This window comes from Streptosporangium sp. NPDC006930 (assembly GCF_040635605.1).
Classification (GTDB): Bacteria; Actinomycetota; Actinomycetes; order Streptosporangiales; family Streptosporangiaceae; genus Streptosporangium.
This window is the reverse complement of the sequence record NZ_JBEYID010000009.1, coordinates 229,149-284,374: the sequence shown is the minus strand read 5'-3', so window position 1 is coordinate 284,374 and position 55,226 is coordinate 229,149. Positions and strand designations below refer to the sequence as shown.

Here is a 55,226-nt window from a genome sequence, read left to right as displayed (position 1 = left end):
CGACGCCCAGATCCGCTGCCCGGGGATGAGGTCGAGATCCGCCACGGCGGCGGGGGTGACGTCCGCGGAGGCGGTGATGGGTCCCTCCAGGTGGATGCGGACGTTGTCGCCGTGCCGCTCGATACCCTCGATCGTGGCCTCCCAGAGATTGCGCGGGGTGCCGTCGGGACGGGTCCGGTAGAGCGCGACCGCGCCGGGCCGGAAGGCGACGAACGCGGGACCCTCCAGGTTCTCTGCGACGCTGAAACGCACCTCACCGACGCTGACCTGCCGTCCTGCGGCGAGTCCCCGGTAGAGGTTGAGGCCGACCAGACGGGCGACGTAGTCGGTGCGCGGGCGGCGGGCGACCTCGGCGGGGGCGCCGCGCTGCACGACGGCGCCGTTCTCGATGACGACCAGTTGGTCGGCGAGCACCATGGCGTCCAGCGGATCGTGGGTGACCAGGACGGTCGCGCCCTCGAAGTCGGCCAGGTGGCGGCGGAGCCGGGAGCGGATCTCCAGGCGGGTGTGGGCGTCGAGGGCGGCCAGCGGCTCATCCAGCAGCAACAGGCGGGGGCCGACGGCAAGGGCGCGGGCCAGTGCGACGCGCTGGGCCTGACCGCCCGACAGTTGCCGGGGTTTCGCCGCGGCGTACCCGGCCAGGCCGACGCGTTCCAGCCAGGCGGCGGCACCGCGCCGCGCCTCCGCTCTGGAGGCGCCGTGGCAACGAGGTCCGAAGGCGACGTTGTCCAGGACGGACAGGTGTGGGAAGAGCAGGTAGTCCTGGAAGACCATGCCGATCGGGCGACGTTCGGACGCCAGGGGGTGCAGTGCCTCGCCGTCCAGGAGGATCCGCCCGCCGGACAGGGCGGTGAGTCCGGCCAGCGCGCGCAGCGCGGTGGTCTTGCCCGCGCCGTTGGGACCGAGCAGGGCGACGACCTGGCCGGCGGCGACCTCCAGTTCGATGTCCAGGCGGAAGCGGGGCCGGGTGACGACGAGATGGGCGTCGAGGGTCACGGGCCGCTCACCCACCGGTCGCGCAGGCCGGCCAGGATGATCACCGAGACGGCGAGCAGGACGAGGCTGAGCACGATCGCGGCCTCGGGCTCGGTCTCCAGGGCGAGATACACGGCCAGCGGCATGGTCTGGGTCTGGCCGGGAAAGTTGCCGGCGAAGGTGATGGTGGCCCCGAACTCGCCCAGCGCGCGTGCCCAGCACAGCACGGCTCCCGCGACGATGCCCGGGACGATCAGGGGCAGGGTGACGCGACGGAAGATCACCCAGCGAGAGGCGCCCAGCGTCGCGGCGGCCTCCTCGAAACGCAGGTCGGCGGCGCGCAGCGCGCCCTCGACGCTGATGACCAGGAACGGCATGGCGACGAACGTCTCGGCGACGACGACCCCGGCCGTGGTGAACGGCAGAGTGATGCCGAAGGCGGAGTCCAGCCACTGACCGACCAGGCCGCGCCGTCCCAGCACGAGCAGCAGGGCGACCCCGCCGACCACCGGGGGCAGCACGAGGGGGACGGTGACCAGCGCCCGCACCAGGCGGCGGCCGGGGAAGTCGACACGGGCCAGCAGCCACGCCAGCGGCACACCGAGCAGCAGGCACACCAGCGTGGCCACGGTCGCGCTCACCAGCGACAGGCGCAGCGCCTCCAGCACCCGCGGCTCGCCCAGCCTCTCCACCAGGGTGGACCAGGGGGCGCGCATCAGCAGCCCGGCCAGCGGCAGCGTCAGGAAGACCATGCCCACCACGGCCGGCAGCACCAGCACCCAGGGCAGACGGCCCGCCACCGCGCCATCGCGCACGCCGTCGGACGGACCGCTCACGGCGCCGTCAACTCGTCGTACGGGCGTGGTCGGCGATCTCCACGACCACGTTGGTGGACTTGATCACGGCGACCGCCGTCACCCCCACCTCCAGGCCAAGCTCGTCGGCGGCCTGGCGGCTCATCAACGACACCACCCGGTACGGTCCCGCGGCGATCTCCACCTGGGCCATCACCGCGTCCTTGATCACTTCGGTCACGATCCCGCGAAAACGGTTTCTGGCCGAGGAGTGCCCCGTGCCTTCCTCGGACTCGATCTGGGCGCGCGCGAACGCCGCCAGGTCGACCCCCTCCACCGTCCGGTGGCCGTGCTCGTCCCGCCGGGCCGCGAGCCGTCCGGCGTCCACCCACCGGCGAACGGTGTCGGGGCTCACTCCCAGCAGTGCGGCGGCCTCGCTGATCCGAAACGTCGTCACGAACAATCACCATACCTTCGCATATTCATACCTAGAGCCCTCTCCCTCCTGGCATTCGCGCCGAGATTCGTCCTCCCGCCGTGGTTCGGGGCATCGGGCTGCGGTAAGTCCTCGAAGGCACATGAGCGTTTCCCTGCCGGGGACGACAGATCCCGTTGAGGCCCCAAGGTCAGTCGGTCGATGGGTCAGACCCTGGCGGGAAGCGCTCATCTACATCATCACTGTCAATCGAGGGCGACCTCGTAGTGGAGACCCGCGCCGAGGCTCAGCGCGAGCCTGCGGGCGAGCCCCGTGTTGCGGCGGTGGTCCAGCCGGTTGACGGCCATCTCCAGGGCCTTGCGCTCGCCGACGACGACCACCCACGACCGCGCCCGGGTGAGCAGGGTGTAGAGCAGCTTGCGGCGCAGCATGACACCCCCGGACTCGGTGACGAGCGGCGCGACCACGAAGGGATACTCGCTGCCCTGGGAACGATGGACGCTGATGGCGTACGTGTGGGTGAGCTCGTCGAGCTCGCCGAAGCCGTACTTCACGGTCTGCCCGTCGTCGGTGCGGATCTCGACGACCCTCTCCTCGGGGGTGATGGCGGTGACCGTACCGGTGTCGCCGTTGAAGACGCCCTTGTCGTAGTTGTTGCGGATCGGCATGACACGGTCGCCGACCCGGAAGGCGGAGGCGCCCGACCAGTGCTCGGCGACCCCCTCACGAGCGGGGTTGAGCCGTTCCTGGATCATCCTGCCGAGTTCGGCCGTCCCCGTCAGGCCCCTGCGCATCGGGCACAGGACCTGGACCTGGTCCGGGCTCACCCCCTGCTTGCGGGGGATCGCCACCGTCGCCAGGTGCAGCACCCGCTCGGCGACCTGCTCGGGGTCGTCGACCTCCTCGAACCAGAAGCCTCCCCCGCCGGGAGTCGCGGGCACCTCGCCCGCCCTCACCCGGCGGGCGGCCCGGATGATCCCGCTGCCCTCCGCCTGGCGGAAGACCCGGGTCAGGCGCATCCGCGCGATCGCCTCGACACGCAGCAGGTCGGCGAGCACGCTGCCGGGGGCGATGCTGGGAAGCTGGTCGCTGTCGCCCACGATCAACAGGTGGCTGCCGGGCGATACGGCCGCGGTGAGGCGGGTGGCCAGGCTCAGGTCCAGCATGGACGCCTCGTCGACCACGATCAGGTCGGCCTGCGCGGGCGTCTGCTCGAACAGCGTGCCGCTGTCGGGCTCTGGCTGGTGGGCCAGCATCCGGTGCACGGTCATGGCGGGCAGGCCGGTGAGTTCCGACAGGCGCTTGGCCGCCTTGCCGGTCGGCGCGGTGAGGGTCACCGTGCCGCCCATCGCCCTCACGGTCGCCGCGATGGTCTTGACGGTGTGGCTCTTCCCGCAGCCCGGACCGCCGGTGAGGATGGAGACGGTACTGGTGAGCGCCATGTTCACCGCCGCCCGCTGGTCCTCGTCCAGCCCGGGGTCCTCCTGGAAGGTGCGCATGGGCAGCGTCGAGGGGGCCTCCCAGAGCCTGGTCAGCTGGGCGGCGAGCGTGAGCTCGCGGCTGTGGGTCTCCTTCAGATAGACCACGGCCGTCGCCTGGCCGTCGGGCGACGCCTCGACGACCACGCGTCGGTCGGCGACGAGGGCGTCGACCATCCGCGCGACGAGGTCGTGGTCCTGTTCGACGAGCTCCGCGGACTGGGCGATCAGCGCGATCAGGCGTACGTAACAGTGCCCGTCGCGGCTCGCCGCCGTCTCCAGCCTGTCCAGGATCGCCGCCTTGACCCGCTGCGGGCTGTCCTCCGCGACTCCGGAGCGCAGGGCGATCCTGTCCGCCGTGGTGAAGGCGATGCCCCTCACCTTGCCGATGAGCCGGTACGGGTCGGAGGTGAGCACCTCTCCCGAGTCGGCACCGAAGACCTGGTATATCTTCGCCGCGAGCAGCGGGCTGATCCCGAAGCCCTGCAGGACCACCATGAGCTCGGCGATCGCCTTCTGCTCCTGCCACGCGTCGGCGATCTGGGCCTGCCGCGCGGGACCGATGTTGACGACCTCGGTGAGCCGTCCTGGCTCGGTGTCGATGACCGTCAGCGTCGCCTCGCCGAAGTGGCTCACGATGGCGTGGGCGAGCCTCGGCCCGATGCCGCGGATCAGGCCGGAGCCCAGGTAGATGCGGATGGCCCGGACCGTGGCCGGAACCAGCCGCTCGCACGCGACGACCTCGAAGCGCCTGCCGTACCGCGGGTGCTCGCCCCACTCGCCGACGAGCCTGAGCGTCTCCCCCGGCTGGACCCCGCCCAGGGCCCGGCCGGAGGCGACGAAGCCGGGCATGCCCTCGGCGCTCATCCGCGCGATCGTGTACTCGTCCTCGCGGACGTACACCAGCTGCTCGACAGATGCCTCCACGGCAGAAAGTTACCCCCGTACCGGCTTCACCTCATCCTTCGCACATCAGACCAGCTCACCCGGTGTCCCCACAAGCCGTCGCCTGCCGCCCCGGGCCGCCGTCGTGGCGGCCCGGGGCGGCGATGGGCGGCGCCGGGCACGCCGGGACCACTGGATGTGACGTACGAATCGTCGGCGCGGACGAGCCACCGACGAAGGTGAGGGCCGGACCGCTACGCGCCAGGCTCACATGGTGCCCGCCGATGGAGGTGCTCCCCGAACGACCCGCGATCCGTCAGCTACCGATGGACCTGGGTCCCGGTCCGGGAGGCATCGGAGCCGGGTACGGAGGCCGCCCCGGTCCGGGAGGCATCGGAGCCAGGTGCGGAGGCCGCCCCGGTCCGGGAGGCATCGGGGCCGGGTACGGAGGCCGCGCACCCGGATACTGAGGCCACGGATACGGAGGCCGCGGGTAAGGATACGGGTACGGTGGCCGCGGATATGGATACGGGGGGCGCCAGCCAGGATACGGTGGCCGCCAGCCGGGGTAGGGGGGACGCCAGCCCGGATACGGAGGCGGGTATCCGACCGGGTTACCGGGGTAGCCACCCGGGTAACCCGACACGGGCACGCAGTCGTACTGCGGGCACGGCGTGGTGAAGCACTGCTTGGGCGAGGGGACGCAGACGCGGCCCGGACCGCAGTAGACCCCCGCGCACGGCGACCCCGGACTACACGTACCGGCCGTCTGCGCGGCGGCGACCGACCGGGCCGCCGAAGCGGCCGGCGCCACCTCCGCCCAGGCCCTGGTCGCGATGGCGGGTGATCCGGCCGCCGCGACCGCGACCAGGATCGGGATCAGTTTTCGAAGCATTTTTCCCCCAGATGTCATGATCGGTTATGACTCTCCGACGATGCTGACACCGGCCTTACCTGCTAACGGCAAACTGGATCCCAGCAAGTCGGATGGCTTGTCGGGAGTCGGATTTCGACGCTGTCGCACCGATGGAAATCCATTGGTTTCACCCTTTTCCACACTCATCGCTCCGGGGTGAAGTCCGCTCACAGGTCATGGCAGGAGGCCGACGTCGCCCCGAGCCGGCGCCACGGGCGATCAGGCCTCCTCGGGAATCGGACGGCCCGCGACCCTTGACGTTAACTTGAAGCGGTGGAGTGATTACCCACAGTGATTATGGTGCATGAGGTCACATGCCAATCAACCCTCAGCACCCACGGGAGCACCCCATGCACACCCGCACCACCGCGACGGCGCTGGCCGCATTCGGCCTTCTCGCCACCCTGACCACCGTCGGCGCCACCGCCACCACCGCCGTCGCCGCCACCGCCCCGGCCCCCTGCGCGCAGGAGCAGCTCGCGCTGATGAACGCCGAGGACGCCCTTAGCAACGTCGACGCCCTACCGGAGGTCAAGGCCGCCCACACCGCCCTGATGAAGGCCGGTGCCGCCGCGAACATCGACCAGCTCTCCCAGAAGGCGGCCCTGCAGCAGCTCGGGGTCAAGGCTCCGGCGTTGGACCCCGCCGCGAAGAAGATGGTGGAGGCATACAACGCCGCCGGGGCCAAGTACGTGCAGGTGCGCGACGCGGCCCTCATGAAGGTCGCGCCGAAGCGTCAGGACTCCAGGGACACGCTCAAGAAGTGCCTCGTCGCCCACTCGTGAGCCCGGCACTCGTGAACCCGACCGGGTGAACCCGAGCGAGTGAAACGGACCGGGTGAACCCGAGCGAGTGAAACGGACCGGGTGAACCCGAGCGAGTGAAACGGACCGGAGTCCCCGAGGCCACGACCGGGGCGACACGCCCCCGGCGATCGGGGACTCCGACCGGATCCGCGCGGAAGGCAGCGCTCGACGACAGCTCGACGACGGCTCCGACGACGACCCAACACGAAAGGCCGCGCTCGACGACGACCGCCCGGCGGTTTCCGAAGGCGGTTCCTTAAGACATCACCCCTCCGCGTGGACCGGCGTGGAGCGGACGTAGCGGGCCGCGAGGGCCCGCATGTGCTCGACAAGCTCCGGGGGCTCGGTGACCTCGAAGTCCAGATCGAGCATGCCGAGATACACGGCGATCACGTGCAGGCTGTCCGCACCGGTGTTCAGCACGCAGGTGTGCTCGTCCACGGCCTCCACCACGCCGACCGCGGGGTTGACGCGCTCGGTCACCACATCGGCGGGCGCGTGGACGACGACCCGTGCCCGGTGGCGCCAGGCCGCCGCCGAGACCCCGCGCGCGACGTACGCGGCCGCGCCGTCCTCCGGCGGCTCGCGGGGCGGGAAGCGCGGGCCGGTGGGAGTGCGCGGTTCGACGCGATCCATCCGGAAGGTGCGCCAGTCCTGACGGTCGACGTCCCATGCGACGAGATACCAGCGGCGTCCCCACGCCACGAGCCGATGTGGTTCGACGATCCGTACACTGGCCGATCCGTCGTGGGCGCGGTAGTCGAACCGCACCCGTTCCCCGTCGCGGCAGGCGGCGGCGAGCACGGTCAGCACCTCCGGATCGACCACCGGGCCCGGGCTGTCCGCGGGCACGGGTTCGACGTAGGTCTGCAACGCGTTGACCCGGTGGCGCAGCCGGGAGGGGAGCACCTGCTCAAGCTTGGCGAGAGCGCGCACCGACGTCTCCTCGATGCCGGCGACGGTGCCACCGGCGGCGGTCCGCAGCCCGACCGCCACGGCGACCACCTCCTCGTCGTCGAGCAGGAGCGGCGGCATGACGGTCCCCGCGCCCAGGCGGTAGCCCCCGTCGGTGCCCCGCGTCGCGTTCACGGGATATCCGAGCTCGCGCAGCCGGTCGACGTCGCGGCGCACGGTCCGCTCGCTCACGCCCAGCCGCTCGGCGAGGGCCGCGCCGGGCCAGTCCTTCCTGGCCTGCAACAACGACAGCAGGCGCAGCAACCGCGCCGAGGTTTCCAGCATGTCCCCAACCCTGCCAGCACTTCAGGACAGAAGCTGACCGGAAGGGTCCGTAGTGTTCCGATCATGAGCGAAAACGCCGAGATCAAGCCCTTCCGCATCGACGTCCCGCAGGCCAGGCTGGACGATCTCCACGACCGGCTCGATCGCACCCTCTGGCCCGACGAGCTGCCGGGCGCCGGCTGGGACTACGGCGTCCCCGTGGAGTACGTGAGGAATCTGGCCGAATACTGGCGCCACGAGTACGACTGGCGAGCCCGCGAGGCCGAGATCAACCGGCACCCGCAGTTCACCACCGAGATCGACGGGCAGAACATCCACTTCCTGCACGTCCGCTCGCGACACGAGAACGCCCTGCCGCTGATCCTCACGCACGGCTGGCCCGGCTCGATCGTGGAGTACCTGAAGCTCATCGAGCCGCTCACCGACCCCGAGGACCCGGCGCAGGCGTTCCACGTGGTCATCCCCTCGCTGCCCGGCTTCGGCTTCTCCGGCCCCACCAGGGAGAAGGGCTGGAACCGGTACCGCATCGCCAGGGCGTGGGCGGAGCTGATGCGGCGACTGGGCTACGACCGCTACGGCGCCGTCGGCAACGACGGCGGCTCGCTCATCTCCCCCGAGGTCGGGCGGATCGACCCCGAACACGTCGTCGGCGTGCACGTCACCCAGCTCTTCTCCTTCCCCTCCGGTGATCCGGCCGAGTTCGAGAGGATCACCCCGGAGGACCAGAAGGCCCTGGAGGTGCTGCAGGAGTTCTACGACACCAAGATGTCGTTCAACACCCTGCACTCGCAGCAGCCGCAGACCCTGTCATACGCGATCTTCGATTCGCCCGCCGGGCTGCTCGGCTGGAACTCACAGCTGTTGGGCGACAGCGTCGACGCCGACTTCGTCCTGACCAACACGATGCTCTACTGGCTGACCGGCACCGCGACGTCGGCCACCCGGCTCTACTACGAGGACGCGCGCGCCGAACACCCCACCGAGCCCACGAAGGCGCCGACCGGCCTCGCGATGTTCGACGGTGACTTCGTGTCCATGCGCACGTTCGCCGAGCGCGACCACACGAACATCGTGCACTGGAAGTCGTACGACCGCGGCGGCCACTACGCCGCTCACATCGTGCCCGACGTACTCGCCGAAGACCTGCGCACCTTCTACGACGGGCTGCGCTGACCCCCGCTCCGCCGCCGGCCATCTCGCCATGACGCCGCCGTCGCCGACCGGTCCGCTCGCGGGAGCCGGTGACGGCGAACCGGAAGCGACGCTCACGGGCTCTCCCCGAAGAGAAGAACCGGATCGTCGAAGGAGGACGCGCTCATCCTGGAGGCCGGGGCTCGCGCGAGCCAGACCCCGCCGATCCCTACCCCGGCGGGGTGAGGCGCGGGTCGCCGGCCGCGCGCATACTCGGTTGCATGAACAAGCACGGCCATCTCGCCGACTTCCTGCAGACACGCCGGGGCCAACTGCGGCCAGAGGACGTCGGGCTGCGGACCTACGGCGAGCGGCGCCGGGTTCCCGGGCTGCGGCGGGAGGAGCTCGCGATGCTCGCGGGCATCAGCGCGCCCTACTACACGCGTCTGGAGCAGGGCCAGTCGCACAACGCCTCGCGCGAGGTGCTCGACGCCATAGCGAACGCCCTGCGACTGGACGAGTCCGAACGTGCCCATCTGCACGCCCTGGCCCGCGTACCGAGACGGGGCGGACTCTCGGGCCGGCCGCGTACCGAACGCGTCACCCCGGCGACCGGCGCTCTGCTGGCGGCCCTCGGGAGCACACCCGCGATCGTGATCGGCCGCCGCAGTGATGTCCTGGCCTGGAACCGCGAGGGCCACGGGCTGTTCGCCGGCCATCTCGACCGGGACGGCCCGAACGTCCCCGGCCGGCGGCCGAACATGGCCAGGCTGGTGTTCCTCGACGCGCACACCCGTGACCTGTACGCCGACTGGCCCGCCAAGGCCAGGGCCGTGGTGGGCAACCTGCGCCTGACGGCCGGGCGATATCCAGACGATCCGCTGCTGGCCGAGCTGATCGGCGAGCTGACCATGCGCAGTCCTGAGTTCGCCGCGGTGTGGGCCGACCACCGGGTCCTGGCCTGTGATGTCGCCGACTACGAGATGCGCCATCCGCTGGTCGGGACGTTGACGGTCACCCAGCAGACGCTGCAGAGCCCGCAGGGAAACGGCCCGGCCCTGGTGGTGGCCACAGCCGACCCCGGCTCCCCCTCGGCGACGGCTCTGACCCTGCTCTCCCAGGCCATCGCACCGCGAGAGACGACACCGGAAGCGACCCGGCCGCGCCTCGGCGCGGAGACCCGTACCATCTGACCCGAGCCCCTCCATCGGCCGAGGAGGCCGGGCGCGTCCGGGTGTGTCTGTGGGCGTCCGGGTGCGTCCGGTCGCAGCGCGTGTCCACCACGCCCTCCCTCCACCGTGCCGCCCCCGTCGAGGGCCGGCCTCGCGCTCGACGACCCGGTGGCACGATCCGTAGCGCCTCCCTGCCGCCCCTGTCTCCGGCCGCCCCCGTGCCCGCCGGTCGGCGGCACGATCACGACCTCCCTCCGAACCCCCTCTCGACCACGGCGCCGCGCCGCGGCTGCCGCATGCCGGAAAACAGTGAAGGAACCATGTCCAAGCGAAGCATCAAGATCACCATGTCGGCCCTTCTCATGGCCGCGGCCACCATGACCGCGACCGCGCCGGCCAACGCGACGTCTCCCAAGGGACCGCTGACGGACGTGCGGATCGCCACCCACTTCGACCTGTCGGCGGGCCAGATGCCGGAGAACATCGCCCTGCTGCCCGACGGCACGGCGAACATCACCTTCGCCGCCAGCCGCCAGGTGGCCCAGGTCACCCCCCGGGGCAAGACGCGCATCCTGGCGACACTGCCCGCGCCCGCCGACGGCGGGATCAACACGCCGATCCTCGGCTTCCCCCTGGCCACCGGCATCGCCCACACCTCGGACGGCACCGTGTACGTGCTGTACGCGACCGGCACGGCCGACCTGACGGGGCTGTGGCGGCTGCGCCACGGCCAGACCCCTCGGCGTATCGCCGCGCTGCCCGCGAACGGCCTGCCCAACGGGCTGGCACTGGACGGGAAGGGCGAGCGGCTCTACATCACCGACTCGGTGCTCGGCACCGTGTGGACCGTCCCCGTCACCGGCGGCACACCCACCGCCTGGTCCACCGCTCCCGAACTCGCCTCCACCGGTTTCCTCGGGGCAAACGGCGTGAAGGTACGCGGCGGCGCCCTGTGGGTGACCAACCTCGACCGGGGCACCCTCCTGCGCATTCCGATCCGCCCAGGAAACCGGGCGGGAAAGCCACAGGTCAAGGCATCGGGCCTGGCCGGTATCGATGATTTCGCCTTCACCGGTCGCGGCGACGAGATCCTCGCGGCTCTCAACGCCCCCAGCACGGTCGTGCGCATCCAGCCCGACGGCACCAGCACCACCGTTCTGGACACCGGCGACGGACTCCAAAACCCCACCTCCGTCGCACTGCGCGGCAATGACGTATACGTCCTCAGCGCCGCCTACACCACGGCCACCGACCCCAACCTGCTGCGCGCACACCTGCGCAAGCACCCGTAAACCCCGCCGCGGTACGAATACCCGGGCATGGTCACGGCCACCGTGACCATGCCCACCTGCCAGGGGGTACGGCCCGCCACGGTACGGGTACCGGGGCACGCATCATGGACGACGCCACTCCCGGCGACATAGAGGCCCCCAGGTCGGGGCGACGAGCGGACCGGTCCCGTCATCGGCGGCCGGTCCTTCGTCATGCTCACGGCCGACCACCTCGCGGACGGCGGCTACGCGGGGGCCGGCGACAGGCGGGGCGTCGAACCGCGCAGGCGTGCGGCGTCCTCGCTCGGCGGCACGCCGAACTGGCGGCGGTACTCACGGCTGAACTGTGACGGGCTGTCGTAACCGACGCTGTGACCGACGCTGTGACCGACGCCGGTGACGTCGTTGGGACGTGTGGCGAGCAGGAGCCTGGCCTCCTGCAACCGGATCTGCTTCTGGAACTGGATGGGGCTCATCGCGGTGCCCCGGCGATCGCCGCCCAGGTGCTGATCTGTCCCATGCTCGACCACCGCAACGTCACCACCTCCAGCCGTCAGTACTCCGGCGGGCACGGCGTCTGGACCCGCGAGATGAACGAGTACGGGTGGCGGTCGGTTCTCGGCGACCTCACCGGCCAGGAGGTGCCCGGTTACGTCTCACCCGCGATGGCCGACGACCTCTCGGGCCTGCCCACCTACATCGACGCCGGCACCGCCGAGGTCTTCCGCGACGAGGACGTCGACTACGCCACCAGGATCTGGGCGGCCGGGGGCCAGGCGGAACTCCACATCTGGGCGGGAGGCTTCCACGGCTTCGACGCGCTGTATCCGCAGGTACGCCTCTCGGCCGCGGCACGCCGGACGCGCGACGACTGGCTCATCCGGGTCATGAGCCCGGACCATGCCCCGAAGGCATGACCTCAGACCATGAGCCAGACCATGAGCCAGGTCATGAGCCCGGATTCCGGCACGTGGGCGCCGCCCCGGCCGATGTCCCCGTCCAGGGACGACCTCGGGCCAGGTGTCCGGAGAACGGGGAGGAAACCCGCCGCCCGCCCCCGTCGCCCACGACGCCCACGACGAACGAGAAGACCGAGAAGACCGACGCCGTACGCAACCGTGAGGCCCGCGCGCTCGAAGAGTGGGTCAGCGAGAACCCGGCGCGGCTCGCAACACGTCAAGCTCCTCGTTCATCGCGTCAAGGAAGGTAGCCACGGTGCGCAGTTCCTCCGGGCTGAAACGCCGCAGGACCTTGTCCGTGCTGTGGCCGAGCGGGCGGAAGAAGACCGCGGCGAACTCCTGCGCCGCGTCGAGGTAGTGCAGATGAACCACGCGCCGGTCGTGCACGTCGCGAACCCTGCGGATGTGCCCGGCCCGTTCCAGCCTGTCGAGGCACGCGGTGACGGCCCCCGAGGTGAGGTTCAGCTGCTCCGCCAGCCGGCTCGGGGTGATCGGCGACGAAGCGTCGAAGATCTTCATCAGGGCCTGGACGTCGGTGGGGTGCAGCCCGTGCTGGTGGGCGAACTCGTGGGCGATGCGGTTGAACTCGGCGGTCATCCTTCGCAGTCGCATCGCGAAGGCCAGCCGGTCGATGCCCTCCCCGCTGTCGCCGCTCATGACGCCATGCTACATTAACTCAACTATTGAGATACTCGATGATTGAGTTATAGTATGTCACGGAAAGGTGATGTCATGGGGCGGCGACCGATCCGCTGGCTTGTGCCGGCGCTGCTGGTGCTGGTCTGGCTGGCCATCGGCGGAGGGCTGGGGCCGTTCGCCGGCAAGCTCACCGAGGTGTCCACCAACGACCAGGCCGCTTTCCTGCCCGAGAGCGCGGAGTCGACACGCGTCCTGGAAGCGCAGGAGAGGTTCCGTCAGGACGAGACGCAGCCGCTCATCGTGGTGTGGACCGCGAACGGCGGCGACATCACCCCCGAGCAGAACACCGCAGCGACCCAGGCGCTCGCCTCGCTGCGCGGCACGGACGGCGTCGTCGGGACGCCCACGCCCTCCATCCCCTCCGAGGACGGCCAGGCGCTGCAGGGCGTGGTCCAGCTCAGCCCCGACCTCGACACCTCGCTCAGAGAGGTCCTGGACCAAGTGGGCTCGGCGGTGGCCGTCGACGGCCTGCGGGCTCAGCTCGCGGGACCCGCGGCGAGCCGGGCCGACCTGTCCGACGCCTTCGCCGGGATCGACGGCCTGCTTCTCGGAGTGGCGCTCACCACCGTTCTGATCATCCTGCTCGCGGTGTACCGCAGCGTTCTGCTACCTCTCGTCATCATCGGCGGCGCGATCTTCGCGCTCGGCCTGGCATGCGCCGTGGTGTACTTCCTCGCCGACCGCGACATCGTCCGGGTCGACGGTCAGGTGCAGGGCATCCTGTTCATCCTGGTCATCGGCGCGGCCACCGACTACGCGTTGCTGCTCACCGCCCGCTTCAGCGAGGAACTGGCCGCGACCGGCGACCGCTTCACCGCGGGCCGCGTCGCGCTGCGGCGCTCGTTCGAGCCGATCGTCGCCAGTGCCGCCACGGTGGCCCTCGCCCTGCTCGCGCTGCTGCTCAGCGGCCTGACCAACAACCGCGCGCTCGGCCCGGTGGGCGCCATCGGCATCGCGTGCGCCGCCCTCAGCGCGCTCACCTTCCTGCCCGCGGCCCTCGTCCTGCTGGGCCGCGCCGCCCTGTGGCCGTCGAAGCCGCGTACGGCCGACAGCGCGGCACACGGGATCTGGCACCGGGTGGCCGCCGTGGTCGACCGCCATCCGCGCCGGCTCTGGATCGCCACCATCCTGCCTCTCATCGCCCTCGCCCTCTTCGCGCCGCAGCTGAGCGCGAGGGGTGTGCCGCTGGACGAGACCTTCGTGAACGACGCCCCGTCGGTGGCGGCACAGGCGGCGCTGAGCGAGCACTTCCCCGGAGGCTCCGGGCAGCCCGCGGTCATCGTCGCCCCCGCGGAGCGTGCCTCGGCCGTGGAGGAGACGGCACGCGGCGTCGAGGGCGTGTCCGAGGCCGCGGCGGTGTCCCAGAGCGGACGGCCGGGTGACGCGCCCAAGACCGTCGACAGGCTCGTGCTGGTGGAGGCGACGTTGAACGACGCCCCGGACAGCGACGCCGCCCAGGACACGGTCAAGCGCCTGCGCGCCGCCTTCGCCTCCGAGAACGACGTCCTGATCGGCGGTTTCAGCGCCCAGCGGTACGACACGACGGAGACCGCGAAGAACGACACGCTGCTCATCATCCCGGTCGTCCTGGTGATCATCCTGCTCATCCTCGTCGTCCTGCTGCGCTCGCTGATGACCCCCGTGCTCCTGGTGGCCACCGTCGCACTGAACTTCCTCGCCACCCTCGGCGTCTCCACGCTGGTCTTCACGCACGTGTTCGGATTCACCGACGGCGACGCGTCCGTGCCGCTGTACGGCTTCGTCTTCCTGGTCGCGCTGGGGGTGGACTACAACATCTTCCTCATGTCCAGGGTGCGCGAGGAGACCGTGCACCACGGGGCGCGAGAGGGTTTGCTGCGCGGGCTCGTCACCACCGGCGGAGTGATCACTTCGGCGGGCGTCGTGCTCGCCGCCACCTTCGCCGCGCTCGTGGTGATCCCCCTCACCTTCCTCGTACAGCTCGCCTTCATCGTCGCCTTCGGCGTCCTGCTCGACACCCTGGTGGTGCGCTCCCTGCTCGTCCCCGCGCTGGTACGTGAGCTGGGCGCGCGGGCCTGGTGGCCCAGCCGCCTGGGCAGGACCGACGCGCCGCAGACGTCCCCGGAACTGACCGAGGCGTCGAGGTGACCCATGCCCGGGACATTCGTGATCCCAGGTGCGGCAGGGCACGGGGGAGGCGGTCCGGCCGTCGCGGTGGCCATCCGCGAGGACGTACGAGCGATCGTCAAGGTCTGCGGATGGGAGCCGCGCCGATCCAGCGGTGATAGGCGTGCATGTCGACGTTGCCGCCGCACACGATGGTGGCCACGTGCCGGCCCGCGAAACGGTCACGGTCCTCGAGGATCGCCGCGACGCCGAGCGCGGCCGACGGTTCGACGACCAGGCCGGCGTGGTCGAGGAGCATCCGCATACCGGCGATGATCGACGACTCCCGGACGAGGACGGCGTCGTCGGCGACGAGGAGGAGGTCGTCCAGGACCTCGGGGATGGGACGCCGACCGGCGACGCCGTCGGCGATGGTGTCGGTCGAGTCGGTGGTGACGACGCGCCGTTGGCGCCACGAGTGTGTCATCGCCGGTGCGCCCAGCGGCTGGACGCAGATCACCTCGACTCCGGGTGCGAGGGCTTTCATCACATGCCCCACACCGGTCGCCAGCGCCCCGCCGCCGAGAGCGATCAGGACGGCGTCGAACGACGGCGCGGTGTTCACCAGTTCCAGGCCGATTGTCGCCGCGCCCTCACAGGTCTCGACGTCCAGGCTGTCCTCGACCAGCCGGATGCCGTCGTGGCGCGCGATGGCCACGGCCCGCTCGCGCGCCATGTCGAAGTCGCCGTCCACCAGCTCCAGTCTCGCGCCCAACGCGCGGATGCGATCCAGCTTGACCGCGGGCGCGAAACGGGAGGCCACGACGGTGACGTCGAGCCCTCTGCCGCGCCCGGACCAGGCGAGGGCCTGGCCGAGGTTGCCCGCGCTGGCGCACACCGCCGCCCGCGGGCCGTCGTCGGCGAGCCGGCTCGCGATCACCTCGGTGCCGCGGGCCTTGAAGCTGCGGACCGGGTTCGCCGTTTCCAGCTTGACGCTCACCGCGCATCCGAGGCCGGGCTCCAGCGCCTCGCAGCGGTACAGCGGGGTGTCGAGAAAAACCGGGTCGATCACCTGGCGAGCCGCCCGAATCCGAGCGGTGTCGAGACGGGTCTCCTGCACGACACGGCAGCGTAGCGTCACCGGCGCCCTTCCGTACACGGGCCGCCTCGGTGGCCGAGAGGTTCGTCCATGTCGACCACGACGCCCAGACCCGCACCGAGAAGGCGAGCCGCACCTCTCCTGACGTGAACGCCCTCCATGCGACACGGCGGGCTCGGTCTTGTACCGAGCCCGCCGCGCCGACTTCATCGGGTCCTGCTCACGTGCCGTGACGCCGCTCCCCCGGTTCCGAGGAGCTCACGTGCCGGGTGGTGTCAGGGTCTCCCGAGCATCGCGTCCTAGCTGCTCCACCTCTGGGTGGACTGGCCGTTGCAGCTCGCGATGGTCACACCGGAGGTGTTGCCGGTGCCGGTGACGCTGAGGCACAGGTTGTTGGCGACACTGGTGACGGTGCCGTTGGAGTTACGGTTCCACTGCTGGTTGTTGCCGCTGTGGCAGTCGTACAGCTGGACGCGGGCGCCGGAGCCCGCACCGGTCGGGGAGTCCAGGCACTTGCCGAGGATCTGAAGCTGCCTGCCGGAGGTGTAGGTGAACTGCTGGTTGGGGTTGGTGTGGCAGTCGTAGATCTGCAGCTGGGTGCCGTTGGCGGTGGCGCTGTTCGGCGAGTCCACACACCTTCCTGCCGCTTCGTTACGCAGCCGGAACGAGGTGCCCGGCGGGGGCGTGACCGTCGGGGTCACCGTCGGGGTGGGGTTCGGGTTGGGGTTCGCGGCGTTGAGTGCGTTCAGCACGGAGGTGTAGGCGGCCTTCTTGTTGCCGTTGCCGTCGAAGAGCAGCGGGCTGGTGTTGGCGCCCAGCCAGGAGTCGCTGTCTCGCACACCCCACACGGTGATGCCGGTGCAGCGCGCCACGGCCAGGCAGTCGTTGACCACCGCGGCGTAGGTCTGGGCCGAGCCGCCCTGGATGTCCAGCTCGGTGATCTGCACGTCCACACCCAGCGCCGCGAAGCTCTGAATGGTCGTGCGGTAGTTGCTGTTGTAGGCGCTTTGGCTGTTGAAGTGCGACTGCAGGCCCACGCAGTCGATCGGGACGCCGCGCGCCTTGAAGTCACGGACCATGTTGTAGACGCCCTGCGTCTTGGCCCAGCTCCAGTTGTCGATGTTGTAGTCGTTGTAGCAGAGCTTGGCGGCCGGGTCGGCGGCCCGCGCGGTACGGAAGGCGACCTCGATCCAGTCGTTGCCGGTGCGCTGCAGGTTGGAGTCACGCCGCCCACCGGAGTTACCGTCGGCGAAGGCCTCGTTCACCACGTCCCAGGCGTAGATCTTGCCCTTGTAGTGGTTCATCACACCGTTGATGTGATTGATCATCGCCTGACGCAGCGCGCTGCCCGACATGGCCTCCATCCAGCCCGGCTGCTGGGAGTGCCAGGCCAGCGTGTGCCCGCGCACCCGCTTGCCGTTCTGCACCGCCCAGTTGTAGATGCGATCGCCACTGCTGAAGTTGAACTGGTTCTGGTTCGGCTCGGTGGCGTTGATCTTCATCTCGTTCTCGGCCGTGATCATGTCGAACTCACGGTTCGCGATCGTGGTGTACTGCGAGTCACCAAGCCTGCCCGCGGCGATCGCGGCGCCGAAGTATCGCCCGCTCTGCTGGGCCGCCGCGCCGAGCGTGGTCGCCGCGGCACTCGCGGAGCTCGAAGCGCCGGCCGAACCCGGCACCGTCACCGCCGCGAACGTGCCGAGCACGAGGGTGCCGAGGGCACCGGCGACCAGGGTCCGGCGGAGACCACCGAGAGGTCGCCGGGTTCCGGGCGGGGGAATGGCATTTGTGCCCATAACTGAGCCTCCATATTTTGGTCATGGAAAGCGGGGAAAACGGGGGACATCCCATGGACCGACGCCGCGCCCCTCGCCGGGGAACGCACACCACTGAGGCGTCGCGGACGACGGTCCCTGCCGCGCACCACCGACCGGCAGGAAGACCGTCTCGGGGACTCAGTCTGGAAACGTTTACGAAATATGTCAAGGTCCCCAAGAAACTTTCGGTTAACCTGTACGACACCGGTGCGACGGACGTGCTCCGACCCTCCTGAAGGCCACGCTGCCGGTCACCCGAGCCACGACATCGTCGATGAAACTTTCACCTCCGCACCTTCTTGGACCAGGTACGGCCGCCCACGAGATGTCGAACAGGCTGGTGCGCCTCACCTTCCTCCCGGCCCGGCACGCGCGGGGTTCTTGACAGCCCCTCCTGCCTAAGGTTTGCTTCCCTCCACCACCACAACCCGCTCGAAAGAGAAGAAAGCACGATCGAAAGGCGGAAAGTTAGCGTTAACAACGCCAGGGAATCGCCTGAAGGCGGGCCCTTTTCACCATCCACAAGGACCCGCCGTCGCTCTCGTGGGGTTACTCGTCAGGCAGCAGATATCGCCAGGAGAGCAGGAAGAGTGTTCCCGATCCGGTCTTGAAGAGTGACCGCTCGTACTGCTGCCCGGCAGGCACCGCCTTGACGATCGCGCTCACCGCCGCCCCCTCGACGTCCTTCTGCCAAACCGGGTCCACCGTGCCCGAAGGCTCCGGGACCCCCGCGGGCCACGGCGCCGGCTTTCCCTCCGCCGACGCGGCCGCTTCGACGACCATTCGGACGCGGGTGGCGACGTAGTCGGTGCCCGCAGCCGCCCGGGTCGCCAGGTCTTCCATCAGCTTCTTCGCGTCCGAGAGCGCCCTCGGGTAGAAGTCCGCGACCTGCTCCAGGGCCGGGACCCGGACCTGGAGCATCTTTCCGTCCTTCCCCCGTACCCCGAAGACGGTGGTCGGCACGTCCGTCACCGTCGGCGCACCCGACCTCGGCTCCGCGGTCGGCGGTTGCCCGGTCAGGTACGTCTCCATCGACGCGACTGTCTCGTCCCTTTCCGCATCGGTGAGCTTCAACTGCTTGCTCGCGTCAACGACCACCAGGCCGTCGCTGTACAGCACCACCCTTGGCGGACGCAGCACGTTCGTGGTCGGGGTCACGAACCCGCCTTCCGCGCCCCACAGGGCGACCGGCTTCGCCGGCCCGCCGTCAGCCGCGACGGCCGACATATCCGATTCCGCTCCTCCGCATGCCGTGGTCAGTGACAACAGCGCGACGAGCAGGGCCGTTCGTAGTCTCATGCCCCACAAACGTACGCTTCCTTCAAGTGGTTCAGCCGGTGTCGTTCGAGGTCAGGCGGATCCAGGTACCGTCGGTGCCTGCCCTGGCGATCGGTCGAGAGGCGCCAGGCGGAAGACGGGGTGGTCCTCGGGGTCCGGGAAGCGGTCGAGGAGGCGGCGCACCTGTCCGGTTCCCCAGCGGGCCCGGTAGGCGGCGAGGACCTCCTCACGTGAATCGCCGACCACTTCCACGGCCCGGTACCGGTCTCGGCGGCCGCGCCGGCTGACGGTGCAGTGGCCGGCGGCACGGAGGTTGCGCACCCATTCCGTTCGGCCCCGCACCGACACCAGGTAGCGCGCGTCGGCGAGCTCGACGACGTGCACGGGAACCCGTTGGAGGGCGCCCGTGGTGCGCCCTGGAACGCGCAGGGTGCTGGCCGCCCCCAGCCAACGGACGAGCGGATTGATCACATGGACCATCAACCGGTCCGGCCGCTGATAGTCCGATGTCATGCGATCTCCTCTCGGGATCGTGCCCGGTGTCCCGGACACGTCGGCAGCGTCGAAGCACTCACCCCGACACCCACCCCTCGTCGTTGAAGTCGAACAGGCCGCCGGTGGGTCCGCCAGGTCCGAGCGTGGCGGGCCGTACCGCGATCACGACCCCTGGGCGGCGATGCGGTTGCCGCTCTCGTCGGTCATGACTCGATCTCACCAATCCGGCCGTGATCGGGCCAACACCGATCGCACTCCCAACCGATACCCTGCCGGTATGGATCCGTTGGAAGTCCGCGAACTGCGCTACTTCATCGCCGTGGCCGAAGAGCTTCACTTCGGCCGGGCGGCCGAGCGCGTCGGCATCGCCCAGCCGCCGCTGTCTCGCGCGATCCAACGACTCGAACGCCGCCTCGGCGTCACGCTGCTGGAACGCAGCAGCCGTTCGGTCCGGCTCACAACGGCCGGTGAGACCCTGCTGGACGAAGGCCGGACGGCGCTCGCCGCGATGGCGCGCGCCGCGCGGTCCGCGCAACGGGCCGGCGAGCCGGAACCTCGGCTGATCATGGCGATGAAGGCGGCCGGCGACGGCGGCCTCCTGTCCGAGCTGCTCGCCACATATCGCGCCCGGTACGCCGACGTCCACGTCGACGTGCACATCTGCGGCCCCGGAGAGCAGGCGAGCCTGCTACGCGACGGCCACGCCGACGTGGCGTTCATGCACAGTCCCCAGCGGGACTTCGCCGGGCTCGACACCGTGGACCTGCTCGTCGAGCACCAGGTCGCGGTGATGCCCCGGCATCACCGTCTGGCCGGGCGAGACCGTCTGTCCATGGCCGACCTGGCCGGCGAGACGATGCCCGTCTGGCCCGGCGCGCGGTCCGCCGACGCGGCAGGCCCGCGGATCCGGGACACCGGTCAACTCGCCCAGCTCATCACCTGGGGCCACGTCGTGGCGCTGCTGCCCGAGTCCGTCCGCGACCACCTGCCCCGCAGTCTGGTGTGCACGCCGGTTCCCGACGCCTCCACCACCACGCTGATGCTCGCCTGGCCGGCAGGCAGCCGATCGCCGAAACTCGCCGCGTTCGTCCACGCCGCGACCACCGTGGCACGTCGGGTGAAGCCCGTGGGGTCTCTCGATCCGTAATCGTCCATGACGAGACCGAAGAGCCGACCCCGCGACCGCGGTGAGCGGGCGGGGCGAGCGGTCGCGGTCAGAAACGGGGGTCGGGGCCGGTGGAGCCGCGGACGACCAGGGTGGTGGGCAGGAGGCGCGAAGGAGGGGTGACGTCTTCGTTGATCATCGTGATGACCGCCGCGGCCGCCGCCGTACCGAAACCCGCCTTGTCCTGGGCGAGCGTCGTCAGCCCCGGCGGCACCAGCGCGGCGAGCTCGATGTCGTCGAACCCGACCAGCGCGATGTCCTCGGGCACCTTCAACCCCGCCTCGGTCACGGCCCGCAGCGCGCCGATCGCCATCTCGTCACCCGCGGCGAACACCGCGTCGGGCGGCTCCTCCAGCTCCAGCAGGGCGCGCATCGCGGCGTACCCGCTCGACAGGTAGAAGTCGCCCTCGACGACGAGCTCGGGGCGGTGCGCCAGGCCGAGCGCGGCCAGCTCCTCCAGGTAGCCGCGCAGCCGCTCCGCGCCCGGCCTCGTGCGGGTCGGGCCGGTGATGGTGGCGATGACCCGGCGCCCGGTCGCGTGCAGGTGACGGACCGCCTCGCGTGCCCCGGCCGCGTTGTCCGAGGTCACGTAGGTGGTCCGCGGCCCCCGGATGGGCCGGTCGAGGGAGACGCACGGCACCTCCGACGCCGCCAGCGGCTGGAGCGAGGGGTCGTCCCTGCCGTTGTCGATGAAGACCACGCCGTCGAGGTTGTGCCTGCGCACGGCGCGGAGAAAGTCCTCGGGCGTGCCGTCCTCGCTGGTGGCGAGCATGAGCAGGTGGTAACCACGCTCGCTCAGCGCGGTCTTCAGCCCGATGAGGATCTCTTGGAAGAACGGGTGCCGCCAGCCGGGACGGCGGTGGTCGGTGTCCCAGATCAGGCCGACCATGCGGGACCTCTTGGTGGCCAGGGTGCGGGCCGACTCGTTGGGCAGGTATCCGATGCGCGCCGCGGTGCTGAGAATGAGCTCGCGGGTCTGTGCGTTCACCACCTCGGGGTTGTTGAAAACGCGGGAGACAGTCGCCGACGACACCCCGCAAAGGCGCGCCAGCTCTCGAATCGTTGCCACGGGCGTACGTTATCGCATCTCGCTGAAACCGGTTTCATGTAACCGGTTGCATGGAAGTTATGCGAGAGGCCGCATCGTGTCAACCCACCATTTCGGGTTTCAGGCGCGTGACGTTTCCGTGACTTGACATTGAGTGGCGGCGTTCTGTGAAATATCCCACTGACAGGCCGATGCCACACCGCTGCCACGGGGCTCGGCCCGCTCATCGCATCTCGCAGCCACCCTTCCTCTCCCCTCGAAGGAGCCCCAGGTGTCTGCTGAACGAATCCGTCTCGCCGCCGGAGTGCTCGCCCTCGGCATGCTCGCCGCAGGGTGTGGCGGCTCCACCTCCACCGGCTCCACGCCGACCGACGGCAAGATCACCCTCACCCTCAACCTGTTCGGGAACATGGGCTTCAAGGAGCTCTACGCCAAGTACGAGGCCGCCCACCCCAACATCAAGATCGTTGAGAGAACGTCGGCGTACAACGACCACCACCGCAACCTCGCGGCGCACCTCGCCACCGGCGCCGGCACCGCCGACGTCGAGGGAATCGACACCGGCTTCATCGCCCAGTTCAGGAACCAGCCCCAGCACTTCGTCGACCTGCGCCAGCACGGCGCCGACCAGATCAAGGACCGCTGGCTGCCGTGGAAGTGGGAGGCGTCGCTGGCCAAGTCGGGAGCCCAGATCGGCTACGGCACCGACGTCGGCGGCCTCGCCATGTGCTACCGCCGCGACCTGTTCGAGAAGGCCGGCCTGCCCACCGACCGTGAGGAGGTCGGCAAGCTCTGGCCCGACTGGACCTCCTACTTCGAGACCGGCAAGCGCTACACCGCCAAGAAGCCGGAAGGCGCCGCGTTCTTCGACGGCGGTCCCCAGGTGTTCAACGCGATGATCGGCCAGGCCGAGACCGGCTACTACGACGCCGACGACAACATCGTGGTGGCCACCAACCCGGCCGTGCGCTCCGCCTACAACGAGGTGCTCAAGGCCGTGGCCGACGGCCAGTCGGCCAAGCTCGTCGGCAGCTCGCCCGCGTGGAACACCGGCTTCGCCAAGAGCCAGTTCGCCACCATCGCCTGTCCCGCCTGGATGCTCGCCAAGATCCAGGACCAGGCGAAGGCGTTCGCCGGGAAGTGGGACGTGGCCGCCATCCCCGGCGGCGGCGGCAACTGGGGCGGCTCCTATCTCACCGTCCCCGCCCAGAGCAAGAACCAGAAGGAGGCCGTGGCGCTGATCGCTTGGCTCACCGCGCCCGAACAGCAGATCGAGGTGTTCAGCAAGCACGGCATCCTGCCCTCCACCGTCGCCACCTACGAAAAGCCCGAGGTGACCGGCCTCAAGCACGAGTTCTTCAACGACGCGCCGATCGGGCAGATCTTCACCACCGCCGCCCGCAACCTCAAGCCGCAGCACCAGGGCCCGAGGGCCGGTGACATCCAGACCGCCATCCGCGACACGATCAACCGCGTGGAGGAGGGCAAGCAGAACGGCGACGAGGCGTGGACGCAGATGCTCGGGGACGTCGAGCGCATCGGCAAGTGACGCGCATCGATCCGTGAGAGCCGCGCGACGGCGGGCTTAGGGCTTAGGGGAGAGCCCGCCGTCGCGCCCCCTTCCCCCGAGGAGTCGACCGTGACCCCCGTCAGATCAGGGCCCCGGCGCCGCTGGGCCTACCAGCTCGACGTCAAGGGCTCGCCGTACCTTTACATCGCCCCGTTCTTCCTGCTGTTCGGCGCGGTGGGCATGTTCCCGCTGCTGTACACCGCCTACGTCTCCCTCACCGACTGGAACCTGCTCGACCCGGAGCGCGAGTGGGTGGGACTGGCCAACTACGCCGAGTTGCTGGCCGACGACTACTTCTGGAACGCGCTGTTCAACACCGTCAGCATCTGGCTGTTGTCCACCGTTCCGCAGCTGCTGGCCGCGCTGTTCCTCGCGCACATGCTCAACCGCAGGCTGCGCGCCCGCACCCTGTTCCGGATGGGGGTGCTGCTGCCCAACGTGACCTCGATCGTCGCGGTCACGATCATCTTCACCCAGCTCTTCGGCCGTGACTTCGGCATGGTCAACTGGGGCCTCGGCCTGGTGGGCCTGGATCCGATCGACTGGCAGGCCGGCACGCTCTCCTCACACGTCGCGATCTCGCTGATCGTCATCTGGCGGTGGACCGGCTACAACGCCCTCATCTACCTGGCCGCCATGCAGACCATCCCCGAGGACCTGTACGAGGCGGCCCGGCTGGACGGCGCGAGCCAGTTCACCCAGTTCCGGAAGATCACCATTCCGATGCTCCGCCCCACGATCATCTTCACCGCCGTCGTGTCCACCATCGGCGGCTTCCAGATCATCGCCGAGCCACTGCTGTTCCAGGCAGGCACCGGCAACCCGACCGGCGGCTCGGACCGCCAGTTCCAGACCGTCGGCCTCTACCTCTACGAGCAGGGCTTCAGCATGTACGAGTTCGGCTACGCCTCGGCGATCGCCTGGACGCTCTGCGTGATCATCGTGGTGATGGCGCTCGTCAACTTCGCCGTCACCCGCAGGATCAGGAGCAGCTGAATGGCAACCCTCACCGCCGTCCGACGCGGACTGAACCCCCACGGGGCCGGGTTCTGGACCTACGCCGCGCTCGTCGCCGTGCTGCTCGGCTCGATCTTTCCCATCTACTGGTCGCTCGCCGTGGCCTCCCACGACAACGACGTCATCGCCAGCGTCCCGCCGGTCCTCACCCCCGGCGGCCACCTGTTCGAGAACATCGCCCGGGTCTTCGACACCACCGCGTTCGGCCAGGCGATGTTCAACTCCTTCCTCGTCTCGGGCTCGGTCACCGTCTCGGTCGTGCTGTTCTCCACGCTGGCCGGCTTCGCCTTCGCCAAACTGCGCTTCCGCGGACGCAACGTGCTGCTCGTCATGGCCATCGCCACCACCACCGTGCCGCAGCAGCTCGGCATCATCCCGCTGTACATCCTCATGGCGGAGCTCGGCTGGACCGGCAGGCTTGGGGCGGTGATCGTGCCCGGCCTGGTCACCGCGTTCGGCGTGTTCCTCATGACCCAGTACCTCTCCAGCGCCATCCCCGACGAGCTGCTGGAGGCCGGCCGCATCGATGGGTGCAGCACGCTGCGGCTGTTCTGGCACGTCGTGCTGCCCGCCGCCCGGCCTGCCACCGCCGTGCTCGGCCTGTTCACCTTCATGCATGCCTGGAACGACTTCTTCTGGCCGCTGGTCGTCCTCACGCCGGAGAACCCGACCGTCCAGGTCGCGCTCTCCAGCCTGGCCAGCGGCTACACCACCGACTACGCGCTCGTGCTCACCGGCACCGTGCTCGCCATCGTGCCGATCGTGGTGGTCTTCGCCGCGCTGGGCCGTCAGATCATTGGGGGAATCATGTCAGGAGCGATCAAGGGATGACCCAGGACCGTACGCCCTTTCCCGCCGGGTTCGTGTGGGGGACGGCCACCGCCGCCTACCAGATCGAGGGCGCCGTGGACGCCGACGGGCGCGGCCCTTCGATCTGGGACACGTTCTGCCGCGTCCCCGGCGCGGTGGCGAGGGGCGAGAGCGGCGAGCACGCCTGCGACCACTACCACCGCTGGCAGGAGGACGTGGAGCTGATGGACCGGCTCGGCGCCGGCGCCTACCGCTTCTCGCTGGCCTGGCCCAGGATCGTGCCCGACGGCGACGGCCGGGTGAACCGGCGCGGCCTCGACTTCTACCGGCGGCTCGCCGACGCCCTGTGCGAGCGCGGCATCGAACCGTACGTCACCCTCTACCACTGGGACCTGCCCCAGGCGCTGGAGGACCGCGGCGGCTGGCGCGACCGCGACACCGCCGAGCGCTTCGCCGACTACGCCGAGGTCGCGCACGAGGCGCTGGGCGACACGGTGTCACACTGGATCACGCTGAACGAGCCGTACTGCTCCTCCATCGTCGGCTACGCCGAAGGCCGCCACGCACCCGGCGCACGCGAGGGTCACGGCGCGCTCGCCGCCGCCCACCACCTTCTGCTGGGCCACGGCCTCGCGACGGCCAGGCTGCGGGCGCGGGCGCGCGAGGGAGACCAGGTCGGCATCACACTCAACATGTCGCCCACGGTGCCCGCGACCGGCTCGGCGGCCGACGCCGACGCGGCGCGCAAGATGGACCTGCTGGTCAACCGGCAGTTCACCGACCCGCTGCTGCTCGGCGCCTACGCGTCCGACATGGAGGAGACCTTCGGCGCCCTCAGCGACTTCTCCTTCCGCCGCGAGGGCGACCTGGAGGTCATCGGCGCTCCGCTGGACTTCCTGGGCGTCAACTACTACTACCGCATCCACGCCGCCTCGGCGCCGTACGAGCAGACCGACCCCGCGCTGCGCTCCGCCTTCGACCTCGGGGTGCGCGGCGTCACCCCCGACGGCGCGAGGACGAGCGGGCTGGGCTGGCCGGTGGAGCCGCAAGGACTCCACCAGACCCTCCTCGGCCTGACCCGGCGCTACCCCGCACTGCCGCCGATCTTCATCACCGAGAACGGCTACGGCGACGACGGGACCCTCGACGACGCCGGTCGCGTCGACTTCCTGCGTGACCACCTCGCCGCCATCCGCGCCGCGATGACCGACGGCGTGGACGTGCGCGGCTACTTCTGCTGGTCGTTGCTGGACAACTTCGAGTGGGCCCGCGGGTACGCCGCCCGATTCGGGCTCGTCCACGTCGACTACGAGACCCAGGCCCGTACCGAGAAGGCGAGCTTCCACTGGCTGCGCGAGTTCATCGGGAAACAGGGATAACCAGGAACAACGATCAAGCGCGCCTCAGTCGCCAAGCCGGCCTCGGTCGCCGAGCTGCAGGCGCGCCTCCTCCTCCATCATCGCGGTGAAACGCGCGTCGCGCTCGCCCTCCGCGCGCCGTGCCGTGTAGACGACGGTGTAGCCGTCCGGGTCGGTGACGCGCAGATCCCTGGTGTTCCACGGTGTGTCGACGGGACCTTCGACGATGCCGCCGCCGTGGGCGCGTGCCCGCTCGGCGAGCCCGTCGAGTTGCTCCAGCGTGGCCATCATGCTGATCGTCCATTCGCCACCGGTGGGCGCTTCGCCGAGGCGCACCAGGATGTCCTGGTAGCGCCAGCGGCGCAGGTGCACCAGCACCGGGCTGCCATCGGGTCCGGGTACGGCGAAAAGCGATATGAAGTCCAGTCCGTTCACATACCAGTCGACCGTGCGATCGAGGTCGGCGACGGTCACCGTGACGAAGGCGGGCATTCCATAGATATCTCGGTTGATCTCCGGCTTAACAGAATCCATGCGATCCACGGTGGAGTCTCCAGCGGCTGGAGAGTCAAGCGATTATCGATCACGTTCCATGGACGAACACCGAAAGACCGTTCTCGAAGCGCGGAAACAGACCGGATCGGAACGCACCAAGAACACCGTCATCGCGTCCCTGACGTTCCGACCCACCACGTCGGCGGAAAACCAGGTGCGGACCACCGGTGTGGTGGGGTGTGATCGGGGCCATGACGATCGTGTCGGGTGAGCCGGGAGTCGACGGGCTGAGCGCGGTCGTGGACGTGCTGCGGGACTGGCAGCACGACGAGGCGCCACCGCAACTCCACCCGGGAGACCTGGGCTGGTTCTGGCGATTCGGCGCGGAGGCGACGGCCGCGGCGGTCCGGACCTGGAGCCGAGACGGACGGATTCTCGCCGTCGGGCTGCTGGACGACCCCAGGGTGTTGCGGCTCGCGATCGCGCCGGACGCCCGGCGGGACGAGGAGCTGGCGCGGCGGCTGATCGCGGACGTGAACGAGCCGGAGCGCGGCGTACTGCCCGAAGGGAGAGCGAACGTCGAAGCGCCCATGCGCGCGCTGGTCCAGGACCTGCTGGCCGGGAACGGCTGGAACCCCGGCGAGCCGTGGACGCCGCTGCGCCGCGACCTCGCGGAGCCGGTGCGGGACCCGGGCCTGCGGGTCGAGGTGATCGGGCCGGAGCGGGCGGGCGTGCGGGCCGCCGTACAGCGGGCGTCGTTCGACGGGTCGACGTTCACCGACGAGCGCTGGCACGCGATGGCGGCCGGACCGCCGTACGCCGACGCACGATGCCTGGTCGCGTACGACGACCGGGGCGACGCGGTGGCGGCGGTCACGGTGTGGTCGGCCGGTCCTGGGAAGCCCGGGTTGCTGGAGCCGATGGGCGTGCACCGCGAACATCGCGGCCGCGGCCACGGCCACGCGATCACCCTCGCCGCCGCGGCCGCCCTCAGGAAGCTGGGCTCGTCGAGTGCGACCGTCATCACCCCGAGCTCCAATGTCGGCGCCGTCGCCACCTACAGGTCGGCCGGCTTCCAGCAACGCCCCGAGGTCCGCGACCTGCGCCGGGACGCCTCCTCGTGAATGCCAGGGGGATCAGCGCAGTCGCGTGCGAACGGCATCGGCGGCCCGCGTATCCCTGAGCTCGACGAACTTCTCGACGGAGAGCTCCCATGAGCGCCGTGCCTGCTGATGGAGACCGGCGTCGTCCTGCGCGATACCGAGATTGTCGAGCGTGATCGCCTCTCCTCGTGCGTCGCCGATCTCCCTGCGGATCACGAGGGCCTTCCGGTAAGTCTCCACGGCGTCGTCCAAAGAGCCCGAGAGCCGGTACGCGTCTGCCAGGTAATGCAGCGTCTGTGCTTTTCCCCAGGGGTCGTCGCCCAGCTCATCCGACAGGGACAGGGTCTGGAGGTAGCAGTCGATCGCGGCACCGTACTGTTCGCAGCTGGTATACGCGTGCCCCAGGTTGTGCAGGGCGAGTCCGGCTCCCCATCGTTCCTGGATCTCCAGAAAGATGTCTCTGGCCTGTCCGTAGCATTCGATGGCCGAGTCGAGGCGCGCGAGATCGCGGTGAATATCGCCCAGGCAGGACAGGACGATCCCCTCTCCCCATCTGTCGTCGATCTCGCGACAGACCGCGAGAGATTTGTTGTGACATTCCAGCGCTTTGTCCAGCTCACCCAATCCCCAATAGGCGAGGCCCAGATTGGTCAGGGACCACGTCTCTCCTGTTCGTTCGCCGCAACCACGTGCCGCCTCCAGTCCGAGCCTGCAGCATTCGATCCACTCCTCCCAGGGCTTGCGCAGGTTGAAGAAGCCGGACAGCGCGGCAGGAAGCCTCCAGCCGATGTCGTATTCTTCTCGTTCGACCGCCTGACGGACGGCGGAAACGAGATTGGCGCGCTCGGCTTCACACCACTGCAGGGCCTCATCGGCACGCGTGAAGCGTGGCGGGGGGCATCCCCATTCACTCGGCTTGATATCGACTGGACGAAGATAAGGAAGGAGAATTCGGGACGCGGAGCGCGCGGTGTGGCAATACCATTCGAGAACGCGCCGAACCGCTTGCCTCCCTTCTTCTACCGGGTGCTCGTGGGCTCGTTCGGCAGCGTACTCACGCAGCAGATCGTGAAACGCGTACCGATCGCCGCCCCGCGGTTCCAGCAGGTTCACGGACGCGAGGACTTCGAGTGCTCTCCGGGCCTCGGACGTGGTCCTTCCGCAGAGGGCCGCAGCGGCGTCGACGCTCACATCGGCCCCCGCATGCAGCGCCAGCAGGCGGAACATGTGAGCCTGCGGCTCGGTGAGCGCACGGTAGGACCAGGAGAAGACCGCCCCCACATTCATGAAGCGGTCGTCGTCCGGCGTGGCGAGCAGGTGCAGGCGATCCTTGGCGCCGGCGAGCTCGGTAACGACGTGGGCCAGCGAGACCTGCGGATCCAGCAGCACTCGCTGGGCGACGATGAGCAGGGCGAGAGGGAGATACGCACAGGTACGCACCAGTTCGTCCGCGGACGCGCGCTCTCGCTCCACCCGTTCGGCGGTGATGACACGACCCAGCAGGCAGACCGCGTGTTGGTGTGGCAGCCGTTCCAGCGGTAGCCGGATCGCACCGTTGCCGATCAACGCCGGCAGGTTGCTCCGGCTGGTCACGAGAACCACGGATTTCGCCGAGTTCGGTAGCAGGGGACGAACCTGGTCAGGCGTGTTCGCGTTGTCCAGCACGATCAACATCCGCCGGTCCGCCACCAGCGATCGGTACAGCGCGACGCGGCCTTCCTCGTCCTGCGGCAGATCCGCGTCGTCGTCCCGGAGCGCCGACAGGAAGAGCTTCAGCGCTTCGCTGGGACGCTTCGGGCGATCCGGACTGTATCCTCGCAGGTCAACATAGAGAACCCCGTCCGGGAAACGGTCGGCGACCTGGTGCGCGAACGACAGGACGAGCGAAGTCTTGCCGACGCCCGGCATACCGCTGACGACCACAATGGTGGTCGCGCCGCCTCGCACGCTCTTGCCTTCGACCATCTCGGCGAGCGTCGCCAACTCCTGGTCGCGTCCGAAAAAGTGGGCGCTGACTCCGGGAAGCTGGAAAGGCCGGGGCGGAACGACCGTGTTCTCATCCGCACCCCCGCCTTCGAGCGCGTGCCTTCCCAACATGGCCTCGGCAAGTACGTCCCGGGCGGTGCCCAGACGCCGTCTTTCTTCGTCGGAGACCTCCAGGGCGGCCAAAAGCCGGTCCAGTGTCACCGCGTCCGGCAGCGTGCCGCCATTGAGATAGGCGTACAGGCTGCTGCGGGAGACAGCCACCCTTTTGACCAGGGCGGACACCGAGTTACGCTTTCCGTTTTTGCGTTCGTATTGCGTTTTGTGATGTCTGAGGGCTGCGCCCAGATCCTTCCTGCAAGTGATCGGCTGCTGGGGCGGAAAGAGCTGAGCATCGTCCACGGTGTTCCTTGACGAGAGTCCGGCTTTCGTGCGGTGTCCAGGTCTGTCCAGAGCATTCCAGACAACCCTCTCTTCTCGCAGGGCTTCGGATCTACTTGGCCTGTGCCGCCACGCGCACATGTCGCGGAATTCGCAGGAGCGCCGACGGTACAGAGCGGTCAGCGCACGCAGGTCAAAAGTAAATGGAATCGACTGGATCATGCGAAACAACCTCAAGCTGCTGCGCTGCCGCCAGTCCACCATCCGAACGATCGTCAGGAAAGGTGCCCGATGCTCACCAAAACCCACCGCCCTGCTCCATGGGCGTACCTGTTGCTCGCCATCAGCGCAATGGTGACGCTGACTCCGACCGCGTCGTCCGCATCCGCGGCGCCGTGCGGATTGAGCTACAGCGGCCCGGTATTCGGTCGCTACGACTATACGATCCGGAACTGCCATGACTACGCGGTGAGACGCAAGCTCGACATCAGGCGTCCAATCGTCGGACACCCGGACGGGCCATGTCACTATATTCCTGCCGGCCGGACGATCGGCGACTGGACGAGCATCCCGGACAGCGCGTATATAGCGGGCATCAAGGCCTGCTGACCCGCTTCGCACACGACGTCACCGCCGGGCGCCGCCTCTCACCTGTTCGGCCGCCCGGCGAGTGGTCCGCATTCGATTCCCGACGCGGCGCCGTCTCTCCACCGGCAGCCGCGAACCGGCTGCTCCAGAACTCCCCCGAAGCCTGAATCCAGGCGAGCCCTCAGCGTTTTGGCGCCTTGCCGCCATTCTCGGGTTCTGTCACCTTGTTCGTCGTGTCCACCGATCTACCAGCCGGAACATCGGGCGCGTTTCAGGAGCATCCGCGATATCCCGGCCCCTTCCTGCCCCCTCCGGCAGCCCTCGTCCAGTCGCGCCGAGCGACCGGTCGCGTCTCCCGAACCGGCGGCTACGTCCTTGCCCTGGCCGTCCACCTGTTGGCACCGGCCTTCCTGCTCACCGGCGTGTACCTGGTCACCCGTCTGACGATGGGTGGCATCCTGTTCGGTCTCATAGCCCTGGACCTCGCCTGGCTGCTACGCCCCCGCCCCGCCCCCTTCCCCACCTCCGCCATACCTCTCACCCGCTCAGACGCTCCCCACCTGTAGGCCCTCATCGACCGTATCGGCGAGGAGCTGGGAGCCTCCCGAACAGACCTGATCGCCATCAGCGGTGCGGTCAACGCCTCGTTCCGCACCTATGGCCTGCGACGCAGCCGTCTGGTGGAGATCGGCTACCCACTCTGGCTGGTCCTCACCCCGGCCGAATACCGTGCTGACGAGATGCAAGCCCAGGTAGCGGGCTCCGCGGCCGCCGCTTCGCTTCTGGACGTCTTGACCACCCGGGCGCGATCGGTCGACGATTTTCTCGCATCCAGCGCGGTGGCCGTCGGAACCGGGGACGTGTGGACGGCTCTCCGCTCCCACGTGAATGCCGTCGCCGACACCGAGCTCGAACGACACCGCGAGTCCGCCCGCCTTGAGAAGGCGGGGGTCGACACGACCCATCCGCCGACGTACCTGCGCATGCAACGCGTGCTGGCACTGCCATATCCGGTGCCCAGGGTGTCCGCCGCAGGGGCGGAGCGGATCGAAGGAGAACTCGACAAGGCGGCTGGACGCGTGGCGCGGCGTTTGAGAGAGGACGCCCAGTCCGCCCGTTATCGGTAAGCCTGACGGGTAGGAATCAGCCGACCGTCGTCACGCGATCCCCAAAGCGGTAGCGGACGACAGCCGACGCCGTGCGAGCCCGTACGCCGAGGTGTGTCCCGGAAGCACGGGGCGAGCATCGATCAGGAATCGAGAAGCACCGGCTTCACAGCACCGTTAGCGTCACGAACACCCCACACCGATGACGACGGGAGAGTGACAGCGGTGAGCGCGGACACCGGCGCGGCGAGCAGGAAAAACACGGACGGCTTCTCCGAGGAAGAGCGTGCTGCGATGAAGGAGCGCGCCGCGGAACTGAAGAAGGAGGCGAACCGCGGCCGTGGCCACAAGGCGGCCGCCGAGGAGCTCGATGTGCTGTCGAAGATCGCGGAGATGGAACCGTCGGACCGTGCGATGGCCGAACGCATCCACGCCATCGTCACCACCAACGCCCCAGAGCTGTCACCAAAGCTGTGGTACGGCCAGCCGGCCTACGCCAGAAAGGGGAGGATCGTTTGCTTCTTCCGCAGCGGAAACGCGGACAAGGAGCCGTACTCGGCCTTCGGCTTCACCGCCGAGGCGAACCTCGCCGACACCGGTGGCCTGTGGCCCACGTCCTTCGCCGTGACCGCGTTGAGCGAAGAAGCCGCGAAGACGATCACCGCCCTCGTCAGGAAAGCCGTGAGCTGAGCGTTCCGGACCCGCTGTCGTTTTCGTCCAAGACGGTCACGGCAGCCGTGATTTACCGTGGAGCCGGCAGTTCGCCCGAACATGAGGAGACAGCACAATGCGTGACCTGGTCTACACCGGTTTCATGTCGCTGGACGGCGTCGTGGACTCGCCCGGCGGCGGGCCGAGCGAGGAGCACCGCAGCGGCGGGTGGGTGTTCAAGGACCTTGATTTCGTCCCGGAAGCCTGGTCCCTGAAGGGCGAGGAACTCGCCGACACGACGGCGCTGATGTTCGGCCGCCACAGCTACGAGATCTTCGCGCCGGTCTGGCCCGGCTCGGAGGACCACGCCGACTACAAGGAGCTGCCCAAGTACGTGGTGTCGACCACGCTGTCCGACGACGCCCTCGTCGACGGGTGGGGGCCGACGACGATCCTGCGCTCGACCGAGGACGTCGCCGCGCTCAAGGAGAGCGAGGGCGGTGCGATCTTCATCCACGGGAGTGCGGAGCTGGCCCGGCGGCTGTCGGATGCGGGCCTGATCGACCAGTACAACCTGCTCGTCTTCCCCGTGCTGCTCGGTGCCGGGAAGAGCCTGTTCGGCCGGGCCGACCGAGACAAGCACATGCTGACGCTGCGGGAGTCGGAGAGCTACTCGAACGGGATCCTGAAGCTCGTCTACGACGTCAAGCGCTGATCCAGGTCGAGGGCGATCGCGCCGCCGACGCCCTCGCGCAGCTGCCTGGCGGTGCGTCCGACGTAGGAGCGCAGTGCTCGGGCCAGGTGCGGCTCGTCGAAGTAGTCGAGCTTGGCGACGACATCGGCGGCCGGGTCGCCGGCAGCCAGCAGCTCCGTCGCCGTACGGGCCCGCTCGATCTGCCGGACCACGCCTCGCGTCAGTCCGGTCGCGGCGCGGAACCGGCGTTCGACCGTGCGCCCCGAGACGGCCGGACGGTGCCCCCGCAGCACCTCGCCGACGAGCGGGTCACGGACCACGACCCCGGCCCGGACGAGACTGTCGACCAGGGCCTCGGCGTCGTCGGGGCCGGGCGTCTCCCAGCGCGCGCCGTCCAGCCGGAACGTCCGGTGTGTGGTGTCGGGGAGCTCGATGCCGCCGTCGACCAGCGTCGGCGTGGGCACGGCACGCAACGAGGTGCCCACGGCGAACTCGATGCCGGTAAAGGTCGCGCCCTCCGGCACCGGCGCCGTCCCGGTTCGGGTCTCGGGACCGGTGATGCTCGTGTACGTCCGGCCGGCCTGCTCCCAGAACACCAGCCCCCAACACGCCCCCGCCACGGACGTCATCGAAGTGACCTGCTCGCTCGTGCATGTCCACACGTTGTCGATCCACGGCGAGTCGGACCGACGTATCTTGAGCCGCAGTCCCATGGGCGAAGGATACGCCGCCTCGCGCTCCGCGGATGACTGAGCGAAGGTGACCGGCTCGGCGTCGCTCGACTGGAGGCGATCCCCGCAATCGGTCGCCATGGTGCGAGAAGGGGTGAGTCCTTCAGCAAGTCGTCGGTCTTCACGTCCAGTGCGGCGGCGAGGAGGCTCAACTCCTACCGACGTTGGACGCCCTCGCCCCATGCGTACGGCCAACCCCCTGGAATCGATCAGTCGGCGACGACCCCGGTGTTCTGGCAGGCGGTCAGCAACCAGCGACCGTCGTCCTGCTTGGACATCACGTACAGCGGAGCACCCTCGCTCTCGTCGCCCGGGGTCAGGTAGAGCTGACGAACCTTGACCGCCGCGACATCCGGGCGAATGAAGAACACGTGGACCACCTCGTAGGTGACCTTGCCGTCCCAGTCCGCCGCGGGGAGGACCTTGCGGGTGAACTCCGAGATCGCGTCGAGGCCTATGAGGACCTTGCCACCAGCCGTCGTCCAGACCGCGTCGGGGTGGAAGAGGGCGAGGAACTCATCGGGATCCTTGTGCTGCTGGGAGTGCTCTACGGTGGCTACGACCCGTTCGATGGCTTCGACGTCTGCGGCGTACGCCGTGGATTCCGTGTTCATGCGCACCACGGTGCTTCCTCAAGCATGGTGGAGGTCAAGAGGTGATCGACCGCTGCCCCCTTGGAATCGATCATTGAACCGCTCCGGGATCGGTGAGACCAACGGAGAGGGCCGGCAGGCCGGGTCACGAGGGTGACAGCGGGAAACGGGTCGGTCGTATCTACCGGCACACGGCGGCCCAGCCCTACAGCGGACCCACGGAAGGTATGTACGGCAGGGCCGTGGAGCGAGCGGCGGCGTCGGCCGGTGACGGGGCCGGGCAGAAGCGGTCCCGTCCAGGCAGTTCCCCGGTGGCGAGGAAGGAGCTCATCGCCTCGTCGGCGCAGCTGCCCAGCCCGACGACGCCGTGGCCGCCCTGGTCGACCGTGATCATGGCGGCCCGCCGTCCGAGGGCGGCGCGCAGGCCGCGCGCGCTCGCCGGGGGCGTGGCCGGGTCACGGGTGTTCTGCAGGATCAGCACGTTGCGCGGCCCGTAACCGGTGACCGTCACCGGCGGCTCCACCGGTCGGGTGGGCCACGCCGCGCAGGGCCAGAGGTTCGAGGGCATGCCCGCCGTCACCGGCCACACCTGCCGGTCGGCTGCGACCTGCCGGGCGTGCAACGCCACGCTGTGCGGCCAGGCGACATCGTCGCAGAGCACCGCGTAGAGCGCGGCGATGCGGTTGTCCGCCGGTATCCGCGCCGTCCCGGCGCCATTGTCACCGACGCCGCCGTCGTCGGCCCTGCCGCCAGAGCCCAGCCGGTCCAGTCGCCTCATGATGGCGGGGTCCACGGTGGATCCTGAGACGGCCGTGAGCTCCTGCCAGAACTCGGCGATGAAAGGGAAGTCGCCGTCGTGGTAAAGCCCCACTCGGGTGATCTCGCGCAGCACGTTGCCGTCGAACACGGGGCCGCCCGGGTTCGGCAGGGGCCGCCTGTCGAGGGCCGCGAGCAGCCGGTCGTAGGTGCGCCGCACCTCGTCCGGTGTCGCGCCGAGGTGGTAGACGGCGTCCCGCTCGGCTGCGAAGGCCAGCAGGTCGGGCAGGCGCACCGCGATCGCCTGACTCCAGGTTCGCAACATCTCCCGCCACACCAGGTCCGGATCGACGGCGCTGTCCAGCACGATCCGATCGGCGCGTCCCGGGAACATCGAGACGTAGACGGCTCCCAGATAGGTGCCGTAGGAGAGGCCGAAGTAGGACAGTTTCGGCTCACCGAGTGCGGCTCGGATGCGATCCATGTCCCGGGCCGTGTTGGCCGTGGTGATGAACGGAAGCAGATCGCCGGAATGCTCGGCGCACGCGGCCGCGGTGTCCCGTGCGAAGGCGACGTTGCGCCCGATGCCGCCATCCGGTCCCGGGTAGGGCAACAGCAGCGTGAACTGCCTCATGAGATCGAGGCCACAGGTGACCGGGGTGCTGTGGCCGACCCCGCGCGGGTCGAAGCCGATCAGGTCGTACCGATCCAGGACCTCGCGCGGCAGTACGTCCGCCAGCTGACTGGGCAGGTCCAGGCCGCTACCGCCCGGGCCGCCCGGGTTGGACAGCAGGATCCCGCGACGCGCCCCGGGACGCGCCGTGCCGATCCGGGAGATCGCGATCTCGATGCTCCGCCCGCGCGGGGCGCGGTAGTCCAGCGGCACCCGCAACGTCGCGCACTGCTGGCGTGGGTCGCGCGAGACGCCGCCGGATTCCACCGGCAGGCACTCGCCCCAAATCGGAGCCGCTCCCCTGGCTTCGGCCACCGCCGGCTCCGGCGTGCCGATCCGGGCCCCGGCCGACGTGGGCACGCCTGCCGCCACGACGGCCACCGTCGCCGCAGCGATGAACAATGTCAGATTTAATCGCACTGATACTCCTTTTCAAAAGGAACAGATGCTTTCTCAATGACTGTGGAATCGGCATCGCCGGGTACATGAGACCCTTCGCTTGATCACGCGGAGAGGCAGGGGCCGTGGTTCACGGTGGGAGTCGAGCAGGTGGACGCCGCCCGTGACGCCCTTCGTCCAACGATTCGGAGCGCCGCCTTGATGGGAGTCGGCCGGGAAAACGACCGATTACCTGGGTTCCCGTGCGCCTGGCGACCGGTGGAGATAACGTCCGCTACCGTTCAGACGACCTGGTCGCCCCGTGATTCGACCGCTCTCAGCAGGTCACGGGGCTTGATCGGCCACTACACCGACGTCGTGCGTTCGACGACGTGACACCCGCGGCCGGGTCGTGGTCATGACGAGGCCGGTGCTGCCGTGCCGGACGTCAGGGCCGCCCGTACGATGCGGATCGCCTCGTCCTCGTCGATGCCGACGCTGGCGATCACGGCCGCGTAGTCGGCGGCAGCCCGGTGGGCTCGCTCCCGGCCTTCCTGACCGGTGGCCGAGACGAACGAGCCCGCCCGTCCGCGTGTCTCGATCAGTCCGGCCTCTTCCAGTTCCCGGTAGGCGCGGCCGACGGTGTTGGCGGCCAGGCCGAGGTCGGCCGCGAGGTGGCGGATGGTCGGCAGCCGGGCGCCCACGGTCAGCGTGCGGTCCTGGATCTGCCGGGCAAGCTGGGATCGTAGCTGTTCGAACGGCGGTACCGGTGAGGCCGCGTCGATGACGATCATCGGACGCTCATGACCTGTCGGGCCACCGTCGCGCACGACGGCGTTTTGAAGCGGAGCGCGATGAGGGCGATCATGCTCAGGATCAGGTAGGTGATCGCGGTGGCACCCCACCAGGTGGGCGCGGTGCCGAACAGCAGCACCACGGGCAGTGACCACTGCACGTTCGGGGTGGTGAGCTCGCGGGCGTCCTCGACGCGCATGATGACGTCGGCGGTGAGCGACTCCTCGTCCTGCGCCACGACCGGGTGCCGTAGCAGGTGGCGCAGCTGCAGGGCGGTGATGCCCGTCGCGCCGAGCAGGCCGATCAGCACGACGACGGCCAGCTGCCGCACGGTGGGGTCGGCAACGGCCAGGGCGCTGGCGGCCAGCACTATCGCGCCGGTGAATGTGACGGCGGCGAAAACGGCGTACGGCCGGCCGAGCACGGTCCGCCAGCCGGGCTGGATCGGATGGGCGGCCCTGCGTGACAGTGTCGCGGCCGCTCGCTGGTCGACGCGTCGCACCCACCGGTCGAGCAGCGACTGTGCCAGCAGCAGCCCGGCCACGGCCACGGTCAGGGCCAGTAGCGGTAGCGGGCGATAGGGCTGGGGGTTGCCGAACGCGGAGACGGCGGCCAGCGCACTGACGATGATCAGTGCGGCCAGGATGAGGTAGGTGGCCAGGCGGGCGCGCTCGCGGACCGCAAGCCGGCTGGCGAGCAGCGGAGTGGGGTGGGCGTCGGTCAGGCCGTGCCGGGTCAGCCACGCGCCTGCCAGTCGCAGATCGGTCGTACGCGCCGACGGGCCGTCGTCCGGTAAGGGTTCACGGGTCATAGCGTCTCCTTTTGTCGCAAGCTTTGTATCATAATGTTGCGTCATAGTTTGCGACAAAGTCAACGCCTCCGGACTCTCGATCTCGCATGTGACGCAGGTGGCGACCCGTCCACCCGGGAAGGTGTTGGCGACGTTCTCGTAGGTGTGGTCGATCGCGGCCACCGCGTGGCCTCGGCTCGCCAGATCCTCGGCCAGCGGACAGGCATTACGGGACCTTCGGTCCGTGGTCGCCCAAGATCATCCAGAGCTGTTGTCGGCCCCGCGTTAGCAAGATCATGTCACTGGTGGCCTGTTACGACTGAGGTTGGGCGTCCCTCACCCAGTCGCACACCACCGCGGTGCCCAGCAAGCGGTCATGAAGCACCCGGCCTTCGGCATCGAGGAGCATCCAGAGCCCGCCCACGAAAAGACAGAACAGCCCGACGTCGGGGACGAGGACGAGCAGGGGGAAGACCAGCGTGCGGAGCACAGTCCTGCCCGCGCCCAGCCGTCCGCCCGTACTCACCGCGATGACCCGGACACCCAGCATCCGCTTGCCGAGCGTCCGCCCCCACAGAGCATGCTGCGCCCAGAAGTAAAGGAACAACACCGACAAGATAGCCAGCTCCACGGGCTCCACGCTGCCCTGGAGCACGTCGATCGGAAACGGTTCCGCCCAGGTATGTGGACTCCTCCAGTAGTTGCGGTGTCAGCGTGATCCCGGTGAGGCGCTCGGCCAGGAGGAACATCGGCCCGTCGTGGGGGTCGGGGAACGAGGGATAGATGGAATCGATCCGTTCCATGGTCTCCACGAGCTCATCCGGCACCTCCTGGCTGTAGCCCTCCTGGGCGATGAAGCAGAACCGGAGCTCGCCGTCCTCGATCCAGTAGAGGTGATCGAGATCCTTGATGCTGAGAAAGTAGTGGGACACGACGCGGGTGCCCGTCGACAACGGCATGATCACTTCTTCGGCGATGCCGTTCCAACCGGGCTCAACGGTCAGCACCCAGTCACCGATGGTCGTCACGCCGAGGGACACGCCGGACTCGACGGCACCGCCCAGCTCCCAGAACGACATGGGGGTAAAGCCTCCTGGCCGGCCACCGCGCCGAGCCATCACTTCTTCGGCTGTCAGGCCATGGATGTAGGTGAGGCAGGCGCCATCCGCTGCTTCCACGAGCCAGGTGTAGTCGGCAGGGTTTGTGATCATCTTCTAAAACCGAGACCGGGCGAACACCCCTCCCAGGCATCAGCACAGGTTGCTCCCACTGGGGCCAGAACCGACCTGCAACAAGTAGTCATCGCTGTCCTTCTCGTCCGGCCTGCCGGAGTACCCCACCGACAGGTAGACATTCCGGCTGTCGATGACCTTGGTGAGGCAGACCTGCGCCACACCCTCCTCCGGCTCCGGAACCGGCGCCTGCTTCCAGCCGTCCTTGATCGCAGCCTCACGGTAGAAGGACGGCACATCGACACGCGACGCTGAAATCCGATAGGACTGCTCGGCGTACGCAAGCCGGTCATCGTCATTGCACCCCCCCATGCGTTTCCCACCCGGCTTCGCCTCGACCGGACGAGCATCGAGAATGCTGAGCACTACAAGGGCCGAAGCAAGCCGCTTGTCATCATCGGTACAACGAGGAAACGACGAGCGGGGCATCAACAACAAGGCCAGGCGATCCACCACGAAAGTGCCGACCCCCAAGGCGCCTACGGCGGCGACCGCTCCAGCAAGGCCGCCAACCAACAGAACCGCGACAATCAGACGCTTCATGATCTATAGCCTAGTATCGGTCTCCATTACTGACCCAATAGATTCGATGGCCTTCTACCAGGCGCCTGGCCTCCTTATGTGCGACAAGCGAATCCTCGGGGAACATGCCTAAAGAGTTGTCCGAAATTGTCCGGCACATCGGTCACCTGCGGAAACCTCTCCCCAAGCATCTCGCTCAGTCTGCCTGTGCAGATTCCCGTGAATGGGGCAGGCACGGGAAGGTCATTGCGATCGCGATCCTGATCGTAGTAGCGGTCGCGCGCAGCGCCTCCGTAGCCGTCGCCGCTGTTAGCATCCACGCATGTCCGATAACAAGGATGCGGCATTTGCCTACACCTCGGAGCGCGAGGCCCTGGAAGGTTTCCTCGACTACCAGCGCGAGGGGTTGCTCCTGACGATCGAAGGGCTCGACGATGCTGCGGCGCGAAAAGCACCGACCGCGAGTTCGTTGTCACTGCTGGGGCTGATTAAACACGCCGCGACCTGGGAGCGCCGCTGGTTCCAAGTCATCATGGCCGGACGCGAGCTCCCCGAGAACTGGCCCGCCGTCAAAACCGATCCTCGCGACGCCGACATGACGGTCAACGAGAACGACACGGTGGAGCACTGGGTCGCGTACTACCGGGAGCAGATCGAGGAGTCCCGCGCCATCGCGGCTTCGATGGACCTTGACAGTCCCTGCGCGCGCAAAGACATCATCAAGTGCAACGTGCGCTACGTCCTGTTCCACATGATCGAAGAGACTGCGCGCCACGGCGGACACGCGGACATCATCCGCGAGACCCTCGACGGCACCCGCCAAAGCTGAGCGTCGTCTCGCTGGACGAACTCGGCCGATCCAGACGACCTTGAGGTGCCCAGCAGATAACGCACTGCGTCCTGAGCCGACAGACGGATCTCTCGACGTCACAAGAGCCGCCAGCCCATTACTCGCTCCCTCAACGAAAAGCGCGTTGTCGTCAAGCACAACAAAAAGCGCCCCGGCCATGATTGGCTCGGGGCGTTTGTCCTGCTCAGTTGCTGTGGTCAGGGGCGGGGTCGAACCGCCGACCTTCCGCTTTTCAGGCGGACCAATCACGCTGGTGGGGTAGCGGAGACCGTGGTCAGAGGGTGGTGGACGGTGGTCGAAGTGAGTCTGTGTGTGGGGACGTTGCTGTCAGCACTGCTGCCGCCACTCTGCGGGGACATGCGAGATCGTTCCGGTCTGTAGGACCATCTCCTCGTGTCAGTGACCGAGTTCGCCGGCGTGACGAAGGACAAGGTGAACTTCGATGCAGTACAGGTACAGGCCGCTGTTTACTCAAATGCCAACGAGCCGGACACGGTGACCGCAAAGTCGGGCCATGTCATCGACATCGGAGGTCAGCATGACCACCGGACCCGGCTGGCGCAGTGCCGCCTCGGCGACCGTCGCATCGATCGCGTATTTGTGGCCGTGCAGACCTGCGGTCTTGAGCAGTCCCGCGGACGCCTTCGCCGCCGCCTCGGTCAACGGCTCGACCTTGACCCGGGAGAGTACCCACTGCAGGCGAGGCAGATTCACCCGCGTATGGCTGACTTCCACGATGGTGTTGGCACCGATGACGAAATCGGCCCCCATACCGTGGAACACCTGGAACATCGCGAGAATCTTACGGTCCTGCGCGATCCAGGCGGAGACTCCCTGGGAGTCGAGCACGACGGTTTCAACGTGCTCGATCACGCCGCGCTCGCCGAACCCCCAGGGTTCGCCTCCCCGAAGATCCTGGAGTGAGCCTCAGCCAGTTCCTCCTGGCTGAACTCCCCGTGCTCCTCCTGGTGACGCAGCAGGTCCTCGCCGAGGAGTTGGTGTCGAAGCCGACGCGCCACCGCCTCGGCGACAAAGCCGGAGATGTTGTCCGTGAGCTTCCTGAGCTCGGCGACCTGGTCACTCGGCAAGGTAACCGTGATGCGCGTCGTATCCGCCATAGCAGAAGCATACTGCAGTATGCGAGCAAGTGCGGCTTCGCTCGGATGAGACTGCACGATCGAGCGATCTTGTACCCGCCGACAATGTCATCCTTTTCATCCCAAGCAGCCGCATAAGCTACGTCCATAAGACGGCTGCCCGGAATCATCGTGGTCCCTCAGTTCCAACCAGGGCAAGATGAGCAACCACAACCCCGGCGGCTCACACCGTGGCGTCACCATTTGAGATTTCCAGCAGCAATTCAGTCATGGTGACGGCATTGACCACCCGAACCGCGTGAAACGCTCTGGGCAGGCGGGTGCCGTAATCGGGATCCTTCGCCGGCGGCCACGAGAGTAACCACGTGGACATCGGACTGCCATGATGATCCAAATCCGGCAGCTGCCGCTGGGCCGTTGCTGTCATTGGAGATCAAAAAAGCCCCGAACGATAGTCGCTCGGGGCGTTTGTGCTGCTCAGTTGCTGTGGTCAGGGGCGGGGTCGAACCGCCGACCTTCCGCTTTTCAGGCGGACGCTCGTACCGACTGAGCTACCTGACCTCGGTGGTGGATCGAACACCTACCAGAGCGGTCCTGACGGGACTTGAACCCGCGACCTCCACCTTGACAGGGTGGCGAGCACTCCAAACTGCTCTACAGGACCTTGCTTCCGGGCTTTTGTCCCGGTCGTTCTTGCCTCGCTTAGCCTACCAGTTTTCCGGAGGTCTTCGACCTGCCGTTTCCCTGGCGAGCCTTGGCTCGGCCGTGCCCCCAACGGGATTCGAACCCGTGTCGCCGCCTTGAAAGGGCGGTGTCCTAGGCCACTAGACGATGGGGGCTCAAGACTCTCGTCTCGTTCCGTTGCCGTCTTCCGTTGGAGACCTCTGAAGCATAGGGGACTTTTGCCCTGATGCCAAAGCGGTTTGCGGCCTACGGCGACGGTGTGACGGTGTGACGGACCCCGTTGGAGACGGGGCGGTTGTCGGCACAGGAGAAATTGTACGGCCAGGGTCGGTCTCAACGTGACGCTGGATCTGAACCGACTGCTCGCCGAGCCCACCCAGGGTGATGTCGTCCCAGGCCCGCAGGCGGTTCGTGTGGGCGTCGAAGTACAGAACCGAGGCCTCGACGGGGGTCGGCTCGTCGTGTTCGAGGGCCCGCAGGCCGGCTCCGCCGGTGGATCCCTGGACCAGGACGCGGGTGCCGGAGGGCAGCAGCTCGGTGGATCGCGCGTGGGAATGGCCGGTGAGGACCATCGGGGCCGCTCCGGAGAGTCCCTTGGCGATCGTCGGGTCGTGGACGGCGACGAGATCGACCTGCTTGGGCAGCTTCGCCAGTTCGGCGGCGTGCGAGCGGCCGAGGGCGTCGAGCGATTCGAGGTTGGAGTCGATGGGGACGGATTTGTCCGGGGTGAACCGGGGATCGCCGATGCCGTAGATGCGCAGCCCCGCCACGGTCTTGGCCTCGCCGTCGAGGACGACCGCGCCCTTCTGTTTGGCCACGGCCCGCTGGGTGGCCATGGAGTCGTGGTTGCCCCTGACAAAGACGTACGGAACCCCGAAGGTGCTGATCTCCTCAGTGAACCTGTCCTCGGGGCCCGTGCCGTGGTCGGTCAGGTCGCCGGTGTCGATGATCGCGTCGATCTTGAACTGGGCGGTGATCGAGCGGATGAGGTTCCAGGCGATGGGGCTGAGATGGATGTCGGAGACGTGCAGCACCCGGATCGAGGTGGGGTCGGCGTCGTAGACCGGCAGGGCGGAGACGGCGTCGTAGAGCTGGGAGACGTTGTTGACGAGCTTGGCGAGCTGGACCCGGTAGGACTCGAACCTGGTCACGATCGACTCGGCGTCGCCGACGAGGGACGGCGCGCCGGCGAGCAGACCGGTGTACTTGGGTTCCACCACCGAGTCTGGCCTGAAGGTGAGGGCGATGGCGGCCCCCGTACCGGCGATCGCGACGGTGATGCCCAGCAGGCCCGCCAGGGCCGGTCCCGGCCTGCGGAAGACGATCAGGGACGTCACCAGGGCGCCCACCAGGCCGCTGAGCGCGGCGCGCAGGACCAGCGTCCTGACTCCGGCACTCAGCTCCTCCTCCAGGAGCGCTGGGAGGCGGTCGGCGGAGAAGCGTGGGTCGTCCAGGAATCCGCGGGCCCGCTCGGGGTTGATGTTCTCCAGGGTCACGCGGAGGCCGACGGGGGCGTCGTGGGTGTCGAACAGAAGTGTGCCGAAGGGGTGAGCGTCGACGACGGTCTCCCCGGTCCACGAGGGCTCCGCCGACATGCCGAGCTCCACCGGGCCGACGTTGGCCCGCACGGCACCACCCAGCATGACGCCGAGCCACGCACCGGCCAGGGCGACGGCGGCGACGGCCACACCGCGGGCGATTCGCCCGGTGGCGAGACCGGTGACGAAACGGCGGGCTCCCTGGGTCCAATCAGCGAATTTCATGCGCCTCCACCTCTACCCGGGATCACGGGGCAGAATGACGGGTGTGATCGAGATCTCGCGGGAGAAGTTTGAGGAGCTAGTGGCCGAAGCCCTGGACACCATTCCCCCCGAGCTGACGAAAGTCATGGACAACGTGGTGCTCGTCGTCGTCGACGACCCCCCTGAACCGAATCTTCTAGGCCTCTACACGGGTATTCCGCTCACCGAGCGGGGCGACTGGTACGCAGGAGTGTTACCCGACCGGATCGAGATCTACCGCAACCCGATCTGCTCGATCTGCGAGACCGAGGACCAGGTCATCGAAGAGGTTCAGATAACCGTCGTTCATGAGATCGCCCACCATTTCGGCATCGATGATGACCGGTTGCACGAGTTGGGCTGGTAAGTAGCCTCGCCGACCCCGCGCCGCACGTCAAAGGCCTTCTTTCCGGAATGTCGCGGCTTATCATCACAGTTTGCATGCGCTTAATCGCTTTCGGTTGCGCGGCGGCTCCACAGCAGGCACCGTAGGTTACACAGTGAACACCCACAGTCAGTGTGCCTGCGAGCTCAGCGGAGTCCTATGGCGGCGACAAAGTCCGGCCGACTACCCGGGCGGCATCGCCGTCCGGTGGAACGCCAAGCGACCTACGGCGAGGTCATCGCCATCGGGGAGTTCCGTGCGCTCTGGCTGGGCCAAGGGCTTTCCCTCCTCGGTGACCAGCTCTCACGAGTGGCACTGTCCATCCTCGTCTTCGAACGGACGGACTCGCCCCTCGCGACGGCCTCGGTCTACGCCCTGACCTACCTGCCGCCGATCATCGGCGGGCCGCTTCTCGCGGGGCTCGCCGACCGCTACGCCCGCCGGGGCATCATGATCGCCTGCGACCTGCTCCGGGCCCTCCTGGTCGCGCTCATGGCGGTGCCCGGCGTCTCGTTCGCCACGTTATGCGTGCTGGTCTTCTGTGTGGTGCTGCTCAGCGCGCCGTTCTCCGCGGCGCGGGCGGCCCTGCTGCCCGAGCTACTCAAGGGCGACCGCTACGTGGCGGGCTCAGCCCTGCAGAACATGACCAACCAGGGCGCGCAGATGCTCGGCTTCGCCGTCGGCGGCTTCCTGATCATGGGAATGGGTCCGTACCGCGCGCTGGCGCTGGACGCGTCGACCTTCCTCGCCTCCGCGCTCATCATCGTCTCCGGGGTACGGCGGCGTCCCGCGCCCCTCCCCGCCGACGAGAACCGGCCCTCGATGTGGACGATGACCCGCGCCGGCGCCAGGCTGGTCTTCGGAGACCCCCGGCTGCGTACGCTGGTGCTCTTCGCCTGGCTCTGTGGCTTCTACGTGCTGCCCGAGGGGATCGCTGCCCCGTACGCCGCGGAGCTGACCCAAAATCCCCAACAGCTCTCGCTGGTCACCGGTCTGCTGATGGGCGCCATGCCCACCGGCACCGTCGTCGGCGCGTTCCTTTTCAGCCGCTACGTCAGCCCATCGAACCGGTTGCGATCGATGGGCCGGATGGCGATGCTCACCTGCGCGCCGCTGATCCTGTGCGCCGCGCAGCCACCGCTTCCTGTGGTGCTGCTGTTGTGGTTCGTCTCGGGCCTGGGTGGGGCCTACCAGCTCGCGGCCAACGCCGCGTTCGTGCAGTGCGTCCCCGCCGAGCGGCGAGGACAGGCCTTCGGCCTCGTCCAGTCCGGCCTGCTCGCCTCCCAGGGCGTCGGCATCCTGATCGGCGGAGCCGCCGCCGACCACCTCGGCCCCGAGCTGGTGGTCGCGCTGGCCGGCGCGGCCGGGCTCGCCGTGGCGGCCGCGCTGGCCGTGTTCTGGAGAGGTTCCCGTAAGGAGATCATCGAGAGGGTTCGCGCGGAGGCGACCTCCTGACTCACACCTGGGGACGGGTGTCGTCCTGCCGCTGCTCCGTGCCGTACGGGGCCTGGGGAGCGGCGGGCGGGAAGGGGGCCTGGTGGGTGGGGTACTCCGGGCCCGGCTGGTGCGGCGCGCGGTGCTGGTTGGTGGCCTTCGCCCAGCCCTGCTCGGCCTTGGTCTTGGCGTCCAGCCAGATCGGGTTGTCCTTGTTCTTGTCGACCATGTCCTGCAGGATCGACCTGTCCTTCCTCTCGTCGGGCAGGAGCACCCAGCCGATCGCGTAGACCGCGATTCCGAGGCCCCCGAAGAAGGTGGCGATCGCGAGGGCCGCGCGGATGATGTTGGGGTCCACCCCGATGTAGCGTCCGAGACCGGAGGCCACACCCGCGATGATGCGCCCGTCCTTGGTCCTCTGAAGCTTCTTGACGCCGGTGAAGTCGTTTTCGTTCATATCCACAGACTGCCCGAGAGTGAGCTTTCCTCACATCGGGATTCCCCCTGGCACGACCCTGACTCTTACCCCTCCCGAGGCCGGTCACGACCCTGACCTCCGTCCCAGCGGCACCGGTAATACCCTGGCAGGGCCGAAGAGAGAGGGAAATCCCATGGACGATCTCCTACGCGTCGACGACACGCTCGCAGAGGAGCAGCGCCTCATCCGCGACACCGTACGAGAGTTCGTCGCGGACCGGATCCTCCCCCACGTCGGCGACTGGTTCGAGGAGGCCGTCTTCCCCGCCCGCGAGCTCGCCCCGGCCCTCGGCTCGCTCGGCGTGCTGGGCATGCACCTGGAGGGGTACGGCTGCGCGGGCCTCGACGCCGTCTCGTACGGCGTGGCCTGTCGTGAGCTGGAGGCGGGAGACTCCGGGCTGCGGTCGTTCGTGTCCGTGCAGGGCTCGCTCGCGATGTTCCCGATCTGGAAGTACGGCTCCGATGAGCAGAAGGACGAGTGGCTTCCCCGGATGGCCGCAGGCGAGGCGATCGGCTGCTTCGGCCTGACCGAGCCCGACCAGGGCTCCGACCCCGCAGGCATGCGCACCCACGCCAAGCAGGACCCTTCGGGCGACTGGATACTCAACGGCTCCAAGATGTGGATCACCAACGGCTCCATCGCCGACGTCGCCGTGGTCTGGGCGCGTACCGAGGACGGCGTCCGCGGTTTCGTGGTGCCCACGGGCACCCCGGGGTTCAGCGCCCCGGAGATCCACAGGAAGATGTCCCTGCGGGCCTCGGTGACCTCGTCGCTCTACCTCGATGACGTACGCCTGCCCGCCTCCGCCGTGCTGCCCGGGGTGCGTGGCCTGAAGGGCCCGCTGTCATGCCTGTCCGAGGCGCGTTTCGGCATCGTGTGGGGCGTGGTGGGCGCCGCCCGCGCCTGCCTGGAGTCGGCCGTCGACTACTCCACCTCCCGCGTCCAGTTCGGCAGGCCTATCGGCGGTTTCCAGCTGACCCAGGAGAAACTCGCCTGGATGTACGTCGGCGTGGGGCAGTCGCAGCTCACCGCCCTCCACCTGGGCCGCCTCAAGGACGAGGGCACCCTCACCCCGCACCAGGTCAGCTTCGGCAAGCTCGCCAACGTCCGCGCCGCCCTGGACATCGCCCGCCAGGCGCGCTCCATCCTGGGCGGCAACGGGATCACACTGGAGTATCCGGTGATCCGGCACATGAACAACCTGGAGAGCGTCCTGACGTACGAGGGCACCCAGGAGATCCACACCCTCGTGCTCGGCGAGGCCCTGACCGGCATCCCCGCCTACCGCTGATCATCTCCGGGATCCCTCGGTTTCCCGGGCTCATCGACTTTCTGGACTTATCGACGGCTTTCTGAACTTACCGGCGACGCGGAGGCCGTTGGGGAAGCCCGGAGGGTCGCCACTCGGGGGCCTGGGCCGCCCTGGTGAGCTCCTCCTGCCAGGAGACGCCCGTACGCAGGTAGTGACGGAGCAGTTCGGCCCCGGCTCGGGCGTCGGCCAGCGCGGCGTGGGCCCCGAGGAGCGGGATTCCGGCGCGCTCGCAGCACGCGGCGAGCGTCCACCTGCCCTCGGAAATGAAGGCGGGCGCCAGCCGCTGCGTGCACAGGGTCTCGGTCACCCACTCACTACCGGGAAGGCTCCGCAGGAAGCGCAGGTCGAAGGAGGCGTTGTGCGCCACCAGGACCCGGCCGGCGATCCGCCGCCAGATCTCGTCCAGCAACTCCTCGATCACCGGCGCGCCCTGGACCATCGCGTTGGTGATGCCGTGGACATGGACGGCCCCGGTGCCGCGCCGGGGATCGACCAGCGAGTGCCACTCGTCGACGATCTCGCCTCGGGTGTCCAGCGAGACGAGCGCGATCTCGCAGATCCGGTCCCCCCTCGACGGCGAGAAACCGGTGGTCTCGACATCGACCACGACATACCCTGGGCGCGTGGAGACCTGGGAGGTGAAGGCGGGCTCAAGCCCCGAGCTCGTCATGCCTGCCACTCTAGGAGCCGATCCCGCCCCCCACCGGGTGTTCCGCAAACCGATGACCATGAATAGGCCTGGCGACGGACGTTAGTGGACACTATCCTCGGTACGCTGTCACCTGCGGGGCGTTAGCTCAATGGTTAGAGCTGCGGACTTTTAATCCGTAGGTTCTGGGTTCGAGTCCCAGGCGCCCTACCCCAATGACCTGGGCAGACCTCCCATTTCCTACTCGGGAAGTCTGCCCAGGGTTGCAATCAGGGTTGCAATGGTCGCCGTCAGGTTGCGGTCAGCCATCCCAAAGCGCCCGTCCCATCCGGCCCGCCGCCTCGATCGCCAGTGTCTCCGTGATGTGGGTGTACCGCTTGGTCGTGGTCAGCTGGGAATGGCCGAGGACCGCCTGAATCACTCGAATGTCCACCCCTTGTTCAAGCAGGAGTGTCGCGGCCGTATGACGCGCGTCGTGAACGCGGGCGTCCTTGTCGATCTCAGCGAGTCGCAGGACTTCCTCCCCGTCGTCCCAGTCGTCCCCGGCATCGATGGGGTTTCCGTTCGGCGTGCACCCTACGAGATCCCAGTCTTTCCACCTCCCCGCCGCTTCCCGTTCGAGCCTCTGAGACTCCTTGTGGCGCTTGAGAAGGATGATCAGGGCAGGAGGTAAGGCGATGGACCGTTTGCCCTTGCCCTTCGGCTTGGTGAACGTCCGCCCCCGGCACGGTTCGGGCAGGCAAGAGTGGGGTGCCCCGATCTTCCCGGGCACGGACCCAGGTAGGGGACGCTCGATGAAAAACAGAACGTAGAGCCTCTTGAGGAAGACCGTGTCGACGTGGAACAGATCGCATGCCCAGATGCCCTTGGCCCGCGCCTTCACGATGCCGGCGCAGCAACGTCACATTCCGGCTCGTGACCGGCCCACCGGAGAACAGCCGGGCCGCCGCCGAAATCGAACGCTCGGCCCCCAATCTGGCCCATGCGCCGCTGCTCCGGCCGACACTCACCCAGCCTGGCGACCGCTCCTATCATGGAAACGAGGAGGCGAAAGACGTCGCGACCCTTGTCGTACCCCCGCGTAGGGACCGTCTGGGAAGGAGATCTACATGTCAGTGCGGTTGAATCACACTATCGTGACAGCCCGTGACCGCGAGGAGACCGCCGCGTTTCTGGTGGAGATCCTCGGCCTGCCGCCCGCGACGGCCTTCGGGCCGTTCCTCGTCGTCGATCTCGGCAACGAAGTGTCTCTCGACGTCGCCGGGGCCGATGGTCCCGTGCATCCCCAGCACTATGCCTTCCTGGTCACCGAGGAGGAGTTCGACCAGATCTGGGACCGGATCAAGGGTCGCGGACTCACCTTCTGGGCCGACCCGTTCCACCAGCGGCCGGGTCAGATCAACACCAACGACGGCGGTCGCGGCCTGTACTGGTCCGACCCCAACGGCCATAACCTGGAGATCATCACTCGCCCGTACGGAGGGTGAGCGCGAAACTTGATCCAGGTCTTCTGGGCCTTCTTCGGGGAGCGCTTCAACGCCTGGCGTGCGGGCATGAGATTCACCTTCCAGGCCAGGCCATGCCTGGGCCGAACCCGAAGACGTCAGTCGGTGGTGAGGGCGTCCATCAGGTCGCCGACCTTGGCGTCGGGGAGGGCCTCGGCGACGTCGGCCAGGGCGACCATGCCGACCAGTTCGTGGCCGTCGATCACCGGTAGGCGACGGACCTTGTGGGAGCTCATCGTGCGCAGGATCTCCCAGGCGTCGTCGGCGCCGATGGTCACGACCTCGTCGCCGCCCAGCTCGCCTGCCAGGCACGACCTCGGGTCCCTGCCCTGGGCGATCACCTGCACGACGATGTCGCGGTCGGTGATCATGCCTTTGAACCGGTTGTCCTCCCCGCAGATCGGCAGTGAACCGACGTCCATGCTGCGCATCTTCTCGGCGGCGTCGGCGGTGGTCTGGCCTGCGTTCACGCACTCCGCGTTCGGGGTCATGATCTCGCGTGCGGTTGGCATCGTTTCTCCTTCGATAAGCGACCGCTGCCCCGCTTCCGGCAGCACACTCCCCGCCGGCGTCAGAGTTCGTTAGGCGATCAGGTGGCCGGGCATGGGTGGGGCATGCCTGAGCAACGCAACCAGACACCACCGGGTCAGACGCAGAGCTACCCGGGCAGCAGCGGGGAGATGGCGCCCGAGCCCCGGGACGAGATGCGCGACTACCGAGGCCGCGACCTGCTCGAAGGCCGCCGTGCCCTGATCACGGGAGGTGATTCGGGAATCGGCAGAGCGGTCGCCGTCGCCTTCGCCAAGGAGGGAGCCGACGTCGCGATCGCCTATCTGAGCGAGCATGAGGACGCCGAGCACACCCGCGAGCTGGTCGAGCGGGAGGGGCGGCGGTGTGTACTGCTGCCGGGTGACCTCGGCCGGGCCGACCACTGCGCCGAAGTGGTCGAGCAGACCGTCAAGGAGCTGGGCGGGCTCGACCTGCTGGTCAACAACGTCGCCTATCAGGCGCCGGTCGACTCGCTCGACGAACTCGACGACGCGCAGTGGGAGCACACCTTCGCCGTCAACATCCACAGCTACTTCCGGGTCACCAAGGCGGCCCTGCGGCACATGGGGGACGGCTCGGCGATCATCAACACCTCGTCGATCAACGGCCTGCGCGGCAACAAGACCCTGATCGACTACGCCGCGACCAAGGGCGCGATCAACGCGTTCACCATGTCGATGGCGCAGAACCTGGTCGACAAGGGCATCCGCGTCAACGCGGTGGCGCCGGGCCCGGTGTGGACGCCGCTGATCCCGGCCACTTTCCCGGAGAAGAAGGTCGACGAGTTCGGCAAGCAGACTCCGATGAAGCGGGCCGCCGACCCCGACGAGATCGCGCCGTCGTATGTGTTCTTCGCCTCGGGGCGGCTCTCGTCCTACTACACGGGTGAGGTGCTGGCGCCCATCGGTGGCGAGACCCTCCCGGGCTGATGACCGAGCTACGCACCAGTAATCCGGCCGAACCGGGCATCACCCGGAGAAGACGCGGGCGGTCGTTCTCGTACGAGTACACCGGCGGCCGTCCGGTGAAGGATCGGCGCACCCTGAACCGGATCAGGAAGCTGGTCCTCCCGCCCGCCTGGCGCGAGGTGTGGATCTGCCGCGACCCGAACGGCCACATCCAGGCCGTCGGCACCGACGCGGCCGGGCGCCGCCAGTACCGCTACCACGACGTCTGGCGCGAGGAGCAGGACCGCGCCAAGTTCGAGCGCGTCGGGAAACTGGCCGAACGGCTGCCCGACTTCCGGAAGAGGGTCCAGGCCGACCTCGACACGAAGGGCCTGACCAGGGAGCGTGTCCTGGCGGCGGCGGCCCGGATGCTCGACGTCGGCCTGTTCCGCGTCGGCGGGGAATCGTATGAGTCCTTCGGCCTGGCCACCCTCCGCATGGAGCACGTGACCTGCACGAAGGACCGGGTGACCTGCGCCTACCCCGCCAAGGGCGGCAGGCCGCGCGAGGTCGAGATCACCGACCCGGACGTCCGCAGGGTCGTCGCCGCGCTGCGGAGGATCTCCGACAAGGGCGAGTTGCTGCGCTACGAGCACGACGGCGCCTGGTTCGACGTCAGGAGCCAGGACATCAACGACTACCTGCGCGACCGCTTCGGGACCGAGGTGAGCGCCAAGGACTTCCGTACCTGGCACGCCACCGTCTACGCCGCCGTGGGCCTGGCCGTCTCGAAACGGGTCCGCACCCGGACCGGCCGCCGGCGGGCGGTCGCCCGGGTCGTGAAGGAGGTGGCCGAGTATCTCGGCAACACCCCGGCGGTCGCCCGCGCCTCCTATGTGGATCCCCGGGTCATCGCCGCGTACGAGAAAGGAAAGACCATCGAACGCGCGCTGACGGATCTGGGCGAGGCTGACGGCCCGGCCACGCACGGTCCGGCCGAACGCGCGGTCATCGCCCTGCTGAAACGAGGAGGGTAGCCGCCGCGGTGAGGGCGCGGCGGACCACATCGATCGCGTCGTCCGGGAGGCGGGCGGTTGTGACGGCGTTACCGCGGAGTGGTCACCCGGTAGACCAGGAGGGCCGTCAGCGCCCAGGCCGCTGTGGCGATCGTCAGGGCGAGCCAGGCGGGAAGGCCGGTCATCGCCGCCCAGACGCACACGGCGAAGACGATCATTCCGACCGCGCCCAGCGTGGCGCCCTTCGCGTCCTGGGCGGCCGGAGCGCGCTGTTCCTCCTTTTCCTGGATGAGGGTCAACGTGGCAGGCAGGATGGCGGGAAACGCCAAAAAGACGCCTCCGGCCAGCGCCCCGAAGTAGTGGCCGACCAGACCGGCCGCCACCGAGATCACCGCGCCGAAGGCGAAACGCACAGCCAGTCCGCGAAGCGAGATGGTGCGGATCTTCGACGGCTCCAGTTCGATGCCGCTCATGAGACCACCAGCCATCCGCCGAAGGCGACGACCGCCCACACGACCAGCGCCGACGCGGACCCCTTGAGCGCACCCCACCTGCGTACGAGCGGCACCGCCAGCAGGCAGTAGACCACCATCGCCACCGCACCGGCGGTCATGCCCAGCGCGGAGCGGGCCAGTGCGAGGTCCCCCTCGCTCAGCACCGTGATCGTCATCCCGGCGATGGCCACGGCGGGTGCGGCGGCGAAGATGCCCGCGAACCGCTTCGGCTTGGTGATCTCTCCGAGAACCGCGAAGGCGGCCACCAGGACACCGCCCAGCAGTCCACGCGCCGCCAGTAACCACACCTGTTCCATGATCGTCCTCCTGTTCTCAGGTCCGGGTACGGTTCCGGACCACCCGGACACCGTCCGGGGAGGCCGTCCATCGCGTCCGGCACGACCATGCCCGCGTCGACCCCTGTGTTCAGGCGGCGGGGCACGTCATCGGTGAGGTCGCCCGGCATGCCCGGCGAGCAGGGGGCGGTATCTCGACGGAGATCCGGCCGGCCGCCCTGTCGGCGGGCACCTGCTCGACCTCGGCTTACAGCGTGCCGTAGACATCGTCGATCTCGGTGCGGGGTCGGTGGGTCGGTGGGTCGAGGGCAGCGGCCGTTCGTGGACGTCGTGGCCGTGCTCGACCATGTGCCTGCGTCGGCCGTCGAGAGCCGCGTAGATCAGCACTGACGAGCTCGTGGCGTTGAGCGGGCCGGAGCGGAAGACGCCCAGGCCCATGGCCTCGACGCCCCTCGGATCCACGCCTCGGCCCCGCTTGTGACCGGGCGGGTGAAAAGGAGGCCAACCGGACGCGTGGTGGACGGCCAGGGCCTCCAGTACAGGCGCGTGTGGATGCTCCATGCCCATTGCCCTGCCCCGGATCGGAGAGATCAGGGCAAATTCATGCTCTTGAAGTGGTGAAGGAAGGAGAGATCATAATCATTTTCCGGTGCCGGGCCAGGTCGGCCGGGTAGAAGACGTCGATCGGCGGTCAGGGCGTCCATCGGATCGCCGACGGATCCGGGCGCATGGTCGGGGCGGGCGACGCGGTGAAGATCCTCGCCGCGTGCGGAGCCGAGTATGCCGTCAGAGAAGCCGCAGCCGGTCGCGCAGGAAACGGCGTTCGGCGTCGGTGGGTGCGAGGTCGAGGGCCGCGCGGTAGCCGTCGGCCGCCTCCCGCGTGCGGCCGGCGCGTCGCAGCAGGTCGGCGCGGGTGGCGTGCAACAGGTGGTAGTCGTCGAGTTGTCCGGTCTCGGCGATCGCGTCGACCAGTGGCAGCGCCGTCTCGGGACCGTCGGCCATGCTGATCGCCACGGCACGGTTCAGATCCACGATCGGGCTCGGTGCCATCCGCGCGAGCCGCGTGTACAGCCCGACGATCTGCGGCCAGTCCGTCTGGTCGGCGACCGGCGCGGTGGCGTGACACGCCGCGATGGCCGCCTGGAGCTGGAACGGCCCGGCGCGGCGTCGCCGTAGTGCTCGTTCGCAGATCGCGGCACCCTCCGCGATCTGCGCCTGGTCCCACAGCGAGCGGTCCTGCTCGGCGAGGGTGACCATGTCGCCGCCCGCGTCCGTACGCGCCGGCCGCCGGGCGTCGTGCAGCAGCATCAGCGCGAGCATGCCGTGCGCTTCCGGCTCGTCGGGCATCAACGCCGTCACCACCCGGGCGAGACGGATGGCCTCCAGGCACAGCCGGGCCTTTCGCGGGTCTCCGTACCCTTCGTTGAAGAGCAGGTAGAGCACGTGAAGTACGGCGGGAAGGCGGTCCGGCAGTAGGTGCGCGGGCGGCACCCGAAACGGGATGCCAGCGTGCGCGACCTTCTGTTTGGCGCGAAAGAGGCGTTGACCCATGGTGCGTTCCGGCACCAGGAACGCACGCGCGATCTCGGCGGTGCTCATGCCGGCCAGGCTCCGCAGGGTCAACGCCACCTGGGCGTCAAGGCTCAGCGACGGATGACAGCAGGTGAACATGAGCTCCAGGCGTTCGTCGGGGATCTCGCTGTCGCTCGAGTAGGGCGACGGCTCCAGGTCCAACGCGGCCACCTCCCGTAGTTTCGCCATCTCGGTCGACGCGCGGCGCATCCGGTCGATCGCGCGGTGGCGTGCCGCGGTGGTGAGCCACGCCAGTGGCTGAT

56 protein-coding genes, 5 tRNA genes and 1 pseudogene (2 of these 62 cut by a window edge) are annotated in these 55,226 nt (G+C 68.6%); 25 read left to right on the top strand and 37 right to left on the bottom strand.

The features are described from left to right. From ABZ664_RS18675 to ABZ664_RS18660, 4 genes are all read right to left on the bottom strand, one after another. Positions 1-996: the 5' portion of an ABC transporter ATP-binding protein gene (locus ABZ664_RS18675; RefSeq protein WP_362510749.1), read on the bottom strand. It extends 36 nt beyond the left edge of the window; 996 of the gene's 1,032 nt are visible here — the first part of the coding sequence; it begins with the start codon at positions 994-996; the stop codon falls past the left edge of the window. After that, positions 993-1,727 carry an ABC transporter permease gene (locus ABZ664_RS18670; RefSeq protein WP_362510877.1) on the bottom strand — a complete coding sequence of 245 codons (735 nt, stop codon included), beginning with the start codon at positions 1,725-1,727 and terminating at the stop codon, positions 993-995. The genes ABZ664_RS18675 and ABZ664_RS18670 overlap by 4 nt, the downstream gene beginning before the upstream one ends. A gap of 91 nt (positions 1,728-1,818) precedes the next feature. Next, positions 1,819-2,226, bottom strand: coding sequence for a helix-turn-helix transcriptional regulator (locus ABZ664_RS18665; protein ID WP_362510746.1), 408 nt, complete (start codon positions 2,224-2,226; stop codon positions 1,819-1,821). Between the two features lie 224 nt (positions 2,227-2,450). Further along, positions 2,451-4,610, bottom strand: a complete 2,160-nt coding sequence (locus ABZ664_RS18660; RefSeq protein ID WP_362510743.1) for an ATP-dependent RecD-like DNA helicase — start codon at positions 4,608-4,610, stop codon at positions 2,451-2,453. 1,188 nt (positions 4,611-5,798) lie between these two features. On the opposite strand from ABZ664_RS18660, the gene ABZ664_RS18655 reads away from it, so the two are divergent. Continuing rightward, on the top strand, positions 5,799-6,269 hold the full coding sequence (locus ABZ664_RS18655) for a hypothetical protein (RefSeq protein ID WP_362510741.1): 471 nt from the start codon (positions 5,799-5,801) through the stop codon (positions 6,267-6,269). 285 nt (positions 6,270-6,554) lie between these two features. On the opposite strand, the gene ABZ664_RS18650 is transcribed toward ABZ664_RS18655, so the two are convergent. After that, a complete protein-coding gene (locus ABZ664_RS18650; RefSeq protein ID WP_362510739.1) occupies positions 6,555-7,529 on the bottom strand; it encodes a YafY family protein in 975 nt (324 codons plus the stop codon). 63 nt (positions 7,530-7,592) lie between these two features. Here ABZ664_RS18650 and ABZ664_RS18645 point away from each other — a divergent pair, with 63 nt between their 5' ends. From ABZ664_RS18645 to ABZ664_RS18635, 3 genes are all read left to right on the top strand, one after another. Continuing rightward, positions 7,593-8,702 (top strand): epoxide hydrolase family protein, encoded by a 1,110-nt coding sequence (locus ABZ664_RS18645; RefSeq protein WP_362510736.1) that lies wholly within the window; start codon positions 7,593-7,595, stop codon positions 8,700-8,702. A 239-nt stretch (positions 8,703-8,941) separates the two neighbouring features. Beyond that, complete coding sequence (locus ABZ664_RS18640; protein WP_362510733.1) at positions 8,942-9,853, top strand: helix-turn-helix transcriptional regulator; 912 nt, start codon at positions 8,942-8,944, stop codon at positions 9,851-9,853. Positions 9,854-10,152: 299 nt separating this feature from the next. After that, complete coding sequence (locus ABZ664_RS18635) at positions 10,153-11,124, top strand: hypothetical protein (protein WP_362510730.1); 972 nt, start codon at positions 10,153-10,155, stop codon at positions 11,122-11,124. Between the two features lie 224 nt (positions 11,125-11,348). Here ABZ664_RS18635 and ABZ664_RS18630 read toward each other — a convergent pair whose 3' ends face one another. Next, positions 11,349-11,579, bottom strand: coding sequence for a helix-turn-helix domain-containing protein (locus ABZ664_RS18630; protein WP_362510727.1), 231 nt, complete (start codon positions 11,577-11,579; stop codon positions 11,349-11,351). 27 nt (positions 11,580-11,606) lie between these two features. On the opposite strand from ABZ664_RS18630, the gene ABZ664_RS18625 reads away from it, so the two are divergent. Beyond that, positions 11,607-12,020, top strand: a complete 414-nt coding sequence (locus ABZ664_RS18625) for an alpha/beta hydrolase fold domain-containing protein (protein WP_362510724.1) — start codon at positions 11,607-11,609, stop codon at positions 12,018-12,020. 228 nt (positions 12,021-12,248) lie between these two features. Here ABZ664_RS18625 and ABZ664_RS18620 read toward each other — a convergent pair whose 3' ends face one another. After that, complete coding sequence (locus ABZ664_RS18620; protein WP_362510721.1) at positions 12,249-12,719, bottom strand: MarR family transcriptional regulator; 471 nt, start codon at positions 12,717-12,719, stop codon at positions 12,249-12,251. 75 nt (positions 12,720-12,794) lie between these two features. Between ABZ664_RS18620 and ABZ664_RS18615 the strand changes: the two genes are divergently transcribed. Next, entirely contained in the window at positions 12,795-14,888 is a 2,094-nt protein-coding gene (locus ABZ664_RS18615) for an MMPL family transporter (protein WP_362510718.1), read from the top strand. Between the two features lie 97 nt (positions 14,889-14,985). Here ABZ664_RS18615 and ABZ664_RS18610 read toward each other — a convergent pair whose 3' ends face one another. The 4 genes from ABZ664_RS18610 to ABZ664_RS18595 all read right to left on the bottom strand — a co-directional run bounded on the left by ABZ664_RS18610 (position 14,986) and on the right by ABZ664_RS18595 (position 19,553). Then, positions 14,986-15,966 (bottom strand): pyridoxal-phosphate dependent enzyme, encoded by a 981-nt coding sequence (locus ABZ664_RS18610; protein ID WP_362510715.1) that lies wholly within the window; start codon positions 15,964-15,966, stop codon positions 14,986-14,988. 278 nt (positions 15,967-16,244) lie between these two features. Next, on the bottom strand, positions 16,245-17,741 hold the full coding sequence (locus tag ABZ664_RS18605) for an endo-1,4-beta-xylanase (RefSeq protein WP_362510712.1): 1,497 nt from the start codon (positions 17,739-17,741) through the stop codon (positions 16,245-16,247). A gap of 570 nt (positions 17,742-18,311) precedes the next feature. Beyond that, positions 18,312-19,061 carry a hypothetical protein gene (locus ABZ664_RS18600; protein ID WP_362510709.1) on the bottom strand — a complete coding sequence of 250 codons (750 nt, stop codon included), beginning with the start codon at positions 19,059-19,061 and terminating at the stop codon, positions 18,312-18,314. A gap of 51 nt (positions 19,062-19,112) precedes the next feature. Then, on the bottom strand, positions 19,113-19,553 hold the full coding sequence (locus ABZ664_RS18595) for a nitroreductase/quinone reductase family protein (RefSeq protein WP_362510706.1): 441 nt from the start codon (positions 19,551-19,553) through the stop codon (positions 19,113-19,115). A 259-nt stretch (positions 19,554-19,812) separates the two neighbouring features. Here ABZ664_RS18595 and ABZ664_RS18590 point away from each other — a divergent pair, with 259 nt between their 5' ends. Continuing rightward, on the top strand, positions 19,813-20,682 hold the full coding sequence (locus tag ABZ664_RS18590; protein ID WP_362510703.1) for a LysR substrate-binding domain-containing protein: 870 nt from the start codon (positions 19,813-19,815) through the stop codon (positions 20,680-20,682). 67 nt (positions 20,683-20,749) lie between these two features. Here the strand turns inward: ABZ664_RS18590 and ABZ664_RS18585 are convergent, their stop codons facing one another. Beyond that, the gene (locus tag ABZ664_RS18585) at positions 20,750-21,769 is read right to left on the bottom strand and encodes a LacI family DNA-binding transcriptional regulator (protein ID WP_362510700.1); all 1,020 of its coding nucleotides are present in this window, start codon (positions 21,767-21,769) and stop codon (positions 20,750-20,752) included. Between the two features lie 250 nt (positions 21,770-22,019). Here ABZ664_RS18585 and ABZ664_RS18580 point away from each other — a divergent pair, with 250 nt between their 5' ends. The 4 genes from ABZ664_RS18580 to ABZ664_RS18565 all read left to right on the top strand — a co-directional run bounded on the left by ABZ664_RS18580 (position 22,020) and on the right by ABZ664_RS18565 (position 26,524). Further along, a complete protein-coding gene (locus tag ABZ664_RS18580) occupies positions 22,020-23,297 on the top strand; it encodes an ABC transporter substrate-binding protein (RefSeq protein ID WP_362510697.1) in 1,278 nt (425 codons plus the stop codon). Between the two features lie 90 nt (positions 23,298-23,387). Further along, positions 23,388-24,314, top strand: a complete 927-nt coding sequence (locus ABZ664_RS18575) for a sugar ABC transporter permease (protein ID WP_350941327.1) — start codon at positions 23,388-23,390, stop codon at positions 24,312-24,314. Continuing rightward, a complete protein-coding gene (locus tag ABZ664_RS18570; RefSeq protein WP_362510693.1) occupies positions 24,315-25,166 on the top strand; it encodes a carbohydrate ABC transporter permease in 852 nt (283 codons plus the stop codon). It begins immediately after the preceding gene. Next, positions 25,163-26,524 (top strand): GH1 family beta-glucosidase, encoded by a 1,362-nt coding sequence (locus ABZ664_RS18565; RefSeq protein WP_362510690.1) that lies wholly within the window; start codon positions 25,163-25,165, stop codon positions 26,522-26,524. Before ABZ664_RS18570 ends, ABZ664_RS18565 begins: the two co-directional genes overlap by 4 nt. 24 nt (positions 26,525-26,548) lie before the next feature. Here the strand turns inward: ABZ664_RS18565 and ABZ664_RS18560 are convergent, their stop codons facing one another. Then, positions 26,549-27,037, bottom strand: a complete 489-nt coding sequence (locus ABZ664_RS18560) for a VOC family protein (protein WP_362510687.1) — start codon at positions 27,035-27,037, stop codon at positions 26,549-26,551. 212 nt (positions 27,038-27,249) lie between these two features. On the opposite strand from ABZ664_RS18560, the gene ABZ664_RS18555 reads away from it, so the two are divergent. Beyond that, positions 27,250-28,122, top strand: a complete 873-nt coding sequence (locus tag ABZ664_RS18555; RefSeq protein WP_362510684.1) for a GNAT family N-acetyltransferase — start codon at positions 27,250-27,252, stop codon at positions 28,120-28,122. A 12-nt stretch (positions 28,123-28,134) separates the two neighbouring features. On the opposite strand, the gene ABZ664_RS18550 is transcribed toward ABZ664_RS18555, so the two are convergent. Next, the gene (locus ABZ664_RS18550; RefSeq protein WP_362510681.1) at positions 28,135-30,774 is read right to left on the bottom strand and encodes a tetratricopeptide repeat protein; all 2,640 of its coding nucleotides are present in this window, start codon (positions 30,772-30,774) and stop codon (positions 28,135-28,137) included. Here ABZ664_RS18550 and ABZ664_RS18545 point away from each other — a divergent pair. The 5 genes from ABZ664_RS18545 to ABZ664_RS18525 all read left to right on the top strand — a co-directional run bounded on the left by ABZ664_RS18545 (position 30,757) and on the right by ABZ664_RS18525 (position 33,525). After that, on the top strand, positions 30,757-31,074 hold the full coding sequence (locus ABZ664_RS18545) for a hypothetical protein (protein WP_362510678.1): 318 nt from the start codon (positions 30,757-30,759) through the stop codon (positions 31,072-31,074). The genes ABZ664_RS18550 and ABZ664_RS18545 overlap by 18 nt on opposite strands. Positions 31,075-31,286: 212 nt before the next feature. Further along, positions 31,287-31,619, top strand: coding sequence for a hypothetical protein (locus ABZ664_RS18540; protein WP_362510675.1), 333 nt, complete (start codon positions 31,287-31,289; stop codon positions 31,617-31,619). A gap of 114 nt (positions 31,620-31,733) precedes the next feature. After that, positions 31,734-32,180: a hypothetical protein gene (locus ABZ664_RS18535; protein WP_362510672.1), complete on the top strand. Its 447-nt coding sequence runs from the start codon at positions 31,734-31,736 to the stop codon at positions 32,178-32,180. A gap of 204 nt (positions 32,181-32,384) precedes the next feature. Beyond that, a complete protein-coding gene (locus tag ABZ664_RS18530; protein ID WP_362510669.1) occupies positions 32,385-32,849 on the top strand; it encodes a DUF1801 domain-containing protein in 465 nt (154 codons plus the stop codon). A 97-nt stretch (positions 32,850-32,946) separates the two neighbouring features. After that, positions 32,947-33,525: a dihydrofolate reductase family protein gene (locus ABZ664_RS18525; protein ID WP_362510666.1), complete on the top strand. Its 579-nt coding sequence runs from the start codon at positions 32,947-32,949 to the stop codon at positions 33,523-33,525. On the opposite strand, the gene ABZ664_RS18520 is transcribed toward ABZ664_RS18525, so the two are convergent. The 8 genes and pseudogenes from ABZ664_RS18520 to ABZ664_RS18485 form a co-directional block, all read right to left on the bottom strand. Beyond that, positions 33,507-34,217: a helix-turn-helix domain-containing protein gene (locus ABZ664_RS18520; protein ID WP_362510663.1), complete on the bottom strand. Its 711-nt coding sequence runs from the start codon at positions 34,215-34,217 to the stop codon at positions 33,507-33,509. The genes ABZ664_RS18525 and ABZ664_RS18520 overlap by 19 nt on opposite strands. 227 nt (positions 34,218-34,444) lie before the next feature. Next, entirely contained in the window at positions 34,445-34,849 is a 405-nt protein-coding gene (locus ABZ664_RS18515) for an SgcJ/EcaC family oxidoreductase (protein ID WP_362510660.1), read from the bottom strand. Between the two features lie 184 nt (positions 34,850-35,033). Continuing rightward, positions 35,034-36,677 (bottom strand): alpha/beta hydrolase, encoded by a 1,644-nt coding sequence (locus ABZ664_RS18510; protein WP_362510657.1) that lies wholly within the window; start codon positions 36,675-36,677, stop codon positions 35,034-35,036. Positions 36,678-37,051: 374 nt separating this feature from the next. Then, positions 37,052-37,429, bottom strand: a complete 378-nt coding sequence (locus ABZ664_RS18505) for a GntR family transcriptional regulator (protein ID WP_362510654.1) — start codon at positions 37,427-37,429, stop codon at positions 37,052-37,054. Beyond that, entirely contained in the window at positions 37,426-38,241 is an 816-nt protein-coding gene (locus ABZ664_RS18500; protein ID WP_362510651.1) for a hypothetical protein, read from the bottom strand. The genes ABZ664_RS18505 and ABZ664_RS18500 overlap by 4 nt, the downstream gene beginning before the upstream one ends. Positions 38,242-38,533: 292 nt before the next feature. Then, positions 38,534-38,851, bottom strand: a complete 318-nt coding sequence (locus tag ABZ664_RS18495) for an RDD family protein (RefSeq protein ID WP_362510648.1) — start codon at positions 38,849-38,851, stop codon at positions 38,534-38,536. A 40-nt stretch (positions 38,852-38,891) separates the two neighbouring features. Further along, positions 38,892-39,431, bottom strand: a pseudogene (locus ABZ664_RS18490) (DUF6461 domain-containing protein); the annotation flags it as partial. A 39-nt stretch (positions 39,432-39,470) separates the two neighbouring features. Beyond that, the gene (locus tag ABZ664_RS18485; RefSeq protein WP_362510645.1) at positions 39,471-39,995 is read right to left on the bottom strand and encodes a hypothetical protein; all 525 of its coding nucleotides are present in this window, start codon (positions 39,993-39,995) and stop codon (positions 39,471-39,473) included. A 301-nt stretch (positions 39,996-40,296) separates the two neighbouring features. On the opposite strand from ABZ664_RS18485, the gene ABZ664_RS18480 reads away from it, so the two are divergent. After that, the gene (locus ABZ664_RS18480) at positions 40,297-40,803 is read left to right on the top strand and encodes a DinB family protein (protein WP_362510642.1); all 507 of its coding nucleotides are present in this window, start codon (positions 40,297-40,299) and stop codon (positions 40,801-40,803) included. 215 nt (positions 40,804-41,018) lie between these two features. Here ABZ664_RS18480 and ABZ664_RS18475 read toward each other — a convergent pair. The 8 genes from ABZ664_RS18475 to ABZ664_RS18440 form a co-directional block, all read right to left on the bottom strand. Further along, positions 41,019-41,079, bottom strand: a tRNA-Phe gene (locus tag ABZ664_RS18475). 216 nt (positions 41,080-41,295) lie between these two features. Continuing rightward, on the bottom strand, positions 41,296-41,697 hold the full coding sequence (locus ABZ664_RS18470) for a DNA-binding protein (protein WP_362510639.1): 402 nt from the start codon (positions 41,695-41,697) through the stop codon (positions 41,296-41,298). Continuing rightward, positions 41,694-41,942, bottom strand: a complete 249-nt coding sequence (locus ABZ664_RS18465; protein WP_362510636.1) for a type II toxin-antitoxin system CcdA family antitoxin — start codon at positions 41,940-41,942, stop codon at positions 41,694-41,696. Before ABZ664_RS18465 ends, ABZ664_RS18470 begins: the two co-directional genes overlap by 4 nt. Positions 41,943-42,144: 202 nt before the next feature. Then, positions 42,145-42,348 carry a hypothetical protein gene (locus ABZ664_RS18460; RefSeq protein WP_362510633.1) on the bottom strand — a complete coding sequence of 68 codons (204 nt, stop codon included), beginning with the start codon at positions 42,346-42,348 and terminating at the stop codon, positions 42,145-42,147. Between the two features lie 60 nt (positions 42,349-42,408). Beyond that, positions 42,409-42,482: transfer RNA gene (locus ABZ664_RS18455), tRNA-Phe, on the bottom strand. 28 nt (positions 42,483-42,510) lie between these two features. Further along, positions 42,511-42,585 (bottom strand) — tRNA-Asp (locus ABZ664_RS18450). A 102-nt stretch (positions 42,586-42,687) separates the two neighbouring features. Continuing rightward, positions 42,688-42,760 (bottom strand) — tRNA-Glu (locus ABZ664_RS18445). Beyond that, complete coding sequence (locus tag ABZ664_RS18440; protein ID WP_362510630.1) at positions 42,761-44,368, bottom strand: metallophosphoesterase; 1,608 nt, start codon at positions 44,366-44,368, stop codon at positions 42,761-42,763. It lies immediately after the preceding tRNA gene. A 34-nt stretch (positions 44,369-44,402) separates the two neighbouring features. Between ABZ664_RS18440 and ABZ664_RS18435 the strand changes: the two genes are divergently transcribed. Together ABZ664_RS18435 and ABZ664_RS18430 are read left to right on the top strand one after the other, a co-directional pair. Beyond that, positions 44,403-44,753, top strand: a complete 351-nt coding sequence (locus tag ABZ664_RS18435; RefSeq protein WP_350941362.1) for a metallopeptidase family protein — start codon at positions 44,403-44,405, stop codon at positions 44,751-44,753. 225 nt (positions 44,754-44,978) lie between these two features. After that, positions 44,979-46,226, top strand: coding sequence for an MFS transporter (locus ABZ664_RS18430; RefSeq protein ID WP_362510626.1), 1,248 nt, complete (start codon positions 44,979-44,981; stop codon positions 46,224-46,226). 1 nt (position 46,227) lies between these two features. Here the strand turns inward: ABZ664_RS18430 and ABZ664_RS18425 are convergent, their stop codons facing one another. Beyond that, positions 46,228-46,662, bottom strand: a complete 435-nt coding sequence (locus ABZ664_RS18425) for a PspC domain-containing protein (RefSeq protein WP_362510623.1) — start codon at positions 46,660-46,662, stop codon at positions 46,228-46,230. A 154-nt stretch (positions 46,663-46,816) separates the two neighbouring features. Here ABZ664_RS18425 and ABZ664_RS18420 point away from each other — a divergent pair, with 154 nt between their 5' ends. Further along, positions 46,817-47,974 carry an acyl-CoA dehydrogenase family protein gene (locus ABZ664_RS18420; protein WP_362510620.1) on the top strand — a complete coding sequence of 386 codons (1,158 nt, stop codon included), beginning with the start codon at positions 46,817-46,819 and terminating at the stop codon, positions 47,972-47,974. Positions 47,975-48,041: 67 nt separating this feature from the next. Here the strand turns inward: ABZ664_RS18420 and ABZ664_RS18415 are convergent, their stop codons facing one another. Continuing rightward, the gene (locus tag ABZ664_RS18415; protein ID WP_362510617.1) at positions 48,042-48,665 is read right to left on the bottom strand and encodes a 3'-5' exonuclease; all 624 of its coding nucleotides are present in this window, start codon (positions 48,663-48,665) and stop codon (positions 48,042-48,044) included. Between the two features lie 116 nt (positions 48,666-48,781). On the opposite strand from ABZ664_RS18415, the gene ABZ664_RS18410 reads away from it, so the two are divergent. Beyond that, positions 48,782-48,854: transfer RNA gene (locus tag ABZ664_RS18410), tRNA-Lys, on the top strand. A gap of 91 nt (positions 48,855-48,945) precedes the next feature. Here the strand turns inward: ABZ664_RS18410 and ABZ664_RS18405 are convergent. Beyond that, the gene (locus ABZ664_RS18405; protein ID WP_362510614.1) at positions 48,946-49,527 is read right to left on the bottom strand and encodes a tyrosine-type recombinase/integrase; all 582 of its coding nucleotides are present in this window, start codon (positions 49,525-49,527) and stop codon (positions 48,946-48,948) included. Between the two features lie 226 nt (positions 49,528-49,753). Here ABZ664_RS18405 and ABZ664_RS18400 point away from each other — a divergent pair, with 226 nt between their 5' ends. After that, entirely contained in the window at positions 49,754-50,131 is a 378-nt protein-coding gene (locus ABZ664_RS18400; RefSeq protein WP_362510611.1) for a VOC family protein, read from the top strand. 116 nt (positions 50,132-50,247) lie between these two features. Here ABZ664_RS18400 and ABZ664_RS18395 read toward each other — a convergent pair whose 3' ends face one another. Then, on the bottom strand, positions 50,248-50,661 hold the full coding sequence (locus ABZ664_RS18395; RefSeq protein WP_362510608.1) for a CBS domain-containing protein: 414 nt from the start codon (positions 50,659-50,661) through the stop codon (positions 50,248-50,250). Positions 50,662-50,763: 102 nt separating this feature from the next. Between ABZ664_RS18395 and ABZ664_RS18390 the strand changes: the two genes are divergently transcribed. Further along, on the top strand, positions 50,764-51,627 hold the full coding sequence (locus ABZ664_RS18390) for an SDR family oxidoreductase (RefSeq protein WP_362510605.1): 864 nt from the start codon (positions 50,764-50,766) through the stop codon (positions 51,625-51,627). After that, positions 51,627-52,622, top strand: a complete 996-nt coding sequence (locus ABZ664_RS18385) for a DNA topoisomerase IB (protein ID WP_362510602.1) — start codon at positions 51,627-51,629, stop codon at positions 52,620-52,622. The genes ABZ664_RS18390 and ABZ664_RS18385 overlap by 1 nt, the downstream gene beginning before the upstream one ends. Positions 52,623-52,690: 68 nt before the next feature. Here ABZ664_RS18385 and ABZ664_RS18380 read toward each other — a convergent pair whose 3' ends face one another. The 3 genes from ABZ664_RS18380 to ABZ664_RS18370 form a co-directional block, all read right to left on the bottom strand. Then, positions 52,691-53,074: a DUF3147 family protein gene (locus ABZ664_RS18380; RefSeq protein WP_362510599.1), complete on the bottom strand. Its 384-nt coding sequence runs from the start codon at positions 53,072-53,074 to the stop codon at positions 52,691-52,693. Beyond that, complete coding sequence (locus tag ABZ664_RS18375) at positions 53,071-53,412, bottom strand: DUF3147 family protein (protein ID WP_362510597.1); 342 nt, start codon at positions 53,410-53,412, stop codon at positions 53,071-53,073. Before ABZ664_RS18375 ends, ABZ664_RS18380 begins: the two co-directional genes overlap by 4 nt. 765 nt (positions 53,413-54,177) lie before the next feature. Further along, positions 54,178-55,226: the 3' portion of an RNA polymerase sigma factor gene (locus ABZ664_RS18370; protein WP_362510594.1), read on the bottom strand. 178 nt of this gene lie beyond the right edge of the window; only the last 1,049 of its 1,227 coding nucleotides appear in the window; its start codon lies beyond the right edge, outside the window; the stop codon is at positions 54,178-54,180.

What these genes read in the sequence shown, in the direction of transcription:
- ABZ664_RS18670 (WP_362510877.1), bottom strand. Translation starts at nt 1,727, where the DNA reads ATGGTCTTCCTGACGCTGCCGCTGGCCGGGCTGCTGATGCGCGCCCCC.
- ABZ664_RS18655 (WP_362510741.1), top strand. Translation starts at nt 5,799, where the DNA reads ATGCCAATCAACCCTCAGCACCCACGGGAGCACCCCATGCACACCCGC.
- ABZ664_RS18650 (WP_362510739.1), bottom strand. Translation starts at nt 7,529, where the DNA reads ATGCTGGAAACCTCGGCGCGGTTGCTGCGCCTGCTGTCGTTGTTGCAG.
- ABZ664_RS18645 (WP_362510736.1), top strand. Translation starts at nt 7,593, where the DNA reads ATGAGCGAAAACGCCGAGATCAAGCCCTTCCGCATCGACGTCCCGCAG.
- ABZ664_RS18640 (WP_362510733.1), top strand. Translation starts at nt 8,942, where the DNA reads ATGAACAAGCACGGCCATCTCGCCGACTTCCTGCAGACACGCCGGGGC.
- ABZ664_RS18635 (WP_362510730.1), top strand. Translation starts at nt 10,153, where the DNA reads ATGTCCAAGCGAAGCATCAAGATCACCATGTCGGCCCTTCTCATGGCC.
- ABZ664_RS18630 (WP_362510727.1), bottom strand. Translation starts at nt 11,579, where the DNA reads ATGAGCCCCATCCAGTTCCAGAAGCAGATCCGGTTGCAGGAGGCCAGG.
- ABZ664_RS18620 (WP_362510721.1), bottom strand. Translation starts at nt 12,719, where the DNA reads ATGAGCGGCGACAGCGGGGAGGGCATCGACCGGCTGGCCTTCGCGATG.
- ABZ664_RS18615 (WP_362510718.1), top strand. Translation starts at nt 12,795, where the DNA reads ATGGGGCGGCGACCGATCCGCTGGCTTGTGCCGGCGCTGCTGGTGCTG.
- ABZ664_RS18605 (WP_362510712.1), bottom strand. Translation starts at nt 17,741, where the DNA reads ATGGGCACAAATGCCATTCCCCCGCCCGGAACCCGGCGACCTCTCGGT.
- ABZ664_RS18600 (WP_362510709.1), bottom strand. Translation starts at nt 19,061, where the DNA reads ATGAGACTACGAACGGCCCTGCTCGTCGCGCTGTTGTCACTGACCACG.
- ABZ664_RS18595 (WP_362510706.1), bottom strand. Translation starts at nt 19,553, where the DNA reads ATGACATCGGACTATCAGCGGCCGGACCGGTTGATGGTCCATGTGATC.
- ABZ664_RS18590 (WP_362510703.1), top strand. Translation starts at nt 19,813, where the DNA reads ATGGATCCGTTGGAAGTCCGCGAACTGCGCTACTTCATCGCCGTGGCC.
- ABZ664_RS18570 (WP_362510693.1), top strand. Translation starts at nt 24,315, where the DNA reads ATGGCAACCCTCACCGCCGTCCGACGCGGACTGAACCCCCACGGGGCC.
- ABZ664_RS18565 (WP_362510690.1), top strand. Translation starts at nt 25,163, where the DNA reads ATGACCCAGGACCGTACGCCCTTTCCCGCCGGGTTCGTGTGGGGGACG.
- ABZ664_RS18560 (WP_362510687.1), bottom strand. Translation starts at nt 27,037, where the DNA reads ATGGATTCTGTTAAGCCGGAGATCAACCGAGATATCTATGGAATGCCC.
- ABZ664_RS18555 (WP_362510684.1), top strand. Translation starts at nt 27,250, where the DNA reads ATGACGATCGTGTCGGGTGAGCCGGGAGTCGACGGGCTGAGCGCGGTC.
- ABZ664_RS18545 (WP_362510678.1), top strand. Translation starts at nt 30,757, where the DNA reads ATGCTCACCAAAACCCACCGCCCTGCTCCATGGGCGTACCTGTTGCTC.
- ABZ664_RS18525 (WP_362510666.1), top strand. Translation starts at nt 32,947, where the DNA reads ATGCGTGACCTGGTCTACACCGGTTTCATGTCGCTGGACGGCGTCGTG.
- ABZ664_RS18520 (WP_362510663.1), bottom strand. Translation starts at nt 34,217, where the DNA reads ATGGGACTGCGGCTCAAGATACGTCGGTCCGACTCGCCGTGGATCGAC.
- ABZ664_RS18515 (WP_362510660.1), bottom strand. Translation starts at nt 34,849, where the DNA reads ATGAACACGGAATCCACGGCGTACGCCGCAGACGTCGAAGCCATCGAA.
- ABZ664_RS18505 (WP_362510654.1), bottom strand. Translation starts at nt 37,429, where the DNA reads ATGATCGTCATCGACGCGGCCTCACCGGTACCGCCGTTCGAACAGCTA.
- ABZ664_RS18500 (WP_362510651.1), bottom strand. Translation starts at nt 38,241, where the DNA reads ATGACCCGTGAACCCTTACCGGACGACGGCCCGTCGGCGCGTACGACC.
- ABZ664_RS18485 (WP_362510645.1), bottom strand. Translation starts at nt 39,995, where the DNA reads ATGAAGCGTCTGATTGTCGCGGTTCTGTTGGTTGGCGGCCTTGCTGGA.
- ABZ664_RS18480 (WP_362510642.1), top strand. Translation starts at nt 40,297, where the DNA reads ATGTCCGATAACAAGGATGCGGCATTTGCCTACACCTCGGAGCGCGAG.
- ABZ664_RS18465 (WP_362510636.1), bottom strand. Translation starts at nt 41,942, where the DNA reads ATGGCGGATACGACGCGCATCACGGTTACCTTGCCGAGTGACCAGGTC.
- ABZ664_RS18460 (WP_362510633.1), bottom strand. Translation starts at nt 42,348, where the DNA reads ATGACAGCAACGGCCCAGCGGCAGCTGCCGGATTTGGATCATCATGGC.
- ABZ664_RS18440 (WP_362510630.1), bottom strand. Translation starts at nt 44,368, where the DNA reads ATGAAATTCGCTGATTGGACCCAGGGAGCCCGCCGTTTCGTCACCGGT.
- ABZ664_RS18435 (WP_350941362.1), top strand. Translation starts at nt 44,403, where the DNA reads ATGACGGGTGTGATCGAGATCTCGCGGGAGAAGTTTGAGGAGCTAGTG.
- ABZ664_RS18425 (WP_362510623.1), bottom strand. Translation starts at nt 46,662, where the DNA reads ATGAACGAAAACGACTTCACCGGCGTCAAGAAGCTTCAGAGGACCAAG.
- ABZ664_RS18420 (WP_362510620.1), top strand. Translation starts at nt 46,817, where the DNA reads ATGGACGATCTCCTACGCGTCGACGACACGCTCGCAGAGGAGCAGCGC.
- ABZ664_RS18415 (WP_362510617.1), bottom strand. Translation starts at nt 48,665, where the DNA reads ATGACGAGCTCGGGGCTTGAGCCCGCCTTCACCTCCCAGGTCTCCACG.
- ABZ664_RS18400 (WP_362510611.1), top strand. Translation starts at nt 49,754, where the DNA reads ATGTCAGTGCGGTTGAATCACACTATCGTGACAGCCCGTGACCGCGAG.
- ABZ664_RS18395 (WP_362510608.1), bottom strand. Translation starts at nt 50,661, where the DNA reads ATGCCAACCGCACGCGAGATCATGACCCCGAACGCGGAGTGCGTGAAC.
- ABZ664_RS18390 (WP_362510605.1), top strand. Translation starts at nt 50,764, where the DNA reads ATGCCTGAGCAACGCAACCAGACACCACCGGGTCAGACGCAGAGCTAC.
- ABZ664_RS18385 (WP_362510602.1), top strand. Translation starts at nt 51,627, where the DNA reads ATGACCGAGCTACGCACCAGTAATCCGGCCGAACCGGGCATCACCCGG.
- ABZ664_RS18380 (WP_362510599.1), bottom strand. Translation starts at nt 53,074, where the DNA reads ATGAGCGGCATCGAACTGGAGCCGTCGAAGATCCGCACCATCTCGCTT.
- ABZ664_RS18375 (WP_362510597.1), bottom strand. Translation starts at nt 53,412, where the DNA reads ATGGAACAGGTGTGGTTACTGGCGGCGCGTGGACTGCTGGGCGGTGTC.